The 51991-nt window shown below is 70.3% G+C and carries 48 protein-coding genes and 1 pseudogene; 14 read left to right on the forward strand and 35 right to left on the reverse strand.

What is annotated here, in order from left to right:
* The first annotated feature begins 732 nt into the window (after positions 1-732).
* Positions 733-1116, forward strand: a complete 384-nt coding sequence (locus ACIP89_RS36585; protein ID WP_401930266.1) for a hypothetical protein — start codon at positions 733-735, stop codon at positions 1114-1116.
* A gap of 213 nt (positions 1117-1329) precedes the next feature.
* Here ACIP89_RS36585 and ACIP89_RS36590 read toward each other — a convergent pair whose 3' ends face one another.
* The 4 genes from ACIP89_RS36590 to ACIP89_RS36605 form a co-directional block, all read right to left on the reverse strand.
* The gene (locus ACIP89_RS36590; protein WP_402118779.1) at positions 1330-2037 is read right to left on the reverse strand and encodes a helical backbone metal receptor; all 708 of its coding nucleotides are present in this window, start codon (positions 2035-2037) and stop codon (positions 1330-1332) included.
* 79 nt (positions 2038-2116) lie between these two features.
* On the reverse strand, positions 2117-2668 hold the full coding sequence (locus ACIP89_RS36595; RefSeq protein ID WP_401929928.1) for a helix-turn-helix domain-containing protein: 552 nt from the start codon (positions 2666-2668) through the stop codon (positions 2117-2119).
* Positions 2669-2836: 168 nt separating this feature from the next.
* Positions 2837-5476 carry an ABC transporter permease/substrate binding protein gene (locus ACIP89_RS36600; protein WP_401929926.1) on the reverse strand — a complete coding sequence of 880 codons (2640 nt, stop codon included), beginning with the start codon at positions 5474-5476 and terminating at the stop codon, positions 2837-2839.
* A complete protein-coding gene (locus ACIP89_RS36605; protein WP_401929924.1) occupies positions 5469-6533 on the reverse strand; it encodes a glycine betaine/L-proline ABC transporter ATP-binding protein in 1065 nt (354 codons plus the stop codon). Before ACIP89_RS36605 ends, ACIP89_RS36600 begins: the two co-directional genes overlap by 8 nt.
* 319 nt (positions 6534-6852) lie before the next feature.
* Between ACIP89_RS36605 and ACIP89_RS36610 the strand changes: the two genes are divergently transcribed.
* A complete protein-coding gene (locus ACIP89_RS36610) occupies positions 6853-7761 on the forward strand; it encodes a 5'-3' exonuclease H3TH domain-containing protein (RefSeq protein ID WP_402118810.1) in 909 nt (302 codons plus the stop codon).
* A gap of 101 nt (positions 7762-7862) precedes the next feature.
* Entirely contained in the window at positions 7863-8702 is an 840-nt protein-coding gene (locus tag ACIP89_RS36615; RefSeq protein WP_401929922.1) for a siderophore-interacting protein, read from the forward strand.
* 129 nt (positions 8703-8831) lie between these two features.
* Here the strand turns inward: ACIP89_RS36615 and ACIP89_RS36620 are convergent.
* Positions 8832-9544 (reverse strand): annotated as a pseudogene (locus ACIP89_RS36620) (ABC transporter permease).
* 126 nt (positions 9545-9670) lie between these two features.
* Here ACIP89_RS36620 and ACIP89_RS36625 point away from each other — a divergent pair.
* Together ACIP89_RS36625 and ACIP89_RS36630 are read left to right on the forward strand one after the other, a co-directional pair.
* On the forward strand, positions 9671-10255 hold the full coding sequence (locus tag ACIP89_RS36625; RefSeq protein WP_073737408.1) for a sigma-70 family RNA polymerase sigma factor: 585 nt from the start codon (positions 9671-9673) through the stop codon (positions 10253-10255).
* A complete protein-coding gene (locus ACIP89_RS36630) occupies positions 10252-11022 on the forward strand; it encodes an anti-sigma factor domain-containing protein (RefSeq protein ID WP_402118782.1) in 771 nt (256 codons plus the stop codon). Before ACIP89_RS36625 ends, ACIP89_RS36630 begins: the two co-directional genes overlap by 4 nt.
* A gap of 598 nt (positions 11023-11620) precedes the next feature.
* Here the strand turns inward: ACIP89_RS36630 and ACIP89_RS36635 are convergent.
* Positions 11621-12013, reverse strand: coding sequence for a hypothetical protein (locus ACIP89_RS36635; RefSeq protein WP_402118784.1), 393 nt, complete (start codon positions 12011-12013; stop codon positions 11621-11623).
* A 302-nt stretch (positions 12014-12315) separates the two neighbouring features.
* Between ACIP89_RS36635 and ACIP89_RS36640 the strand changes: the two genes are divergently transcribed.
* Positions 12316-12678 (forward strand): peptidase inhibitor family I36 protein, encoded by a 363-nt coding sequence (locus ACIP89_RS36640; RefSeq protein WP_401929908.1) that lies wholly within the window; start codon positions 12316-12318, stop codon positions 12676-12678.
* A gap of 369 nt (positions 12679-13047) precedes the next feature.
* Here the strand turns inward: ACIP89_RS36640 and ACIP89_RS36645 are convergent, their stop codons facing one another.
* From ACIP89_RS36645 to ACIP89_RS36665, 5 genes are read right to left on the reverse strand one after another with little or no spacing between them, the layout of a single operon-like run.
* Positions 13048-13854, reverse strand: a complete 807-nt coding sequence (locus ACIP89_RS36645) for a DUF1295 domain-containing protein (protein ID WP_402118786.1) — start codon at positions 13852-13854, stop codon at positions 13048-13050.
* Positions 13851-15218 carry a class I SAM-dependent methyltransferase gene (locus tag ACIP89_RS36650; protein ID WP_402118788.1) on the reverse strand — a complete coding sequence of 456 codons (1368 nt, stop codon included), beginning with the start codon at positions 15216-15218 and terminating at the stop codon, positions 13851-13853. Before ACIP89_RS36650 ends, ACIP89_RS36645 begins: the two co-directional genes overlap by 4 nt.
* Positions 15215-16546: a class I SAM-dependent methyltransferase gene (locus ACIP89_RS36655; RefSeq protein WP_402118791.1), complete on the reverse strand. Its 1332-nt coding sequence runs from the start codon at positions 16544-16546 to the stop codon at positions 15215-15217. Before ACIP89_RS36655 ends, ACIP89_RS36650 begins: the two co-directional genes overlap by 4 nt.
* The gene (locus tag ACIP89_RS36660; RefSeq protein WP_401930262.1) at positions 16543-17268 is read right to left on the reverse strand and encodes a DUF1365 domain-containing protein; all 726 of its coding nucleotides are present in this window, start codon (positions 17266-17268) and stop codon (positions 16543-16545) included. The genes ACIP89_RS36655 and ACIP89_RS36660 overlap by 4 nt, the downstream gene beginning before the upstream one ends.
* Positions 17262-18536, reverse strand: coding sequence for an NAD(P)/FAD-dependent oxidoreductase (locus ACIP89_RS36665; protein WP_402118813.1), 1275 nt, complete (start codon positions 18534-18536; stop codon positions 17262-17264). The genes ACIP89_RS36660 and ACIP89_RS36665 overlap by 7 nt, the downstream gene beginning before the upstream one ends.
* Before the next feature lie 172 nt (positions 18537-18708).
* Between ACIP89_RS36665 and ACIP89_RS36670 the strand changes: the two genes are divergently transcribed.
* From ACIP89_RS36670 to ACIP89_RS36685, 4 genes are all read left to right on the forward strand, one after another.
* Positions 18709-20337, forward strand: coding sequence for a molybdopterin-dependent oxidoreductase (locus ACIP89_RS36670; RefSeq protein WP_401929900.1), 1629 nt, complete (start codon positions 18709-18711; stop codon positions 20335-20337).
* Between the two features lie 118 nt (positions 20338-20455).
* A complete protein-coding gene (locus ACIP89_RS36675; protein WP_401929898.1) occupies positions 20456-21100 on the forward strand; it encodes a fasciclin domain-containing protein in 645 nt (214 codons plus the stop codon).
* A 182-nt stretch (positions 21101-21282) separates the two neighbouring features.
* Entirely contained in the window at positions 21283-21726 is a 444-nt protein-coding gene (locus ACIP89_RS36680; RefSeq protein WP_401929896.1) for an SPW repeat protein, read from the forward strand.
* Between the two features lie 221 nt (positions 21727-21947).
* A complete protein-coding gene (locus tag ACIP89_RS36685) occupies positions 21948-23381 on the forward strand; it encodes an FG-GAP-like repeat-containing protein (RefSeq protein WP_402118794.1) in 1434 nt (477 codons plus the stop codon).
* Positions 23382-23477: 96 nt separating this feature from the next.
* On the opposite strand, the gene ACIP89_RS36690 is transcribed toward ACIP89_RS36685, so the two are convergent.
* From ACIP89_RS36690 to ACIP89_RS36745, 12 genes are all read right to left on the reverse strand, one after another.
* Positions 23478-26312 carry a DEAD/DEAH box helicase gene (locus tag ACIP89_RS36690; RefSeq protein WP_401929892.1) on the reverse strand — a complete coding sequence of 945 codons (2835 nt, stop codon included), beginning with the start codon at positions 26310-26312 and terminating at the stop codon, positions 23478-23480.
* A gap of 44 nt (positions 26313-26356) precedes the next feature.
* Positions 26357-27265: a diacylglycerol kinase gene (locus ACIP89_RS36695; protein ID WP_402118796.1), complete on the reverse strand. Its 909-nt coding sequence runs from the start codon at positions 27263-27265 to the stop codon at positions 26357-26359.
* 17 nt (positions 27266-27282) lie between these two features.
* Positions 27283-28248 carry a twin-arginine translocase subunit TatC gene (tatC, locus tag ACIP89_RS36700; RefSeq protein ID WP_401929888.1) on the reverse strand — a complete coding sequence of 322 codons (966 nt, stop codon included), beginning with the start codon at positions 28246-28248 and terminating at the stop codon, positions 27283-27285.
* A 47-nt stretch (positions 28249-28295) separates the two neighbouring features.
* Positions 28296-28589 (reverse strand): Sec-independent protein translocase subunit TatA, encoded by a 294-nt coding sequence (gene tatA, locus ACIP89_RS36705; RefSeq protein WP_401930258.1) that lies wholly within the window; start codon positions 28587-28589, stop codon positions 28296-28298.
* 244 nt (positions 28590-28833) lie between these two features.
* Positions 28834-29031, reverse strand: a complete 198-nt coding sequence (locus ACIP89_RS36710; RefSeq protein WP_073737398.1) for a hypothetical protein — start codon at positions 29029-29031, stop codon at positions 28834-28836.
* Positions 29032-29115: 84 nt separating this feature from the next.
* Complete coding sequence (locus tag ACIP89_RS36715) at positions 29116-29394, reverse strand: hypothetical protein (protein WP_401929886.1); 279 nt, start codon at positions 29392-29394, stop codon at positions 29116-29118.
* Positions 29395-29411: 17 nt separating this feature from the next.
* Positions 29412-30368 carry a YafY family protein gene (locus ACIP89_RS36720; RefSeq protein WP_073737396.1) on the reverse strand — a complete coding sequence of 319 codons (957 nt, stop codon included), beginning with the start codon at positions 30366-30368 and terminating at the stop codon, positions 29412-29414.
* A 15-nt stretch (positions 30369-30383) separates the two neighbouring features.
* Positions 30384-31337 (reverse strand): helix-turn-helix transcriptional regulator, encoded by a 954-nt coding sequence (locus ACIP89_RS36725; protein ID WP_401929884.1) that lies wholly within the window; start codon positions 31335-31337, stop codon positions 30384-30386.
* A 113-nt stretch (positions 31338-31450) separates the two neighbouring features.
* Positions 31451-31822, reverse strand: coding sequence for an FKBP-type peptidyl-prolyl cis-trans isomerase (locus ACIP89_RS36730; RefSeq protein ID WP_401929882.1), 372 nt, complete (start codon positions 31820-31822; stop codon positions 31451-31453).
* A 45-nt stretch (positions 31823-31867) separates the two neighbouring features.
* Complete coding sequence (locus ACIP89_RS36735; RefSeq protein ID WP_401929880.1) at positions 31868-32824, reverse strand: FKBP-type peptidyl-prolyl cis-trans isomerase; 957 nt, start codon at positions 32822-32824, stop codon at positions 31868-31870.
* Between the two features lie 141 nt (positions 32825-32965).
* Positions 32966-34327 (reverse strand): Pup--protein ligase, encoded by a 1362-nt coding sequence (pafA, locus tag ACIP89_RS36740; RefSeq protein ID WP_073737392.1) that lies wholly within the window; start codon positions 34325-34327, stop codon positions 32966-32968.
* A gap of 9 nt (positions 34328-34336) precedes the next feature.
* Positions 34337-35596, reverse strand: a complete 1260-nt coding sequence (locus ACIP89_RS36745; RefSeq protein WP_401929878.1) for an MFS transporter — start codon at positions 35594-35596, stop codon at positions 34337-34339.
* A 130-nt stretch (positions 35597-35726) separates the two neighbouring features.
* On the opposite strand from ACIP89_RS36745, the gene ACIP89_RS36750 reads away from it, so the two are divergent.
* Positions 35727-36764 (forward strand): LacI family DNA-binding transcriptional regulator, encoded by a 1038-nt coding sequence (locus ACIP89_RS36750; protein WP_402118797.1) that lies wholly within the window; start codon positions 35727-35729, stop codon positions 36762-36764.
* Between the two features lie 55 nt (positions 36765-36819).
* On the opposite strand, the gene prcA is transcribed toward ACIP89_RS36750, so the two are convergent.
* The 6 genes from prcA to arc all read right to left on the reverse strand — a co-directional run bounded on the left by prcA (position 36820) and on the right by arc (position 43028).
* Entirely contained in the window at positions 36820-37707 is an 888-nt protein-coding gene (prcA, locus tag ACIP89_RS36755) for a proteasome subunit alpha (RefSeq protein WP_402118799.1), read from the reverse strand.
* 57 nt (positions 37708-37764) lie between these two features.
* Positions 37765-38610 carry a proteasome subunit beta gene (prcB, locus tag ACIP89_RS36760; RefSeq protein WP_327336099.1) on the reverse strand — a complete coding sequence of 282 codons (846 nt, stop codon included), beginning with the start codon at positions 38608-38610 and terminating at the stop codon, positions 37765-37767.
* Positions 38562-38780 (reverse strand): endonuclease domain-containing protein, encoded by a 219-nt coding sequence (locus tag ACIP89_RS36765; RefSeq protein ID WP_401929872.1) that lies wholly within the window; start codon positions 38778-38780, stop codon positions 38562-38564. Before ACIP89_RS36765 ends, prcB begins: the two co-directional genes overlap by 49 nt.
* Positions 38781-39171: 391 nt before the next feature.
* Positions 39172-39390 (reverse strand): ubiquitin-like protein Pup, encoded by a 219-nt coding sequence (locus ACIP89_RS36770; protein ID WP_401929870.1) that lies wholly within the window; start codon positions 39388-39390, stop codon positions 39172-39174.
* Positions 39391-39510: 120 nt separating this feature from the next.
* Positions 39511-41022, reverse strand: coding sequence for a depupylase/deamidase Dop (gene dop, locus ACIP89_RS36775; protein WP_402118803.1), 1512 nt, complete (start codon positions 41020-41022; stop codon positions 39511-39513).
* A gap of 239 nt (positions 41023-41261) precedes the next feature.
* Positions 41262-43028 carry a proteasome ATPase gene (gene arc / locus ACIP89_RS36780; RefSeq protein WP_073737389.1) on the reverse strand — a complete coding sequence of 589 codons (1767 nt, stop codon included), beginning with the start codon at positions 43026-43028 and terminating at the stop codon, positions 41262-41264.
* A 241-nt stretch (positions 43029-43269) separates the two neighbouring features.
* Here arc and ACIP89_RS36785 point away from each other — a divergent pair, with 241 nt between their 5' ends.
* Positions 43270-43581 carry a ferredoxin gene (locus ACIP89_RS36785; RefSeq protein ID WP_073737388.1) on the forward strand — a complete coding sequence of 104 codons (312 nt, stop codon included), beginning with the start codon at positions 43270-43272 and terminating at the stop codon, positions 43579-43581.
* A 43-nt stretch (positions 43582-43624) separates the two neighbouring features.
* Here the strand turns inward: ACIP89_RS36785 and ACIP89_RS36790 are convergent, their stop codons facing one another.
* The 3 genes from ACIP89_RS36790 to ACIP89_RS36800 all read right to left on the reverse strand — a co-directional run bounded on the left by ACIP89_RS36790 (position 43625) and on the right by ACIP89_RS36800 (position 46681).
* Entirely contained in the window at positions 43625-44224 is a 600-nt protein-coding gene (locus tag ACIP89_RS36790; RefSeq protein WP_402118805.1) for a hypothetical protein, read from the reverse strand.
* Between the two features lie 240 nt (positions 44225-44464).
* Positions 44465-45370, reverse strand: a complete 906-nt coding sequence (locus ACIP89_RS36795; RefSeq protein ID WP_024490918.1) for a tRNA (adenine-N1)-methyltransferase — start codon at positions 45368-45370, stop codon at positions 44465-44467.
* Positions 45371-45430: 60 nt separating this feature from the next.
* On the reverse strand, positions 45431-46681 hold the full coding sequence (locus ACIP89_RS36800; RefSeq protein WP_401930256.1) for a site-2 protease family protein: 1251 nt from the start codon (positions 46679-46681) through the stop codon (positions 45431-45433).
* Positions 46682-46852: 171 nt separating this feature from the next.
* Between ACIP89_RS36800 and ACIP89_RS36805 the strand changes: the two genes are divergently transcribed.
* Together ACIP89_RS36805 and ACIP89_RS36810 are read left to right on the forward strand one after the other, a co-directional pair.
* Entirely contained in the window at positions 46853-47698 is an 846-nt protein-coding gene (locus ACIP89_RS36805; RefSeq protein ID WP_401930255.1) for a RecB family exonuclease, read from the forward strand.
* 9 nt (positions 47699-47707) lie between these two features.
* Positions 47708-48379, forward strand: coding sequence for a response regulator transcription factor (locus tag ACIP89_RS36810; RefSeq protein ID WP_311306640.1), 672 nt, complete (start codon positions 47708-47710; stop codon positions 48377-48379).
* Positions 48380-48415: 36 nt separating this feature from the next.
* Here ACIP89_RS36810 and ACIP89_RS36815 read toward each other — a convergent pair whose 3' ends face one another.
* From ACIP89_RS36815 to ACIP89_RS36825, 3 genes are all read right to left on the reverse strand, one after another.
* On the reverse strand, positions 48416-50017 hold the full coding sequence (locus ACIP89_RS36815; RefSeq protein WP_402118808.1) for an ABC transporter substrate-binding protein: 1602 nt from the start codon (positions 50015-50017) through the stop codon (positions 48416-48418).
* Between the two features lie 373 nt (positions 50018-50390).
* Positions 50391-51092 (reverse strand): HAD family hydrolase, encoded by a 702-nt coding sequence (locus tag ACIP89_RS36820; protein ID WP_401929862.1) that lies wholly within the window; start codon positions 51090-51092, stop codon positions 50391-50393.
* Between the two features lie 120 nt (positions 51093-51212).
* Positions 51213-51991 (reverse strand): vitamin B12 dependent-methionine synthase activation domain-containing protein (locus ACIP89_RS36825; RefSeq protein ID WP_401929860.1); only part of this gene is annotated, 779 nt, incomplete at its 5' end.

Here is a 51991-nt window from a genome sequence, read left to right on the forward strand (position 1 = left end):
CGACAAGTTGGCTACCCGCTACCTCGCCGGTCTCCTACTCGCCTCGCTCATCCTTTGGCTCCGCAAACCGTGATTATTTGTCAGACACGACCTAGGGTGTGTCGTCAGACTGCCGTCGTCGCCCGAAGGGCGGCCCGCGCGGCGTCAGGCGTGTGCCCCAGTCCCTTGTTCTGAACGTACCGGGGTCTGGGGCCGGTGCGGCAGGAGTGCGTGCGTGGCGTCGCGCGGCAGACGGCAGTGTGACGACACACCCTGGCCGAGCCGGCTGCCGGGCCTGTTCCGCGGCCGGCCCAAGGCGGCCTCGCCCTGGGCCGGCTGGAACGCTCGCAGCGTGGGCAGGCCCGGCGGTTCGGGGTGCAGTGAGTGCGCGACGAAGTGGCCGGCCAGGGCGGCGAGCCCGGCGGTGGCGGCCGCGGGCCCGGCGCCCCGGCCGAGCGGGGTGGGCCGTGAAGACCGCCTCCGGGTCGGGGCCGCCCTGCGCCGTGACACACGGCAGCATCGCCAGCAGGTCGGACCAGGGCGCGGCGCGCACCGCGTGCGGCCAGTCGACGAAGACGACCCGGTCCTCGGTGAGCAGGATGTCGTCCACGCGCAGGTCGGCGTGGGCGAGGCTGTCGCCCTCGCCCGCCGCCGCCCAGCCGGACTCCAGTTCCGCCAGTGCGCCGGGACGGGACGCGGCCCAGGGGGCCGAGGCGGGCGTCGCCCTCTGCCGCGTGCAGGGTCCGCCGGCCGGTGAACGTCGATTCCTCGCGCCGGGTGACGGAGGGCGTCGATCGGCGCCGGGGTGAGGGAGCGGGTGAGCGCGGTGACGGCGGCCAGGTCCCGGTCCAGTTCGGCCGGGTCCCAGGGGACGGCGGGCTGACGGCCCTCGATGTCCTCCAGGACGAGCGCGACACGGGTGCCGTCGTCGTACGAGCCGAGCAGCCGGGGTACCGGGGCGTCCGGCGGCAGGGCGGCGGTGTGGCGGGCCTCGGTGCGGTGCAGGTCCGGGGCATCGGCGTTCACCTCGGCACTCACCGCCTTGACGAACGCCCGGCCGCCGTTCGCGGGCCGGACCCGGGCGGCGACGCCGGGCGAGAGGCCGCCGCTCTGGCTGCGGGCTTCGATGACGGGTGAGCCCAGGATGTCCTCGACGGCGCGGCGCACGGCCGTCGGCAGGTCGGCCCAGTCGCGTGGCGGACGCCGGAGGCGGACGGTGCGGTGACGGTCGTCCGCGTGTTGTTCCCGGCCGCCCGGCGCGGGCCAACGGTGTTCGCGGCCTCGGGCACAGGTGCGGCCACCGCGGCGGGGCCGTGACAGCGGGGCCGGCGCCGCTGCCGCACCGGCCGTTCAGCCCAGCGCCGCCCGCAGCGCCGCGGGCGCCCGTACCAGTGACGGTCCGTACCAGGTGAGGTACCGCCCGTCGACGAGTGCGGCGGGCAGCGCGGGGAAGGCCTCCGGCCCGTCGGCGGCGGTGAACCGGTACGGCTCGTCGGGCAGCACCACCAGGTCCGCGCCGGCCGCGTTCAGCTCGCCGAGCGGGACGCGGGGGTAGCGCTCGGCGTGGTCCGCGTAGACGTTGCGCACGCCGAGCCGGGCCAGCAGGTCCCCGGCGAAGGTGTCGCGGCCCAGGACCATCCAGGGCTTCCGCCACACGGGGACGACCGCTCGGCGCGGGACGGACGACGGTTCCGGTGCCGCCCAGGCGGCCTCGGCCTCGTCCAGCCAGCGGGGCCTCGGCAGTCCGCAGGCCCCGGTCAGCAGCCGGTCCAGCTCCGCGAACGCGTCGTCCAGCGTGCGGACGGTGGTGACCAGCACCTCGGTCCCGGCGTCCCGCAGCGCGGCCAGGTCGGGTTCCCGGTTCTCCTCCTCGTTGGCCACGACGAGATCGGGGCGCAGGGCGAGGATCGCGGGCACGTCGGGGTTCTTGGTGCCCCCGATGCGCGCGGCGGCCAGTCCGGCCGGACGGGTGCACCAGTCGGTGGCGCCGACGAGCAGCCCGGGGCCGCTCCCGGCGACGGCCTCGGTGAGCGAGGGGACGAGCGAGACGACCCGCACGGCGGTTACCTCCTGACTGCGGCCCGTGAGCCCCGCGCCTCAGCGGCGCGGACAGGTCGGGACCGGGGCGGACGGGCTCTCAGCGGCGCGGGTCGAACGTCGCGTCGATGTGCTCGGCCACCGCGACGAACAGCAGCCGGGTGCCGGGGACCGTGGCCCGCCAGCGGTGGCGCACCCCGCCGGAGAGGAACAGCGTGTCCCCGCGCTCCAGCCGGTACGCCTGGCCCTCCGCCTCCACCTCCGCGGCGCCCTCCGCCACGTACAGCACCTCGTCGTTGCGGTGCTGGAACTCGCGCCCGAGGTCCAGCTCACCGGTGAATTCGAGGGCGCTGAGCTGGTGGCGTCCTCGTACCACCCGGCGTACCCCGTCCCCGTCCTGTGGCGTACCGCGCACGACGTCGACGGCGCGCGCCGAGTCGGCGGCGGCCCGCAGCCGCTCGGTGGTGGTCTCCAGCGCGTCCGCGACCCGGTCCAGGGACCGGGCGCTGGGTCTGGCCCGTTCGTTCTCGATCTGGCTGAGGAACGGTACGGACAGGCCACTGCGCGTCGCGACCGCGGCCAGCGTGAGCCCCAGGGACCTGCGCTGCCGTCGGACCGCCGCGCCCACCCGGAGTGTTTCCTTGTCGTCCATGTCCGGCTCCCTCCCGACCCCCCATCCTTCCGGTTGCCAGCACCTTACGCACACCGTTACGCGAGGACGGCCGGTAATGAGACGTCCGGACAGCCCGAAAGGGGTGGTCACCGCCCTCGGCGGGGACCACCCCTTCCTGTGCCGGGCCCCTGGCGGGGTACGACGGGGTTACTGCTGCGGAGCCATCTTGTCCGCGATGCCCGGATTCTCACCCATCCAGGCCTTCACGGCTTCTTCCTCGTGCCCCGTACCGCGCTTCTGGATCTCGTTCTCCAGGCCGCCGAGCTGGTCCTCGCTCAGCTTGAAGTTCTTGAACCACTTGGTGAGCTGCGGGTAGTTCTTCGGGAAGTCCTTCGAGGCGATGGTGTGCAGCCGGTCGCCCTCACCGAAGGCCTTCTTCGGGTCCTGGAGCTTGGTCATCTCGTACTCGTTGTAGGCCCAGTGCGGGGTCCACAGGAGTACGGCGATGGGCTCCTTCTTGGCGTACGCGCGCTTCAGCTCGGCGAGCATGCCGGGCGTCGAGGAGTCGACGACCTTGTACTCCTTGTCCAGGCCGTACTTCGGCAGCACGTTCTTCTTGAGGTTCTCCATCGTGGCCGTGCCCGGCTCGATGCCGACGATCCGGCCCTTGAACTCCGAGCTCTTGCCCTTGAGGTCGGCCAGGGTCTTGACGTCCTTGACGTAGCTGGGCACCGCGACCTCGATCGAGGTGGGGCCGTACCACGAGCCGACGTCCGTCAGCTTGGAGCCGTACTTGTCCCAGTAGTTCTTCTGGGTGTACGGAAGCCAGCCGTCGAACTGCACGTCCAGCTGACCGCGGGACATCGCGGTGTACATCGGGCCGACCTCGAACTGCTTGAGGTTGATCTTGTAACCGCGGTCCTCCAGGACGGCCTTCCACAGGTACGTGGCGGCGATGTCCTCCTCCCACGGGAACCAGGCCATCTCGACGGCGCGCTCGCGCTCGTCCTTGCCGTTGGCACCCTTGGAGGTCTTGGCACCGGCGACCGGAGCCGCCTTGTCGACGAAGCCCGGGTTGGCCTTGAGCCAGGTGCGGACGGCCTCCTGCTCCTTGCCGGACCCGCTCTTCTGGATCTGCGCCTCAAGACTGGTGAGCTGGTCCTCGGTCATCTTGAAGTTCTTCAGCCACTTGCCGACCTCGGGGTTCTCGTCGGAGAAGCCCTTGCGGCTCAGCGTGTGGATGCCGTCGCCCTTGCCCCAGAGGTTCTTGGTGTCCTTGAGCTTGGTCAGGTCGTACTGGTTGTACGCCCAGTGCGGCGACCAGAGCGGAACCACGATGGGCTCCTTCTTGGCGTACGCGCGCTTCAGCTCGGCCAGCATCGACGGCGTGGAGCCGTCGACGACCTTGTACTCCTTGTCCAGGCCGTAGCCCGGCAGGATCTTGTCCTTGAGCAGGCCCGTCTCACCGGCGCTCGGCTCGATGCCCACGACGCGGCCCTTGAACTTCGAGCCCTTGCCCTTGAGGTCGTCCAGGGTCTTGACGTCCTTGACGTACGAAGGGACGGCCAGCTCCAGGGTGGTGGGTCCGAACCAGGAGCCCATGTCCTCCAGGCGGTCCTTGTACTTCTTCCAGTACGCGGCGTGGGTGACCGGCAGCCAGGAGTCGGTCTCGAAGTCGATCTGACCGTTGGCCATACCGGTGTACAGCGCGCCGGCCTCGTACTGCTTGGCGTCGACCTTGAAGCCGCGCTGCTCCAGCAGTTCCTTCCAGAGGAAGGTGGAGGCGATGCCCTCGTCCCACGGGATGTAGCCCATGCTGACCGTCTTGCCGGCGCCGATGTTCTTCGGGTCGGTCTTCGCGGTGTTGTCCGAGTCCGAGGAGCCGCCGAACAGGCTCATGCTTCCGGCGACGAGCGCCAGGACAACGATGCCGGCCACGGCGACGACGGGCTGCGGGCGGTAGTTCCACACCTTCAGTCCGCCGGCCACGGCCTGCGCCTTGGCGAGCGCGCGGCGGGCCAGCGGGGAGACCTCGCGGCCCAGGGCGCTGGTCATCCGGTCCAGGTACATCGCCAGGATGACGATGGAGATACCGGCCTCGAAGCCGAGGCCGACGTCGACGTTGCCGATGGCGCGGTAGACGGAGCCACCGAGGCCGCCGCCGCCGACCATGCCGGCGATGACCACCATGGACAGGCCCAGCATGATGACCTGGTTGATGCCCGCCATGATCGTGGGCAGCGCGAGCGGCAGCTGCACCCGCAGCAGGGTGTTGCGCGAGGTGGTGCCGAAGGCCTCTGCCGCCTCGACGAGTTCGGCGTCGACCTGGCGGATGCCGAGCTCGGTCATCCGGACGCCCGGGGGCAGCGCGAAGATGATGGTGGCGATGATGCCGGGGACCACGCCGACGCCGAAGAAGATGACGCCGGGGATCAGGTAGACCATGGCGGGCATGGTCTGCATGAAGTCGAGGACCGGCCGGGTCACGGCGCTGACGGTCTTGGAGCGGGACGCCCAGATACCGAGCGGCACGGCCAGCACCAGCGTCACGATGGTCGCGACGAGTACCAGGGTGAGCGTGTCCATCGCTTCGTCCCACAACTCGACCGAGTCGATGAGGGCGAAGCCGACGAACGCGAGCACACCGGCGAGCAGACCGCGCAGCCACCAGGCGATGACGGCGACGATGCCCGCGAAGAGCAGGGGTGCGGGGGCGGAGAGCACGGCGGCTATGCCGTCGAACATGCCGCTGACTATGGAGCTGATGGCGTCGAAGAGCCAGGCCAGATGGGTCTGGAGCCAGTCGACGGCGGAGTCGACCCAGTCGCCGAGGTGGAGCCTAAACACTGGCCACCTTCTTCAGCGAGGCCGCGGCGTCCTGGGGAGCCTCGGCGGGGGGCATCGGCTCACCGAGCACGGCGAGCAGCCGGGCACGGGGCACGACGCCGACGAGCTCGCCCTTGTCGTCGGTCACGGCGACCGCGACGGCGCTCTGCGAACAGGGCGTGAACAGCTCGATGATCGGGGTGTCCTCCGTGACGGTGGCCGGGGCCTCCCGCAGGACGTCCTCCGGGGTGCGCAGCTCCTTGCCCGCGTCGGTCCTGGTGCCGATGACGGTGTCGGGCTCCGCCATGATCGCGCCGGCGGTCAGCACCCGGGAGCGGTCCACGTCCTGGGTGAAGGAGGCGACGTAGTCGTTGGCCGGGGTGACGAGGATGTCCTCGGCGCTGCCGAGCTGGACTATCTCCCCGTCGCGCATCACGGCGATACGGTCACCGAGGCGCATGGCCTCGTTGAGGTCGTGGGTGATGAAGACGATGGTCTTCTTCAGCCGCTTCTGCAGTTCCAGGAGCTGGTCCTGCATATCGCGGCGGATCAGCGGGTCGAGTGCGCTGAAGGACTCGTCCATGAGGAGCAGGTCGGCGTCGGTGGCCAGCGCGCGGGCCAGGCCGACACGCTGCTGCATACCGCCGGACAGCTCGTCGGGCCAGGAGTTCTCCCAGCCCGCCAGGCCGGTCATCTCCAGGGCCTCCGTGGCGCGCCGGTTGCGCTCGTCACGCGGGACGCCCTGTACCTCCAGGCCGTAGCCGGCGTTCTCCAGCACGCTGCGGTGGGGGAAGAGGGCGAAGTGCTGGAACACCATGCTGATCTTGGTGGACCGGACATGGCGGAGTTCGGCGGGGGTCAGGGCGGTCAGGTCCTGGTCGTCGAACAACACCTTCCCCGCGGTGGGCTCCAGCAGCCCGTTGAGCATCCGCAGCAAAGTGGACTTGCCGGACCCGGACAGACCCATCACAACGAAGATCTGTCCCGGTTCCACGGTGAACGATGCGTCGATCACCGCTGCGGTCGTTCCCTCGGCGCGCAACTCGTCGCGGCTGGAGCCGTCTTCGAGTTTCCGCACGGCTTGATCGGGTCGTCTGCCGAAGACCTTGTACAAGTGTTCGGCTTGCAGCCTTGACACATACACCTCACGCGTTGAACCGGAAACGGTCTGCCACCCCCTCCGGCAGACCGTGGAGCGCGCGGATTCGGTCCGCATGGCACGTGCACTAGTTGAAAATGCGACGTAGTCCGCTCCAATGCCGCGCCTGCCCTCACTTACACAACCCAAACACGAGAGTGACCCAGCTCACACAGAAGTGGCCAGGAACCGGGAACCGCGCCCTCGGCGGCCACTGTCGGTGGGGTGCGGCATCATCAGGAGGGTGACGCGACGCCTGATGCTCCTCGACACCGCTTCCCTCTACTACCGCGCCTACTTCGGAGTCCCCGACTCGGTGCGCGCTCCGGACGGCACCCCGGTCAACGCCGTGCGCGGACTGCTCGATTTCATCGGCCGGCTCGTGCAGGACCACCGGCCGGACGACCTGGTCGCCTGCTGGGACGCGGACTGGCGGCCGCAGTGGCGGGTCGACCTGATCCCCTCGTACAAGGCGCACCGCGTCGCGGTGGAGACCGGGAAGGGGCTGCCCGACGAGGAGGAGACGCCCGACACCCTGGCCCCGCAGGTGCCGGTCATCGAGGACGTGCTCGACGCCCTGGGGATCGCCCGGGTCGGCGCCGCGGGGTACGAGGCGGACGACGTGATCGGCACGCTCACCGGCCTGGCGGCCGGCCCGGTCGACATCGTCACGGGCGACCGGGACCTCTACCAGCTGGTGGACGACGCCCGCGGGGTGCGGGTGCTCTACCCGCTGAAGGGCGTCGGATCGCTCCAGGTGACGGACGAGGCCTGGCTGCGCGAGAGGTACGGGGTGGACGGCTCCGGCTACGTGGACCTGGCGCTGCTGCGGGGCGACCCGAGCGACGGGCTGCCCGGCGTGCCCGGCATCGGCGAGAAGACGGCGGCCAAGCTGCTGGACGCCTTCGGCGACCTCGCCGGAATCATGGCGGCGGTCGACGACCCGGCCGCGAAGCTGACGCCCTCGCAGCGCAAACGGCTCGACGAAGCCCGCGACTACCTGGCCGTCGCGCCGACGGTGGTCAGGGTCGCCGGCGATGTGCCGCTTCCGGAGTTCGACCCCGCGCTGCCCGCGGAGCCGCTCGACCCGGCGGCCCTCGAAGCGCTCGCGGGCCAGTGGGGGCTGGGCGGCGCCCTGCAACGACTGCTCTTCACACTGCGGAACTGAGGACGCCTTCAGGACCGGGGACACTGCGCGCACGAGGTGTTAGGTTAGGTAACCCTAAGGGCGGCTGGTACGAGACCGGCCCCAGGCAGGGAGAGAACCTCGTGGCAGAACGACCGGCGCGGCAGGCCCCCACGGCACAGGGTGCGCAGGTCCTGCGTACCGAGCAGATCACCCCGCACATGATCCGGGTGGTGCTCGGAGGTGACGGGCTCGCGGACTTCGCGCTCTCCGGTTACAGCGATCACTACGTCAAGCTCTGCTTCGCCCCCGAGGGCGCCGATTACGCGCACCCCTTCGACATGGCCCGCATCCGCGAGGAGTTCCCGCGCGAGCTGTGGCCCACCACCCGCACGTACACGGTGCGCTCCTGGGACCCGGCCGCCCGGGAGCTGGCCATCGACTTCGTGGTGCACGGCGACGAGGGCCTGGCGGGCCCGTGGGCGGCCCGCGCCGAGGCCGGTGACCAGGTGACGTTCCTGGGGCCCGGCGGCGGTTACGGACCGGACGCCTCGGCCGGCTGGCATCTCCTGGCCGGTGACGAGAGCGCGCTGCCGGCGATCGCCGCGGCGCTGGAGCAGATGCCCGCGAACGCGGTGGTGCGCGCCTTCATCGAGGTCGCGGACGCCGCGGAGGAGCAGAAGATCGCCACACCGGACGGCGCGGAGGTGACCTGGCTGCACCGGGGCGACCGCCCGGTCGGTGAGGCGCTCACCGCCGCCGTGAAGGCCCTGGAGTTCCCGGCGGGCGAGGTGCAGGCGTTCGTTCACGGCGAGGCCGGCTTCGTCAAGGACATCCGCCGCCACCTGCGGCTGGACCGGGGCATCCCGCTGCCCCAGCTGTCGATCTCCGGCTACTGGCGGCTGGGCCAGAACGACGACGCCTGGCGCTCGGTCAAGCGCGAGTGGAACGCGCAGGTGGAACGCGAGGAGAGCGCCGCGTAGTCCGCGTCCGCGCGGAGCCGCATCTGGCTGTGCCCCGGTCCGCGGACCGGGGCACAGCCAGATGCGCTTCCCGCTCAGCGGACAGCCGGGCCGGTCATGGCGGGGCTGTCCGGTGGCGCGGCCGTCGGCTCAGACCGATTTCCGGTACGCGCGGAAGGTCCGGGTCGACAGCCGCACGGCGACCGCTGCCAGCACCAGCAGCGCTCCCCCTCGGCGGAGCACCAGCCACCGGTCCGGCTCCGCGCTCAGCGCCGAGCGGCCCGCCACCATCGCCCGGTCGACCGGGTCGAAGTCGGCGATGTGGCGCATCCACGACGGCATCCGGCTCGGGCCCTGAAGGACGAGGGCAGGAGGGTCAGCGGCAGCAGCAGGAACGTGTTGATGCCGATGACCGACTCCCGCTGGCGCACCAGCATGCCCAGGGCGTTGGAGAGCGCGCCGAAGACCGTGCCGAGCAGGATCGAGGCGAGGACCAGCAGTCCGCCCACCCCGCCCGGGCAGTCGGCGCCCGCCGCCCGGCCGAGCAGCACGATGACCACGGACTGCGCGGCCGTACCGATGCCGTTCCGCACGACGTCGGCGTTCATCAGGGCGTTGCGGCTGACCGGTGTCGTCAGGAAGCGGTTGAGCGTGCCGCGCCCGATCTCCTCCAGGGTGCCCATGCCGGCCCACATGCTCGGCCCCAGGGCGCTCATCACGACGATGCCGGGGATCAGGCAGTCCAGATACGACGTGGTGCCGCAACCGCCCGGCTCGACGACCTTCTTGAAGAGGTTGCCGAACAGGAACAGCCGGATCACCGGCTGGATCAGCGAGATCACCAGGAAGACCGGCTGCCGCATGATCGCCGTCAGGGCGCGGAAAGAGTGGAACGGTTCGCACACTTTCCCGTCCCGCCGACCAATCCGCACCGCCACCGGCTCCGAATCATGTGTGGAGACCGATGACCGTCCCGGGAGGAAGCCCGCGTGAAAGAAGCCGTGCACATCAGCGGACTGGCCTCGGCCGGACCCGACCTCCAGGAGCTCCTGGGGATGGTCGCCAGAGGTGATCAGGACGCTTTCGCCCAGGTGTACGAAGCCGTCTGCGGCCCGGTGCTCGGACTGGTGCGAAGCGTCCTGCGCGACCCCGCCCAGTCGGAGGAGGTCGCGCAGGAGGTGCTGGTGGAGGTGTGGCGCACCGCGCCCCGCTTCCAGGCGGCCCGGGGCAGCGCCATGAACTGGGTGCTGACGCTGGCCCATCACCGCGCTGTGGACCGGGTGCGCTCGGTGGAGGCGACAACGGCCCGTGAGCACAAGGCGGCGCTGCTCGACCGCACCCCCGCCTTCGACGACGTCACCGAACAGGTCGAGAGCCGGCTGGAGCGGGAGCAGGTCCGCCGCTGCATGCGGACCCTCTCGGAGCTGCAACGGGAATCCGTCACGCTGGCGTACTACCGCGGACTGACCTATCGCGAGGTAGGAGAGCTGCTGGCGGTACCGCTCGGAACGATCAAGACTCGACTGCGCGACGGGCTGATCCGGCTGCGCGACTGCCTCGGGGTGAGCGCATGAGCAACGCCGGACTTCACACACTGACCGGGGCCTATGCCCTGCACGCACTGCCGGAGACCGAACGCAGGGAGTTCGAACGCCACCTGGGCGACTGCGAGGCCTGCTCCGTGGAGGTGCGGGAGCTGTCGGAGACGGCCACCCGGCTCGGCCTCGCCGTGTCGGCCACGCCCTCGCGGGATCTGCGCGAGCGGGTGCTGCGGGAGATCACGACGGTACGCCAGGAACCGCCGTCCAGCGGCCGTCGGGCCCGCTCCGGCGGTACGGCGGGGCGCAGCGGCGGGGCCGGGCGGTGGTCGCGGTTCGCGCTGGCCGCGTGCCTGGCGGCGGCGGCCGGCTTCGGCGGCGTCGCCGTCTGGCAGAACCAGGAGGCGCAGGACGCCCGGTCCGACGCCCGCGCCAGCGAGCAGCGGAGCGCGCGGGTGGCCGAGGTCATCTCGGCGCCCGACGCCCGGACCGAGTCGGCCACGCTGAGCGACGGCGCCAAGGGCACCGTGGTGGTCTCCAGGAGCCAGGACCGGGCCGTGTTCCTGGCCTCGGGGCTGGCGAAGGCTCCCGGCGGCAAGGTCTACCAGCTGTGGTTCGAGGACAGTGGCACGATGCGCTCGGCGGGGCTGATGCAGGCCACCGGCCCCTCCTCGACGACGTACGCGACCCTGCTCGACGGGCCGGTGGACGGTGCGACCGGCATGGGCGTCACGGTCGAGCCGGCGGGCGGCTCGGAGCAGCCGACCTCCACCCCGCTGGCGCTGATGAAGCTGCCGGCCTGAGACGGCGGTCCGCCACCGGCCGGAACCGGGCGTTCGGCCGGCAGCGGACCGCATGAGCCGTGCCGCGGCGGGAACATGTCGTGAGCGGGACCGCCCGCCGCGGCGCGGCGCGGGTCCCGCGCCGGACGTGGTGGCCTCCGTGCCCGACCAGGGCCGGGTCGTCCCGGCGGGCCGGGACCACCTCGCGGTGCTCCCTCCGTACCTCCGCCGTTGGGAGGCGGGGGAGGTACGGGGCCACTGCGCCCGGAGTCCCGAAGCGCCTTGTGGAAGCCTGAGGTGCGGGTGTTCTCGTCGTAGGGGCGGGTTACTGCTGGCTGAGGCGTTGCCGACGGGAACGTTCGGTGCCGGACCACGGATCAGGACAGACCAGGACAGGCCCTGCTCCTGCGGGCCGTGGCGGAAGGGGTGCCGACGCCGTAGCCGGCTGGTTGGCCGGGGTCCTTGATCCGGCGTCGTGACGCCTCCTTTCCCAGGTGGGCCAGCCGTCTCACGATGAAACACGGCACGATCACCTGGGCGGGCCGCGCCGACGGCACCTACGTCTACGACATCGCGAAGGGCACCACCCGGTCCAAGCGGATCACCGGCTTTCCTTCAACTACGTCTCGGACGTCCAGCTCACCTCCGACCAGGTGTTCTGGCGGGAGTCGGGGGCTTCCTCATCCCGGCCACGTCCTTCGTCTCCGCGTCGCTCGACGACCTGACGAAGGCGGCGGCGCTGCGCTACCCGACGGGTACGTTCATCGCACAGTTCTCGGTCATCGACGACTCCTTCGCGTACGTGAGTGACGACTTCTGGGGCGCGCCTCGGCTCCTGGAGCGGCCCGATGAAGGCGTCGGCCGCCAGGACCGCCGACGTGGTCGCGGGGGTCAACGCCTTCACCCGCGTCTCCTGCTCCTCCGGTGCCCAGCTGGCCCCGTCGCTCGGCGACGGCCAGCGCGTCGCGTGGCTGGACACCAGCGCGGCGGCCACCGACGTGGTGACCCGCAAGACGTGCGCCGGGGCCTGCGAGCCGCCCCCGGGTCCCGGGGGGGTCCGCCCGGGGTTCAACCCGGCCCCCCGGCCCCCGGTTGTGGTCCTGGGAGCCGGGTTTCACGCCGGGACGGACGGCAGTTCGACGACAGGCCTCCAAGCGTGTCGCGGAAGGCTGTGGCCGGGCGGTCGCGAAGATCTCGCCGTGCTCCGTGGTGCTGGAGCGAGGCTTGTTCCGCACGTGTGAAGCGGGATCACCGGGGGATGCGTGGAGTGACCGGCTATGCATGATGCGTAGTCGGCTGGCGAGAGGATGTTCCATGCGCATCTCTTTCACGGCACGGAGGATCGCGGCGGCGGGGGCCGGGCTGGCAGCGGCACTGGCCCTGACCGCGGCGTCCCCGGCCTCCGGCACGGCCGCCGTGAGCGGCCCCGACGACTGTTACCCGGGGTGGGTGTGTTTCTGGCCGGAGGCCGACTTCGGCGGGCAGATGGAGGCATACCAGAACCCGCAGATCCACTCCTGCGACAGCGTGCCCTCGGGGACCGTCCGCTCGATCGTCAACCGCGACGACCAGGACTGGACCGTCAGCCAGAGCTGGATCTGCAACGGCTACAGCAAGAAGGTCTACTCCGGCGAGGTCAACTCGGACCTCGGCGACCAGTACGGCTACTGGAAGTAGCACACGGGACCGGGTCGTCGTAGGGCCCCGGTGGCCAACCCCTCAGGGGCTGTTGCGGCCGTACTGGTCGCAGCCACTCGTTGATGGCTGCGAGCAGCACGGTCACCTCGCAGCGGACGGCGGGTCCGCCGTATCGCGTCGCGGCGGCCCGATGTCGCTCCAGGCGGGCGGTCCCGCACTCGGCCGCATGGCGCTCGCGGTGCTGAGCGGGTCGCAACCGCCGGAGGCCGGCCCCCGCGGTAACCCGGCTTCCGGTGGTTGCGACCCCGCCGGCCCTGTCCGGGTCGGCCGGCGGGCGTCCCGCTGCCACACCGCACGGGGAAGCCGGCCCCGGACCGGCCGAGCGAACAACGCTCCGGATCGGTACGCCTAGGACCTGCGTGGCGGCCGGGGGAAGAAGCCGCTGGTCCTGGCGGTGTACTCGGCGAAGCCGGGGCGCTCGGCCATATGCCGTTCGAGCAGGGCCTTTCCGCTGCCGCCGATGAGCAGGAAGCTCATCAGCACGGGCGCCACGACGGTGGCCGCGGCCGCCGCCGGCGCCTCGCAGACCATCAGGAACAGGCCCCACCACACGCAGAAGTCACCGAAGTAGTTCGGATGCCGGGTCCAGGACCACAGCCCCCGGTCCATGATCCGCCCGCGGTTGGCCGGATCCGCCTTGAACCGGGCCAGCTGGTGGTCCCCCACCGCCTCGAAGCCGAGCCCGACCGCCCAGAGCGCGGTCCCCGCCCAGACCAGGGCCCCGGCAGGCCCCCGCACGTACCCGGCCGCCTGCACCGGCAGCGAGATCAGCCAGACCAGCGCCCCCTGGAGCAGGTACACCTTCCGCAGGGCGTACAGCGCGGGGCTGCCCGGCGCCCTGGCCAGCATCACCTCGTAGCGCGGGTCCTCCCCGTGCCCCCTCCCCCGGCGGGCGATGTGCCAGGCCAGGCGCAGCCCCCACACCGCCGTCGCCACGGTGACCAGCAGCCGCCGGGTGCCGTCCCCGCCGCCGCCCGCCGACATGGCGTAGGAGACCAGCGCGACGGCGGTGAAGCCGAGGCCCCACGCGATGTCCACGACCCGGTGCACGCCCTTGCGCAGCGCGACGGCGAAGGTGACGAGCATGACGGCGAGGGCGGCACCCGCGGCGGGCGCGAGGCCCTGTGCGAACGCCGCCCAGCCGAAGCCGTTCACCCGGCGGCCCCGGCCGTCATGCCGTCGCGGGCGGGCGGTACCGCCGCCGGATCCGTGTACCAGCCCCGCCGGGTGGCGGGCATCCCGGCGGTTCCGGTCTCCTCCGGCCGTACGGAGAGGATCTGGTCGACGCCCATCCGGTGTTCCTCGAAGGCGAGGGCGCCACCGGCCAGATAGAGCCGCCACACCCGTACGGTCTCCTCACCGACCAGGTCCGTGAACTCCTTCTGCTTCCGCTCCAGGGTCTCCCGCCACGCGTCGACGGTCCGCACGTAGTGCTCGCGCAGCCCCTCGACGTCCCGTACCTCCAGTCCGGCGCCCTCCAGCAGCGCGACCGTCTCACCGAGCGGGCGCATGTGCATGTCGGGGGCGATGTACGACTCGATGAACGCGCCGCCGCCCGGGGCGTCGCGGCCCCGGGACATCTGCTGGACCAGCACCCGGCCGCGCGGGCGGACCATGGCGTGCAGTGTCGCGGTGAAGGCGGGGTACTCGGCGTCACCGACGTGTTCGCCCATCTCGATGGTGGACACCGCGTCGTATCCGCCCTCGTGGCCCGGCGCCCGGTCGATGTCCCGGTAGTCGCAGCAGCGGACCTCGACCAGGTCCTCCAGGCCCCGCGCCGCTACCTGCGCGCGGACGTGGGCGGCCTGTTCCCGGGCGAGGGTGACGGCGGTGACGCGGACGCCGTGCCGCTGTGCGGCGTACAGGGTCAGCGATCCCCAGCCGCAGCCGATGTCGAGCAGCCGCGCCCCGGGGCGCAGGTCCAGCTTCCGGCAGATGAGTTCGAGCTTGTCGTGCTGGGCGTCGACCGGTTCGTAGCCGGGTGCGTCACTGGTCCAGTAACCGCAGGAGTAGGCCATCGTCTCGTCGAGGAGCAGGGCGTAGAAGTCGTTGGAGAGGTCGTAGTGGTGGCTGATCGCGGCCCGGTCCCGTGACTTGCTGTGCAGGACGCCGTGGAGTCCCGCGCGGGCGGCGGGGACCGGGGGCCGGGGGCCCACCGCGCCCAGGCGCAGTGCGGTGCCGACGGCCCGGAACCGGTCGCCGATACCGGGGCGCGGCGGGCGCAGTCCGCGCTCGCGTACAGCATGGCGCATCGCCCGCAGTCCCGCTGCCAGGTCCCCCTCGACCTCGACGTCACCGGTGATGTACGCCTCGGCGAGGCCGAGTTCGCCCGGTGCCCAGAGCAGCCGGCGCAGCGCCCGCCGGGACCGGACGTGGACCAGGGGGCCGTCGGCGGCGCCGGTCTCGCTGCCGTCCCACATCCGTACCCTCACCGGGAGGGGTCCGCCGAGCAGCTGTTCGACGAGGGGTTCGAGGCGCTGGGCGGCGCCGGTCGTCTCCTGCTTGCCGGTAAGAGTCATCGCGCCGTTTCCTGACGGGTCAGCAGCAGTTGCCGCACATGGAGGTAGCCGGAGCGGAATCCCGCCTCGGAGTAGGCCAGATAGAAGGTCCACATGCGGCGGAAGGTCGCGTCGAAGCCGAGTGCGTCGACCTCCGCCGTCCGTTCGGTGAACCGTTCGCGCCACAGCCGCAGCGTCTCGGCGTAGTGGGTGCCGAAGTCGTCGCACCGGTCGATGCGCAGGCCGGTGTGTTCGGCCGTGACCTCCGCCATGGCCTCGACGGACGGCAGGAGTCCGCCGGGGAAGATGTACTTGTGGATCCAGGTGAAGGTGGTCCGGGAGGCGCGCATCCGGTCGTCCGGCATGGTGATGGCCTGGAGTGCGATGCGGCCGCCGGGGGCCAGCCGCTCCTCCAGTGTCCGGAAGTAGACCGGCCAGTACTCCGCGCCGACCGCCTCGATCATCTCGACGCTGACCACCGCGTCGTAACTCCCCTCGACGCTGCGGTAGTCGCAGAGCCTGACCTCTGCCCGGTCCGCGTACCCGGCCTCGCTGATCCTGCGGCGGGCCAGGTCCCGCTGTTCGGCGGAGAGCGTGACGGAGAGGACGCGGGCCCCTCGGGCGGCGGCCCGGATCGCCAGTTCTCCCCAGCCGGTGCCGATTTCGAGGAGTTCGGTGCCGGGCCCGACCCCGGCCAGGTCGAGCAGCCGGTCGATCTTGCGATGCTGTGCGGCGGGCAGCGCCTCGGCATCCGCGGGGAAGCTCCGGAAGACGGCGGACGAGTAACTGAGGGTCTCGTCGAGGAAGAGCGCGAAGAGCTCGTTGGACAGGTCGTAGTGGTGGCTGATGTTGTCCCGGGCGCCTTCCGGGGTGCCGAGCTGTTCGGCGGGCCGGCGTCCCGCCCAGAGCCCGCGCAGCTTCTGGAGGGGCTGCGGGATCAGGGTGGCGACGTGCCCGGCGAGGACCGTGAGGACGCCCACCGGGTCGGGCGAGTCCCACTCGCCCGCCATGTACGACTCCCCGAAGCCGATCAGGCCGTTGACGCCGATCCTGCGGAAGAAGGCCTCGGGGTCGCGGATGTCCATCAGGGGGCCGCCGAGGCCGATGTCCTCCTGTCCGGCGAGCCTGGCCCGGAGCGGGAGCCGGGCCAGTGCGTGGCGTACGAGCCGCCGCGCGACGGCGGTCCGCAGCCGGGACGCCCGCGGGGGCCGGGCGACGTCCGGCCAGCGCTCGGGGTCGGCGGCGCCGGGGACGTGCGCCGGGGACCGGGGCGGGAAGACCGCGGACGGGGCGGCCGCCGGGGGCGAGGTGGCCGGGGACGACGGGGAGTGGGACGTGGACACGCTCACTGCATTCCTTCCTGAATGGTGTGGCGGGGACGGGGCCGCACGGGCAGTCCGCGCAGCAGGAGGCGGATTCCGTGCAGTCGGATGGCGACCGAGACGACCGCCGTGGACCAGGGGTGGCGCAGCGCGAGGCCGAGCAGTACGCGCGGGGTCACCGGGCGTCGTACACCGCGCACGGTGGCGGTGAAGGGCCGCATGCCGGCCCGGTCCAGATGCACCGCCATTTCGAGCCGGGGTCCGGGCTCGGGAAGCCGCATCCGGTAGGCGCCGTCGACGCCGAAGAACGGCGAGACGTAGAACTCCTTGTCCGTGGAGGCCCGTCCGGCGCTGTCCGGGCGCAGCAGGTAGCAGTGCCGTTCGCCGTAGGTGTTGTGCACCTCCGCGACCGTGCAGAGCGGGGTGCCGTCGGCGCGGCGGCACCAGTAGACGGTCAGCGGGTTGAAGACGTGGCCGAACACCCGGGCCTGGGTGAGCATCCGCACGGTTCCGTCGGCGAGGTCGACGCCGTTCGCCGCCAGGAAGCGGCTCAGACCGGCCCGGATGGTGGGGGCCGTACCGCCGAAGTGGTCGCGCGGGTCGAAGCGGGCCAGCACGCGCAGGGCGGCGGGCAGCGGCGGCGGTCCGTCCGGGTCGATCAGCCACAGGTAGGTGCGGTGGCGGAAGGCGTACGTGACGGGCGCGGTCCGCACATGGGCGATGGTGCAGGGGTAGAGGGCGTTCACCAGTCCACCCCCAGGCTCCTGGCCGCCTCCGCCCCCGAGCGGCAGCCGTCCTCGTGGAATCCCCAGCCGTGGTACGCCCCGGCGTAGGCGGTGCGCGGTCCCGACAGGGCGGGCAGCCGGTGCTGCGCCGCGACCGACTCCGGGGTGTAGACGGGGTGTTCGTACACCATGCGGGCGCGGACCAGCCCGGGGGCGACCCGGTCCGCGCCGTTCAGCGTGACGACGAAGGTCTCCGGGGCGTCGAGCCGCTGGAGCCGGTTCATGTCATAGCTGACGGTGACGTGGTCGGGGCTCGCGGTGCAGGACGGCATCAGGTAGTTCCAGGAGGCGCGGGCCCCCCGGGCACTCGGCAGCAGCCGGGTGTCGGTGTGCAGGAGGGTGGGGTTGCGGGAGTAGCGGAACGCGCCGAGCGTGTCGCGCTCCTCGTCCGTGGGGTCCGCGAGCAGGCGCAGTGCCTGGTCGGGGTGGGTGGCGATGACGACGGAGTCGAACTGCTCCGTGGTGTCGTCCGCGGTGGTGATCTCCACGCCGTCGGGGTGCCGGCGCACCGCCCGGACCGGGGTCGAGGTGCGGACGGCGCCGAGCTGCTTGGTGACCCGTTCCACGTAGGCGCCCGACCCGCCGGTGACGGTCCGCCACACCGGGGAGCCGCTGACCGAGAGCAGCCCGTGGTGGTCGAGGAAGCGGAAGAGGTAGCGGGCCGGGTACCGCAGCGCGGTCACCGGGTCGCAGGACCAGACGGCGGAGACGAGCGGGGTCAGGAAGTGGGCCGTGAAGTACGGCGAGAATCGGCCGCGGCTGGCGAACTCGCCCAGCGTCATGGTGTCCGCGCCGGGTCCGCCGTCCGCCAGCAGCCGCCGGGCGGCCCGGTGGAAGCGGGGCACCGCCGCCAGCATCCGCGGATAGGCCGGATCGCGGACCGCCCCCGGCCGGGCGAGGAGACCCGCAGCGCCCCGGGCGCCCGCGTACTCCAGGGCGCAGCCCTCGCACCGCACGGACATGCTCATCTCCGACTCCTGCGTGGCGACGCCGAGTTCCGCGAAGAGCCGCAGCAGGTGCGGGTAGGTGCGCCGGTTGTGCACGATGAATCCGGAGTCGACCCGGTGGACGCGGCCGTCCGAGGCGGGCAGTTCGTGGGTGTGCGCGTGGCCGCCCACCCGGCTGTCCGCCTCGAACAGCGTCACGTCGTGGGCCGTCCGCAGGATGTGGGCGGCCGTCAGTCCGGCCACCCCGCTGCCCACCACGGCTGTCCGTCGCCGCATCCCTGTCATACCGCTCCCTTCGAGCACCTGCGCCACTCGCCCCTCCTTCTGGTTCCGGAGGAGCGGCGGATGCCTCTCACGTGTGATTCGTTGCAGTTCGCACCGCGGATTGGCGGTGATCCGCTCTCATCCATTCGGGTGAGGGACCAATCCGCCGGGCGAGCGGCACCGAATTCCCGGTGTGAGCGAAGATCAGAACGATGCGCAGGACGGGGCCCCCGGGTCCCGGCGGTCCCGCTGGGCGCGAGCCGGTCTCGCCGCGCTGAGCGGTCTGATCGCCGGGTTCACCGCCCTGGCCGTCGCCGAGTTGGCGGCGGCGGCGGTCCGCCCCGAGGCGGGTCCGGTCACGGCGGTGGGCGGTGCGGTCATCGACCGCACTCCCCCGGCGCTGAAGGACTTCGCCGTCCGCAATTTCGGCACCAACGACAAGCTGGTCCTTGAACTGGGGATCCTGGTTCTGCTGGCGGGCTTCGCCGTGGTGGTCGGAGTGCTCGCGCTGCGGCACCGGCTCACCGGCTCGGCTGCCGTCCTGGTCTTCGGTGTGGTCGGGGCGGTCGCGGCGGTGGGCCGGCCCGAGGGGCAGCCGGCCGACGCGCTGCCCTCTGTGGTGGGTGCCGTACTGGCCGCAGGGGTGCTGTATCTCCTGGTCGGACGGCTCGCCCTGGTTCCCGGTCCCTCCCCCGCGGCTGGCGGGAGGGGCGGGGGGCCGGCGCCTCGCACCTTCGACCGGCGGGGCTTCGTCATCGCGGCGAGCGCCGCGGCGGCGGCCTCCGCGGGCGCCGGGGTGCTGGGCCGCCGGCTCACCTCAGCCGTTCAGGCCGGGGCGACCGCCTCACGGCACGACCTGGTGCTGCCCGTGCCCGCCTCCGCGGCGCCGGCGGTACCGGCGGGCGCCGATCTGCGGATCCGGGGGCTGGGCTCGTTCATCACGCCGAACAAGGACTTCTACCGGGTGGACACGGCCCTGGTCGTCCCGCGCATCGACGCGAACGACTGGAAGCTGAGGATCCACGGCAAGGGTGTGAAACGCCCGGTGGAGCTCAGCTTCAAGGACCTGCTGCGCCGCGAGATCATCGAGCGCGACATCACCATGACCTGCGTGTCCAACGAGGTCGGCGGACCGTATGTCGGCAACGCCCGTTGGATCGGGGTGCGGCTGGCCGATCTGCTGCGCGAGGCGGGGGTGAAACCGCCGTCCCGCGGCGGGCCCGCCGACCAGATCATCACGCGCTCGGTGGACGGCATGACCATCGGCACCCCGGTCGAGACGGTGATGGACGGCCGGGACGCGATGCTCGCCCTCGGCATGAACGGCGAGCCGCTGCCCTTCGAGCACGGCTTCCCGGTCCGGATGGTCGTTCCCGGCCTGTACGGATACGTGTCGGCCTGCAAGTGGATGAAGGACATCGAGCTCACCACGTTCGACGACTACGACGCCTACTGGGTCAAGCGCACCTGGTCCCAGCAGGCCCCCATCAAGACCGAGTCCCGGATCGACACCCCCCGCCCGTTCGCCTCCCCGAAGCCCGGCACGATCCCGGTCGCCGGGGTCGCCTGGGCCCAGCACCGCGGGATCTCGCGGGTCGAGGTCCGGGTGGACGGCGGATCGTGGCACACCGCGCGGCTGGCCGCGGAGGACAGCCGGGACACCTGGCGCCAGTGGGTGTGGGAGTGGCCGGCCACCTCCGGCAACCACACCCTCGAAGTCCGCGCGACGGACCGTACCGGCGTCACCCAGACCGACAAGCGGGTCGGCACGGTGCCCAACGGGGCGACCGGCTGGCACTCGGTGGTGGTCGACGTGTCCTGAGCGGACACCCCCGCCACATCGCCCGGCTTCCGTGCGGAGCACGGCCACGGGCCCACACACTCACCCTTGCTCACTTCACGTGATCATTCCGTTACCCGGACCTATCCAGGAGAACATCATGAACACCCTCCACATCCGCCGCGCCGCCCTCGCCGTGTCCGCGGCAGTGGTACTCCCGCTCGCCCTCACCGCCTGTTCCAGCGACTCCAAGGACAGCGCCTCCGGCTCCACCGCCAGCTCCGCGAAGGCATCGGCCCCCGCCTCCGCCGGCGACTCGATGGACATGGACAAGCCCTTCGGGCCGGGCTGCGCGTCCGTACCGAAGAGCGGCTCGGGCTCCTTCGACGGCATGGCGAAGGACCCGGTCGCCACGGCCGCCTCGAACAACCCGGCCCTCTCCACGCTCGTCACCGCCGTGAAGAAGGCCGGGCTGGTCGACACCCTGAACAACGCGCAGAACATCACGGTGTTCGCCCCGACCAATGACGCCTTCGCCAAGATCCCGAAGGCGGACCTGGACAAGCTGCTGGCCGACAAGGCCGAGCTGACCAAGGTGCTCACCTACCACGTGGTGGGCGAGAAGCTGGCGCCGAAGCAGCTGGACAAGGGCTCCTTCGACACCCTGGAGAAGGGCAAGCTGATGACGTCGGGGTCGAACATGGAGTACACCGTGAACGACTCCTCGAAGGTCGTCTGCGGCAACGTCCCGACCGCCAACGCGACGGTCTACATCGTCGACTCCGTCCTGATGCCCCCGAAGTAACCGCTCACCGCTGGACGACGCGCGCCCCCGGCATCGACCGGGGGCGCGCGTCGTCGCGGTTCCGGACGAAATTCGGCTGTCTGGAAACTACACATAAGGCACAAATAAGAGCAGAATGGCATAGCAGGCCGTTCATCGCACAAGGCGCTCACTGGCCTGCGGGAGCGAAGGAGACGAACCTCATGTCAAACGTCTCGCACGCCGGCCACGACCTGGCCGGACACCCCGACGCCTCCGAAATGCGCGATCGTTACGCCCGGGTGATGGGCGGTCGCGATGTGGCACTCGTGGACGGACCGGTGTTCCTGGTCGGCCTGTACTGCGCCATCTCGCCCTGGGTGCTGCACTTCACGACAAGCCAGACCACCCTGGTGAACCACAACCTGATCATGGGTATCGCGATCGCCGTGCTGGGTCTCGGGTTCACCGTGATGCCGCAAAGGATGTATGGCCTGAGCTGGGCTATCTGCGCCATGGGCGCCTGGATGATCGTCTCGCCCTGGGTGGTGGGCAGCAGCCCGGACATGGGCGTCGTACTCAACAACGTCATCATCGGCGGCCTGACCGCCCTGCTCGGCCTGGTCTGCGCGGGGGCGTCGCTGAGGAGCGGCAGGGGCCGGTCGTAGAACGCGCCCCACGGCTGTGACGGCCCGCACCGCGGATCGCCCTCGGTGCGGGCGTCGGCGTGCCCGGGGCGTGACGCGCGGCCACCCGGCCCTCCTGCCGGTCGTGACGGCGACCGCAACTATTCATCCCCCTCAGGGGTCTTGTGGGTTGACGGCGGCTACCGGCGGCCCCTCGGGCAGCCGGTAGCGGCATTCGGGAAGTACCGGGACGGGAGTGGCACATGGCGCGGCATCTGATGGCGTGTACGGCTCTGGCGACAGCGGTGGCGGCGGGGGCTCTGGTGGCACCGGCCGCCTTAGCCGCACCGGTTCACGGGGCGGCGTCGAAGACCCCGCAGAAGGCGGCCGCGCCGGGCGACGTGGACGGCGACGGCTTCGGCGACCTCGCCGCGGGCGCCCCGGAGGGCACCATCAAGGGCCGTGCGAAGGCGGGGTACGTCTCCCTCGTCTACGGCACCGAGCAGGGCGTACGGGTCACCCGGCACAAGGGCATCACCCAGGACACGGCCGGAATCCCGGGCGTTCCGGAGGCAGGTGACCGGTTCGGCTCCTCGGTGACCCTGGGCGACGTGGACGGCGACGGGTACACCGACCTGGTGATCGGTTCCGGCGGCGAGGCCATCGGGACGGTGACGGGCGCGGGCGCCGTCACCGTCGTCTTCGGGGCCAAGGGCGGTCTGGGCAGCGACGCCATCGCGTTCCACAACCCGAAGCCCACCCCGCGCGAGGGCTTCGGCGACAACCTGACGGTCGGGGACTTCGACCACGACGGCCGGGACGACATCGCGGTCGCCACGGACACGAAGGTCGACGTCGTACGCGGTGCGAGCAATTTGCGGGACATCGAAGAACCGCCGATGACCGCGTTCGCCCCGCCCGGCGGCGGCGCCGGAATGGGGCCGATCTCCTCGGGCGACATCAACGGCGACGGCTATACCGACCTGGTCACGCAGGCCTACTTCGACGACGGGGCCGACGAGGGAACGCTGGGCGTGCTGCCGGGTTCGGCGCAGGGCCTCAAGACACAGCCGATCGGCCGGACCGGGCTGCCCTTCAACGGCTACAGCGTCGTGACCGGTGACATCACGGGCGACGGCCGGGACGACGTGGTCGTGGACACCGGCTATTCCGACGGCCCCGACGAGTTCCTGCTGCGGATGTTCCCGGGCACCGCCGCCGGGCTGGGGGCGGGCGTCCCCTACGGCGGCGCGGTGGAACCCGGCACCGCGGCCGTACTGGCCGACACCGACGGCGACAGACATGCCGACCTGGTGACCGCCGTGGTCGGCGAGCCGGACTCCGACGGCATCCAGAACGCGGGCGCGCTGACCGTCGTGCCGGGGACGACGACCGGACTGGACGCGGCCCGCGCCCGGAAGCTGACCCTGGACTCGCCGGGGGTGATGGGCGTGATGGAGGGCAACGACCGGTTCGGCAGCTCCGTGACCGCCGGGGACTTCGACGCGGACGGTCGCGCGGACCTGGCGGTCGGCGCACCGGGGAAGTACCTGACGACGGGTGCGGTGAGCGTCATCCCCGGTTCGAAGACGGGACCGGCCGGGACGGGCTCGATCCTCTTCACCCCGGAATCGCTGGGCCATCCGGTCGCGAAGGCCCGCTTCGGCTCTGCCGTCGGCACCCGAACCGCCCGCTGAGGACCGCCGGCTGACGACAGGGCGCACGGGCGCGGCCTGTGTGGGCCGGGCGGCTGCGGAAGGTATCGCCTCCGCAGCCGCCCGGCCCACCCCGGCTCAGCCCACGGAGCTGTAGGCCACCACTCCCCGCAGCACCTCGTCGACGGCCTTGCGGGCGTTGCGCCCCACCGAGCTGCCCTCGCGCGGCGCAGCGGCGGCCACCTGCCCCAGCACATCGATCACCTGCTTGCACCAGCGCACGAAGTCGCCCGCGGGCATCTCCGCCTCGCGCAGCACCTCGTCCAGCGTCCGGCCGGACGCCCACATGTACACCGCCCAGGCGAAGCCGAGATCGGGTTCGCGCTGCCCGACCCCCTCCGCCTGGTTGATCTTGAAGTCCTCCTCCAGGGCATCGAGCCGCCCCCAGATCCGGACCATCTCGCCCATCGCCGTCTTCGCCGGTCCGGACGGCAGCTTGGGCGCCACCGCGTCGTCGGACTGGCGGGCCTCGTACACCAGCGCCGAGACACACGCGGCGAGTTCGGCCGGGTTGAGCCCCTCCCACACACCCGCCCGCAGGCACTCGCTCGCCAGCAGGTCAAGCTCGCCGTAGAGGCGGGCGAGCCGCTTGCCGTGCTCGGTGACCTCACTGCCGCGCAGGTAGTCGAGCTCGGTGAGCAGCGCGACGATCCGGTCGAAAGTGCGGGCGATGGTGTTGGTGCGCCCCTCGATGCGGCGCTCCAGCTGCCTGGTGTCCCGCTGCAGCCGGTGGTAGCGCTCGGCCCACCGCGCGTGGTCCTCGCGCTCGTCGCAGCCGTGGCAGGGGTGCGCGCGCAACTCGGCCCGGTAGCGGGCGATCTCGCGGTCGTCGGCGGCGCCGGAGCGTTCCTTGCGGTGCCGCTCCGGCACGATGTGCCCGGCCTTGGTGCGCAGCGCGGAGGCCAGATCGCGGCGCGACTGCGGCGAGCGCGCGTTGAACGACTTCGGGACGCGCATCCGCTCCAGCGCCTCCACCGGTACCGGGAAGTCGATCGAGGCCAGCCGCTTGACCTGCCGTTCGGCCGTCAGCACCAGGGGCCGCGGCCCGTCGTGGTACTCCATGCCCCGGTGCCCGTGCCCGTTGGTCCGCCCCGCGGGCAGTCCGGGGTCGAGGACGAGTGCCAGTCCGGCGAACTTCCCGGTCGGCACATGGATGACATCGCCGGGCTTGAGCTTCTCCAGGGAGGCGGCCGCCGCGGCCCGGCGCTGCGACGCGCCGTGCTTGGCCAGCTCGGTCTCCCGGTCCTTGAGGTCGCGGCGGAGCCGCGCGTACTCCTCGAAGTCACCGAGGTGGCAGGTCATTCCCTCCTTGTAGCCCTCCAGGCCCTCCTCGTTCTTCTGGACCTGGCGGGAGATGCCGACCACCGACCGGTCCGCCTGGAACTGTGCGAACGAGGTCTCCAGCAGTTCGCGCGAGCGGTGCCTGCCGAACTGCTGCACCAGGTTGACGGCCATGTTGTAGGACGGCCGGAAGCTGGAGCGCAGCGGATACGTACGCGTACCGGCGAGTCCGGCGAGCGCTCCCGGGTCCATGCCGCGCTGCCAGAGCACCACCGCGTGACCCTCGACGTCGATCCCGCGCCGTCCGGCCCGGCCGGTCAGCTGGGTGTACTCGCCGGGGGTGATGTCGGCGTGCTGCTCGCCGTTCCACTTGACGAGCTTCTCCAGGACCACGGAGCGTGCGGGCATGTTGATGCCGAGGGCCAGCGTCTCGGTCGCGAACACCGCCTTGACGAGCCCGCGCACGAAGAGCTCCTCGACGACCTCCTTGAAGGTCGGCAGCATCCCCGCGTGGTGCGCGGCGATGCCCCGCTCCAGGCCTTCGAGCCATTCGTAGTAGCCGAGGACATGGAGGTCCTCCGCCGGGATGGACGCCGTGCGTGCCTCGACGATCTCGCGCACGAGCCGGCGCTTGTCCTCGTTGTTGAGCCGGAGCCCGGCCTGCAGGCACTGCTGCACGGAGGCCTCGCAGCCGGCCCTGCTGAAGATGAAGGTGATGGCCGGCAGCAGCCCCTCGGCGTCCAGCCGGTCGATGACCTCGGGCCTCGACGGCGTCCAGATCCGGCTGCGCTGGCGCCGCTCGCGCTCGCGGTCCGCCTCGCGCACCATCTTTCCGCGCCGGCGCTCGCGCGGGTTGTATCCGCGCTGGTTCTCCATGCGGGCGAGCCGGACGAGGTCGGGGTTGACCTCACGGCGCCCGACCCCACGGCCGCCGTGGTCGCTCTCCTCCTCGAAGAGGTCGTACATCCGGCGTCCGGCCAGCACGTGCTGCCAGAGCGGCACGGGGCGGTGTTCGGAGACGATCACGGCGGTGTCGCCGCGGACGGTGTCCAGCCAGTCACCGAACTCCTCGGCGTTGGACACGGTCGCCGACAGCGACACCAGCGTCACGGATTCGGGGAGGTGGATGATCACTTCCTCCCACACCGCCCCACGGAAGCGGTCGGAGAGGTAGTGCACCTCGTCCATCACCACATAGCCGAGCCCGCCCAGTGCCTGGGAGCCCGCGTACAGCATGTTCCGCAGCACCTCGGTGGTCATGACGACCACCGGGGCATCGGCGTTGACGCTGTTGTCGCCGGTGAGCAGGCCGACCTTGTCCGCGCCGTAGCGCTTGACGAGGTCGGCGAACTTCTGGTTGGAGAGGGCCTTGATCGGCGTGGTGTAGAAGCACTTGCGGCCCTGCTCCAGGGCGAGGTGTACGGCGAACTCGCCGACGATCGTCTTGCCCGAGCCGGTCGGCGCCGCGACGAGCACGCCCTTGCCGGCCTCCAGCGCCGCGCAGGCCTCGATCTGATAGGGGTCCAGATCGAATTCGTACATCTCGCGGAACGGCCCGAGCGCGGTCGCCTGCTCGGCGGCTCGGATCCGGGAAGCCTGGTATCGCTCAGCTGGTGAGAGGTCCTCTGTCATCTTGTCCACGAGCCTACCCGCCGGGTCCGACAGTGACGCGATCTTTAATCCACCGCGGCAGAACCCGCTCCGAGCACTCTGACGGCGCCCCTCACGCAGGTCGCGGTCAGTGGCAGCGCGCCGAACGGTTCGCCGTCCGCGTACGCGGTGACGCCGACGGCTTCGAGCGTGATCGAGGAGACCCGGTGCACGGTGACGGCCGGGTGGCCGAGATGGGTGCCCTTGTAGACCTTGGGAAACACCTTGAGCAGGGTGGTGCGGCTGCAGTCGCCCACCACGGTGACGTCGAACAGTCCGTCGTCCATGACGGCGTCCGCGCAGATCCGCATGCCGCCGCCGTATGTCGATCCGTTGCCGACGGCTATGAGGGTCGCCGCGATCTCCTGGGCCGGTCCGCTGTCGAGGCTCATCCGGTAGGCGATGGGCCGGAACGCGGCGAGTTCGGCGAGGATCGCCAGGTCGTACTTGAACCGGCCGCCGACCCAGCGCATCCGGTTGCCCCGGTCGTTGACCCGGGAGTCGAAGCCGGAGGCGAGCACGGACCCGAACCACCGATCCCCGGCCCGGCCGAGGTCGATCTCGCGGACGAGGCTTTCCTTGAGTGCCTGGGCGGCCAGCCGGCCGGCCGCGGCCGGATCCCGTACCGGCAGGCCGAGGGCCCGGGCGAAGTCGTTGCCGGTGCCGACGGCCACCACGCCGAGCGGCGTCCGGGTACCGGCCACGGCCTGCAGGGCGAGCGACATCATCCCGTCCCCGCCGACGGCCACCAGCGCGCCGGTCCCCCCGGCCACGGCCTCGCGGGCCCGCCGCAACGCGTCGTCGGCGTCCTCACCGAGGACCGTACGGACGGAGAATCCGGCGTCCCGCAACGCGGAAGCGGCCGGCTGCGCGGCGTGCGCGCCCCGGCCGCGTCCCGCGGTGGGATTGACGAAGAGGGTGATCTCGCTGGTCACCCGGGGACCCTACAAGGTCAGGTGATGTCGTCGTAACCGTTCGACCGAGGCGATCGTCCGCCGTCCCGTTCCCCGTCGGCCTGTTCGGGCAACGAGGGCCGCGACGCCGAGACGTTCTCCATCTCGCCGATGTCCTCGGGGGTGAGATCGAGCTCCGAGGCCTCGTCGTCGTCCAGCTCGGCGTCGGGGTTGTTCCGCCGCCTGCGCCGGTCGTTGGCCAGGCAGATGCCGAGTGCCAGGAAGTAGAGCAGCACGATCGGAGCTGCCAGCGTGATCATCGTCAGCGGGTCGCCCGTGGGCGTGGCGACCGCGGCGAAGATCGTGATGCCCATGACCATGCCGCGCCACCAGCCCGCGAGCCGCTTGGCCGTGAGCACCCCGGTGAAGTTCAGCAGGACGAGCAGGAGCGGCAGCTCGAAGGCGAGACCGAAGACGACCACCATGCGCGTGACGATGTTCAGGTAGTCGTCGACGGGCAGCAGGTTCGTCGTGTTGTCGGGGGTGAATTCGAGCAGGACCGCGGCCGTCTGCGGCATCAGCTTGTAGGCGAGGGCGGCACCCACGAGGAACAGCGGCACACCCGCGCCGACGAAGCTCAGCGCGTACTTCTTCTCGTGCTTGTGCAGACCCGGCGCGAGGAACGCCCAGAGCTGGTAGAGCCAGACGGGAGTGGAGAGCACCACGCCCGCCATGAGGGAGACCTTGAGCGCGATGGAGAACGGGGCGACCAGACCGTTCACCGTCATCTCGGCGCACGGGTGGCCGTTCTCCTGGACCTTCCTGCCGTTGGTGCAGCCGACCGACTCCAGGATGGGACGGATCAGGAAGTCGATCAGGTCCTTGTAGAAAAAGGCCGTGATCGAGGTGATGACGATGACCGCCAGGACCGCGATCAGCAGTCGGTTACGCAACTCACGCAGGTGATCAGCGAGAGGCATCCGCCCCTCGCCGTCCTTCTCCTGCTTGCGGGCAGACTTGAGCAACCCACTTCCCTCGTCTCGTGCGGCAGCTGCGGGGAATGCGTCAGCTGTCAGCTCTGGGTGGTGGGCTTCGCTTCACTCACGGGGCGGGAGCTCGTCACATCGCCGGGGGAGGCCTGGATGGTGCGCGCGGCGGCGGCCTGCTGAGCCGCCTGGTCCGCGGCGGCCACGTCCGTCGGGGTCGCCGGCTCGTCGTCCTTCTTCATGGCCTTGGCCTCGCTCTTGAGGATGCGGGCCGACTTGCCGAGCGAACGGGCCATGTCAGGAAGCTTCTTGGCACCGAACAACAGGAGAACGACAGCGATGATCAGAACGATCTCTAGAGGCTTCAGATTGCCCATGATGTGCTTCCTTCTCGCTGAGGCGGCTGGAGGTGGGCTCGCTGCCCTTGGGTCGGACTGCCCTTGGTTCGGACACTCGTCCGACCTATTCGCTGGGAGCGATCGTAACCCGCAGGAGTAAACGCGAGGCAATGCCCGTGCATACTTTGGCTAGCGGCCAGCACCTCCCTGCCCAGGCCGCCACCAGCAGCGTACCCCCCGGAACTGAGAAACAGGAGGCCGTGCCCGCCCTGATCGGACAGGCCGCCTACCTCAGGGTTTCACCCGTGGCCGCGAGATCGGTGGCCGCGTGCTCCAGATCCTCCGCGGCCCGGTTGATGCGCTCCGTGGTACGCGTCACCTGGTGACCGAGGCGCTGGGCCTCGATGAACACCCGGATGGCCAGCACGCCCAGGACGGCGATGCCGAGGAACCCCAGGGCGATGGCGAGCATGGGCCAGAACATCCGCAGAGCCTCGATGTTTCTCGTGTCCGGGTCCGGATAGGACCGATGTGATCTGTCTTGAGGGGAGCCGCTGCCGTCCGGCTTCTACCGGCCGCTGTGCAGGCGCAGTGTCCGTACGCCGCCGTCGGTGAGCAGCTCCACGATCCGCTCCCCCGCGGTCCTGCGGACGGCGGCGTCGCACTCGGGGCAGGTGAAGGAGTAGAACGTCGTCCGGCTGGTGGCACCGATCGCGAGCCGGATGGCGCCCGCCGTCAGCTCGAACCGGGCACGGCAGTCGGGGCAGGCGGCCCGGAACCGTACGGACTCGGGAACGACGACGGTCGGAACGGATGAAACATCCGACACCACGGACAGGTTGCTCATGTCTCCTCCGCCGCCCCTCAGGCCGGGCCGTCGTAGGCGGTGAGTGCCGCCCGCGCCGCCCGCCGCGCGCTCTGCGCCAGCTCCGGCGGCGAGACGATGCGCCCCTCCCTGCCGAGCCGGAGCGCCAGCCGGCGCAGCGAGGCCGGATCAGGCGTCCGCAGAGTGATCCGCATGCCTCCGTCGGGCAGCTCGTGAGCGCTGTCGTGCGGGTAGTACTCCGCGACCCAGCGCCCGCCGGGACCCACCTCCACCACGACCTCCGGATCCTCTGCGGCGGGCTGGACCAGCCCCTCCGACAGGTCCCGCAGCTCCAGCTCGGGCGGCGCGGCAGGCTCGTCGAGCAGCCGGATCTCGGCGACCCGGTCGAGGCGGAAGGTGCGCCGGTCCTCCGAGGACCGGCACCAGGCCTCCATATACGTGTGTCCGACGGCGAACAGCCGGATCGGGTCCACCTCGCGCTCGGTGAGCTCGTCGCGGGCGGGCGAGTAGTAGCGCAGCCAGAGCCGGCGCCGCTCGGAGATCGCCCGGTCCACATCCGCGAAGACGCCGCCCTCCGACTCGAAGGTGACCGAGAGCCGGGAGCTGGCCGCCCCCACCTCACCGGCCGCGGCCTCCAGCTTGGCGGTGGCGCGCAGCAGCGCCTGCCGGTCGCTCTCCCGCAGTCCGGGCAGCGTCGCGACGGCGCGGGCGGCGACCAGCAGGGCCGTCGCCTCGTCGGCGGCGAGCCGGAGCGGCTCCGCGACGTCGTCCGGGTTGTGCCACCAGATCCGGTCGCCGTCGGTGTCGATGTCCAGCAGATCGCCGCCGCGGAAGCTCGTCCCGCACATGGGCAGCACGTCGAGGTCCGAGATGAGCTCGTCCTCGGTGATCCCGAAGGCCCGTGCGACGTCCTGGACGTGGGCGCCGGGGCGCTCCCGCAGATACGTCACCAGCGAGAGCATCCGGCGGGTCTGGTCGATGGCGTTCGTGGCCATGAGTACGGGTCCCCCTCAGTCCTTGGCCACGGCGCGCAGCCGGTCCACCACATCGGCCCGCAGATCAGCGGGTTCCCGCACGACCACGTCCGGACCGAACTCGACGAGCCAGGCGTCCAGACCGTGTCCGTACGGGATCTCCAACTCCTCCCACCCGTCTCCGAGTTCCCGGACCGATATGGCCCGTGCCCGCAGCGGGTAGCCGGAGCCGGTCCGCAGCCTGATCAGCGCGGTACGGGTAGCCGTCTCCCCCGCCCAGCTCTCGACGGTCTCGCGGACGGTGACGACGTCGGGCACCTCGGCGGTGAACGCGCCGGCCCGGGAGCGCACCTTGCCGTCGATCCGGGAGAGCCGGAAGACCCGCTCGGCGCCCCTGCCCCGGTCCCAGCCGGCCAGATACCAGTGCCCTCGCCAGCACTCCAGCGTCCAGGGCTCGACCTGGCGCTGCTCGGGGCGGGCGGCGTTGGCCTTGCGGTAGTCGAAGGTCACGGGGCGGCGGTCCCGGCAGGCCAGCATCAGCGGTTCGAAGGCGGCCTCGTGGACGGGGATGCGGGGTTCGAGGGCGCTGTGCACCTCGTAGGCGTCCTCTGCCTCCGGCATGCCCGCGGCGCGCAGCTTCTGCAGGGCGCCGCTGGCCGCACCGGCCAGCCGGGCCTGCTGCCAGACCTTGGCGGCCAGCCCGAGCGCGGCGGCCTCCTCGGCGTCCAGCGTGATCGGGGGCAGCCGGTTGCTGTCGCGACGGGCGAGATAGCCGGTGTCGCCGTCCAGGTTCTCCACGGTCTCGATGACCAGACCGAGCTCGCGCAGATCGTCCTTGTCACGCTCGAACATCCGGTTGAAGGCGTCGTCGGAGCCCGCTTCCAGGTAGGCCTCGATGGAACCGCGCAGTTCGCGCTTGCTGAGCGGGCGCCGGGTCCCCAGCAGACACAGTGCCAGGTTCATCAGCCGCTCGGCCTTGGCAATCGCCATCGACGCCCTTTCTGTTTTGCGCTACGACCCTCGACCGTACCGCTCCGGGGGTTCTGGACGAAAGCGAGGGCCCGTGCCTTGCGGCACGGGCCCTCGCGACACACGGGTGCGGATCAGACAGCGACCAGGTCGCAGACGAAGATCAGCGTCTCGCCCGGGGCGATCTTGCCGCCGGCGCCGCGGTCACCGTAGGCAAGGTGCGCGGGGATGGTCAGCTGGCGACGGCCGCCGACCTTCATGCCCTGCACGCCCTTGTCCCAGCCCGCGATGACCTGACCGCCGCCGAGCAGGAACTGGAGCGGAGCGCCGCGGTTCCAGGAGGCGTCGAACTCCTCGCCGGTGGAGAAGGACACGCCCACGTAGTGGACGGAGACGGTCTGGCCGGCCTCGGCCACCGGGCCGTCGCCTTCCCAGATGTCCTTGATCTCCAGGTCGGCCGGCGGCTCGCCACCCGGGAAGTCGACCTCGGGCTTCTCGATGCTCACTGACTTTGCTCCTCTAAAATGATGAACTGGGCAACCGGGACAGTCTTACATCTTCGCCAGGATGTCCACGGCGAAGACCAGCGTCGAGTTCGCCGGGATGGACTGCTGGGCCTTGCCGCCGAAGGCCTGGTCCGGCGGGACGACGAGCAGCACGCGGCTGCCGATCTTCTTCCCGATCAGGCCGTTCTTGAGCCCCTTGAGGGTGACCTGGGCCAGCGGGAAGGTCTGCGTCTTGCCCGTCGCGTAGGTGCTGTCGAACGTCTTGCCGTCCTTCCACAGCAGGCCCACGTAGTTCACGACGACGCTGTCGGTCCCCTTGACGACCTCGCCCTTGGACTCCAGGACGTAGTTGGAGACCAGCTTCTTGGGCGGGGTGGACTTGCTGGGGATCTTGACGGTGGGCGCCTTGCCGTCCGTGTTGGTGCCCACCTTCGGCAGGTCGACGTTGTCCTGGGCGACCTCGCTGCCCTTGGCGGACGCGGGGATCTGCTTCGCCTTCAGGATGTCGACGACGAAGACGAGGGTGGAGTTCGGCTTGATGTCGCCCTGGCCCTGCGCGCCGTACCCGAGGTCCGGCGGGATGACCAGCTCGACCCTGCTGCCGACCTTCTGGCCGACGAGGCCCTTGTCCCAGCCCTGGATGACCATGCCGGCGCCGAGGGTCAGGTCGAACCCCTGCTTGCGGTCGAAACTGTTGTCGAACGGCTTGGTGGAGTCCCACGCCTGTCCCAGGTAGTTGACCTGGATCGCGTCGCCGTTCTTGAGCTTCGCGCCGTCGCCCTCACTGACAACGTTGGTCTTGAGCTCCTTGGGCGGTGTTCCCGAGCCCTTGGCCAGGGTGGGCTTCTCGCCGAACTTCGCGCCCGCGGTGATTGCGGGGAATCCGCCCTTGGAGGGAGCGGACGCGGAGGCGGAAGCGGAGTCGGAGCCCTTGTCGTCGCTACCGCAGGCGGCTGACAGCAGCAGCAGGGGGACGACTAGAAGGCCGGCAAGTCGGCGCACTGGTTCCTCAGATCTCAGACGACACATTTGTTGGGGCAGGCCCCATGGGGGTCCCCGACACTCTAGGGCGTCGAAAGGGCCCCGTACGAGGAACGTACGGGGCCCGAGTCGCACATGAGCCGAGGCGCGTCCCGCGCCGGCTCACATACCCGCGATCAGCTTCTCCACCCGGTCGTCCACGGAACGGAACGGGTCCTTGCACAACACCGTGCGCTGCGCCTGGTCGTTGAGCTTGAGGTGGACCCAGTCGACGGTGAAATCCCGGCGCTGCTCCTGGGCCCGCCGGATGAAGTCGCCGCGGAGCCGGGCCCTGGTGGTCTGCGGGGGCACCGACTTGCCCTCGAAGATCTTCAGGTCGTTGCAGATACGGGCGGCCTGCCCCTTGCGCTCCAGCAGGTAGTACAGGCCTCGGCGGCGATGGATGTCGTGGTAGGCGAGGTCTATCTGGGCGACCCGCGGATTCGACATGGTCATGTTGTGCTTGCCCCGGTACCGCTCGATGAGCTTGTACTTCATGACCCAGTCGATCTCGGTACCGATCCGGTCGAGGTCCTCGGCCTCGATCGCGTCCAGCGTGCGGCCCCACAGTTCGAGGACCTTCTCGACGTTGCCCGTACGGATGCCGCGGCGGTCGACGAAGTCCACGGCCTTCTCGTAGTACTCGCGCTGCACCTCGATGGCGGACGCCTCGCGGCCGCTGGCCAGGCGCACCTTGCGCTGTCCCGTGATGTCGTGGCTGACCTCCCGGATCGCCCGGATGGGGTTCTCCAGGGTCAGGTCCCGCATCACCGTGCCCGCCTCGATCATGCGGAGCACCAGATCGGTGGCGCCGACCTTGAGCAGCATGGTCGTCTCGGACATGTTGGAGTCACCGACGATGACATGGAGGCGGCGGTACCGCTCCGCGTCCGCGTGCGGTTCGTCCCGGGTGTTGATGATCGGACGGGAGCGTGTCGTCGCGGAACTGACGCCCTCCCAGATGTGCTCGGCACGCTGGCTGACACAGTAGACGGCGCCCCGCGGGGTCTGCAGCACCTTGCCGGCACCGCAGATCAGCTGCCTCGTGACGAGGAAGGGAATGAGGATGTCCGCGAGCCGGGAGAATTCTCCGTGCCGGGCCACGAGGTAGTTCTCATGGCATCCGTAGGAGTTTCCGGCCGAATCGGTGTTGTTCTTGAAGAGATAGACGTCGCCCGCGATTCCCTCCTCGTGCAGACGGCGTTCGGCGTCGACGAGCAGGCCTTCGAGAATGCGCTCGCCGGCCTTGTCGTGCGTGACCAGCTCGGTCAGGTTGTCGCATTCGGGGGTGGCGTATTCCGGATGCGATCCCACGTCGAGGTAGAGGCGGGCGCCGTTCCGCAGAAAGACATTGCTGCTGCGGCCCCATGACACAACACGGCGGAAGAGGTAGCGCGCCACTTCATCAGGAGACAGTCGGCGCTGTCCCCTGAACGTGCACGTGACGCCGTACTCGTTCTCCAGCCCGAAAATGCGGCGGTCCATGACTGAACATTACGCCTGATGGCCCGAGCTGAAACCGGGTTCGACGGCACCGTTTCGATCATTTTCCGATCCTCGCACCGCGACAGCACTACGCCCGGGAGCTGCGAGGACCCTTCCGGTGGCCAGCAGAACGAGCAGCGCCGCCACTCCACCGGCCCCCGCCACGGCGAAGCTCCACGCCGTCCCGCCCAGCTCCACGGCCGGTCCAGCCACGGCCGTCCCGGCCGCCGCACCCACCCCGAACGTCGTCACCAGCCACGAAAAGGCCTCCGTCACCGTGCCCCGGGGCGCGTGCCGGTCGACGACGATGAACGAGCAGGCGATCGCGGGCGCCAGGAACACTCCCGCGACCCCGGCCAGCACGGTCATCGCCACCACGCCCGGGGTCAGCGTCAGCGGCAGGTAGCCCAGGGCGAGCAGCGCCACGATCACCCGCAGCCGGCGCTCGGGCGGCCCCGACCACTGCCGCGCCCCGTACACCGCGCCGCCGATCAGCGCGCCGAGCCCCAGGGCGGCCATCAGCCAGCCGTAGACGGACTCCTGGCCCCGGTCGTCGGCGTAGGCCACGCCCGCCACCGTGATGGAGCCCAGCGCCAGCCCGACGAAGAAGAACGAGCCGAGCAGGACCAGCAGCCCCGGCGAACGGAGCGCACCCAGCCAGTGCGCCTCGCGCGGCGCGGAGCGCCAGGTCCTGGACGGCTCGGACAGGACGACGGACAGCGCCCCCAGGACCCCTATCGCGTTGATCACGAGGAGCGCGGCGGCGGGCGACCAGAGGGAGACCAGCAGGGTCACCAGCAGCGGCCCCACCGTGAACATGACCTCCTGCGCGACCGCGTCCATGGCGTACGCCCGGTGCACCCGGTCCTCACTGCCGAGGACGCTCGGCCACAGGGCCCGCAGCCCGCCCTCCAGGGGAGGTGTGGCGACGCCCGCGAGGGCCACGGCCCCGTAGGCGAGCGGCAGCGACCCGAAGCCCGCCACGGCGAGCAGGGTCATCCCGATGGCGGACAGGACGGCGGCGGGCAGTTGGACGCGCGGCTGGCCGTACAGGTCCACGGCGCGGCCCAGCAGCGGCTGTCCGACCGCCGTGCCCAGTCCGTACACCGCGGCGAGCGCGCCCGCCAGGGCGTAGCTGCCGCCCTCCGCGCGGGTGAACAGGACGATCGCGATGGGGGCGGTGCCGTTGGGCAGCCGCCCCACGAGAGTGCCGGTCAGCAGCCGGGCGGCATGCCGCGCCCGGAGGATGTCCAGATATCCCGCGGCCATGTCCCGCCCCTCTCCCCGGGACGCCTTCCGGCCACCCTAGGTGTTACGTATAACTTCCTGGTTCATACGTACCATGTGACCAGCCGCAGGTCCACCTCACGGCGCCTGCCCGACCGGCCCGGAGGCCCGAGTGACCAGCCCAGCACAACCCGCCCCCTCCCGGCCCACCAGCCGTGACGTGGCACGGGCCGTCGGCGTCTCGCAGGCCACCGTCTCCCTGGTCCTCGGCGGCAAATGGCGCGGCCGGGTCTCCTCCGCCACCGCGGACCGGGTGCGGGAGGCCGCCCACGAGCTCGGGTACCGGCCGAATCTCGCCGCCCGTAATCTGCGCCTGGGCCGCACCAGGACCGCCCTGCTCGTCGTGCCGGCCCTCACCAACGAGTTCTTCGCCCGGGTGTACACCGGGGCCGCCGCCGTCGCCGCGGAGCACGGCTTCGGCGTCGTCCTCTACCCCTCGCCCGACGGCACCGGTCCGGCCCGGGACCCCTTCGCCTCGGCCCGCGCCGCGCTCGACGGGGTCATCGCCTCATCGATGGCCGCCGACGCGCTGGGCGCGCTGCACGGGGCCGACCTGCCGCTGGTCATGCTCGACAGCGACCCCTCGGCCCCGGGTCCGGCGGCCCGCGTCAACCTCGATGTCGCCGACGGGATGCGCCAAGTGACGGAGCATCTGCTCGCCCTCGGCCACCGCCGCTTCGTCCATCTCGCCTCGGCCGTCGGCACCTGGACGTTCGCGGTCCGCGCCGAAGCCGTCCGGGACACCCTGCGCGGCGTGCCCGGCGCCGGGGTACGCACCGTACCGGCGGCGCTTGACGTACGGGCCGGCCACGCGGCCGCGGAACGTGCGCTGGCCCTTCCCGGCCCCCGGCCCACCGCCATCGTCTGCGATGACGACATCCTGGCCGCGGGCGCCTGCAAGGCGGCGCGACGGCTCGGACTGCGGGTACCTGACGACCTCTCCGTGACCGGCTTCGACGATCTGTCCCTGGCCACGGCCGTGGAGCCCGAACTCACCACGGTGCGGCTGCCCGCCGAACAGGTCGGTGAGCGCGGCATGAGCGCCCTGCTGGCCGTTCTGGACGGCCGCACGGCCGAGACCGGCAGTCTGCCGGTGCACCTGGTCGTCCGGGGCTCGTCCGCTCCCCCGCCGGCGGACCGGCCCACATGACGGAGCCCCGGCCCGCCGGGAGGCGGACCGGGGCTCAGCCGTGCAGCGGAACGAACTACTCGACGTCCCCGCCGGAGTCGGTGGAGCTGGAGCCGGCCGAACCGGAATCCGCGGAATCGTCGGAGTCGGTGACGGCCTTCTTGGCGGTGGACTTGCCGCTCGGCTTGCCGGTGGCCGTCGACGTGGTGCTGTCGTCGCCGTCCTCCGTGTCCGAGGGGGCGTCCGTCGGCGTCGAGCCGGCACCGTCGGCCTCCAGCAGCCGCGCCAGCTGCCGGCCGACGATTCGCTTGAACTTGCGCTGCTGCGGCCTCGTACGGTCCAGGACCGCGACCTCCAGCCGGTCCGCGGGGATCTCCCGCTCGCTGCCGTTGGGGTCACGGGAGAGCGCCTGCACCGCCAGCTTCAGCGCCTCGGCCAGCGACATCCCGTCACGGTGCCGCTGGTCCAGGAAGGTGCTGATCTGCTCCGCGCTGCCACCGACGGCGACCGAGCCGTGCTCGTCCACGATCGAGCCGTCGTGCGGCAGCCGGTAGATCTGGTCACCGTCCGCCGCCGCGCCCACCTCGGCGACGACCAGCTCCACCTCGTACGGCTTCTCGGCCGCACTGGAGAAGATGGTGCCGAGCGTCTGCGCGTAGACGTTGGCCAGTCCACGGGCCGTCACATCGTCGCGGTCATAGGTGTATCCGCGCAGATCCGCATAGCGCACACCGCCGATGCGGAGATTCTCGTACTCGTTGTACTTACCGGCGGCGGCGAAACCGATCCGGTCATAGATCTCGCTGAATTTGTGCAGCGCACGGGACGGGTTCTCGCCGACGAACACAATGCCGTCGGTGTACTGCAGCACAACCAGGCTGCGACCACGGGCGATGCCCTTCCGGGCGTATTCCGCCCGGTCGGCCATGGCCTGCTGAGGTGAGACATAGAACGGCGTCGACACCGGCTATCCGTCCCTTTCTGTCAGTGACAAGAGCATCGAAGAAGGCTGGGCACGGGGTCAGAGCAGCTCGGCGCGCGGGCCGTCGGGCTGTTCCAGCCTTCGTTCCAGAACCGAGCGGGCGATGTCGGCGGATTCCGTCTCGGCCAGCTTCCGGAAACCCTCGTCGGTGATGACGGTGATGATCGGATAGATGCGCCGGGCGACGTCGGGCCCACCGGTCGCCGAGTCGTCGTCCGCGGCGTCGTACAGCGCCTGCACGACCAGAGTGAGCGTCTGCTCCTGCGTCAGGTCCTCGCGGTAGAGCTTCTTCATGGAGGTGCGGGCGAAGATCGACCCGGAGCCCGTGGAGGCGTAGCCCTGCTCCTCCGAGCGGCCGCCGGTGACGTCGTACGAGAAGATCCGGCCCCGCTCGCGGTCGACGTCGTAGCCGGCGAAGAGCGGCACCACGGCGAGCCCCTGCATGGCCATCGCCAGATTGCTCCGGATCATCGTGGAGAGCCTGTTCGCCTTGCCCTCCAGGGAGAGCTGGGCACCCTCGACCTTCTCGAAGTGCTCCAGCTCCAGCTGGAAGAGCTTGACCATCTCCACGGCCAGCCCGGCCGTACCGGCGATACCCACCGCCGAGTACTCGTCGGCCGGGAACACCTTCTGAATGTCGCGCTGCGCGATCATGCTGCCCATGGTCGCCCGCCGGTCACCGGCCAGCACCACGCCGCCGGGGAACGAAGCCGCGACGATGGTCGTCCCGTGCGGGGCCTCGATGGCCCCCTTCATGGGCGGCAGCTGCCGGTTACCCGGCAGCATCGCGGGCGACTGGTCGGTCAGGAAGTCCATGAAAGAGGACGATCCCGGCGTCAGGAAGGCAGCTGGTAGACGCCCGGTGCTACGAGTGTTGGCTTCCACGCGTTTCCCTCCAGGTAAGCGATGGCCCTGCGCAAGGTGTCAGGATCATCCCCCAACTTGCCGATGGCCGAATTGCGGTTGAAGCACGGTACGCCTCGGACCCTACCCGTCTGGCGGCAGTGATCCACATGTACCGCCGGAGCAGCCGGACAGATCCTGCCGACACCCATTGCGAGGAGATCGTGTCGTCGCGCTGAGCCACGGTCATGCCGTACCGGCGCTCCAGGTGACCCTCGCGTCTCTGGACCGACTCGCACGTTTCGCAGAGCGTCGCCGGGCCGTCGGGGGCGGTCGATTCGGGGTGCCGTTCGCCATGCGGACCGCCCTCACCACACGGCCGGCACTCCTCGTGGCCCCGCGGAACGTGCGCACGCTCCCGCACCGGCTCTCCCTGCGCCTCGCGACGGCGCCGGCAATGCGCGGCGCCATAAGCAGCCACGCACTCCCGGCACCGAGGCTGAAGCCCGTCGCGCCGGTTCCTGTCCGACGCGAACGAAGCCGGTGGCAACCCCTGCTCACGGCCGGAGCGCCACCGCACCGCCAACGATGGGGACACCTCGCCTACTGTCCGCCTTTTTGAACGAAGCTTCGAACGAAGTCCTCGGCATTGGCCTCAAGGACGTCATCGATCTCGTCGAGGACGTCGTCGACGTCGTCGCTCAGCTTGTCCTGTCGCTCCTGCAGATCCTCGGATGCCTGCGCGTCCTGCGCCTGCTCCTCGGTCCCCTCGGTGGAACGCGTCGCCTTCTGCTGTCCGCCGCCGGTGTCCTTGGTCGCCATATAGCTCACCCCGCTCGGTTCGAAGCACTTGATCAGACCCTACCTATGGGGTCCGACATTGGCCCGGTACTTGTCTCAACGTCCGGAGGTCATCGGAATGATTCCCAGCCGAGGGCCCTTTCAGCCGCCCGCGAGCACCCGGACCAGCTCTTCCGCGGTACGACAGCGGTCCAGGAGGTCCTTGACGTGTTCACGGGTGCCCCGGAGCGGCTCCATGGTGGGCACCCGCTGCAGGGAGTCGTGGCCCGGAAGATCGAAGATGACCGAATCCCAGGAGGCCGCCGCGACGTCGTCCGCGTACTGCTCCAGGCAGCGGCCGCGGAAATACGCCCTGGTGTCCTCCGGCGGCGCCGTACGGGCCTGCTCGACCTCGTTCTCGTCCAGCAGGCGGTGCATCCTGCCGCGGGCCGCCAGACGGTTGTACAGGCCCTTGTCGGGCCGTACGTCGGCGTACTGGAGGTCCACCAGGTGCAGCCGGGGTGCGTCCCAGTCGAGGCTGTCCCGGCGGCGGTAGCCCTCCATGAGCTCCCGCTTGGCGATCCAGTCCAGCTCGCGGGAGAGGCTCATCGGATCGTTCTCCAGCCGGTTGAGCGTGTCCTCCCAGCGGATCAGGATGTCCTTGGTCTGCTCGTCGGCGTCCGCCCCGTACCGCTCCTCGACGTACTTTCTGCCGAGCTCGAAGTACTCCATCTGGAGCTGTACAGCGGTGAGTGTCCGGCCGCTGCGCAGAGTGACCAGCTGCTGGAGATCCGGGTCGTGGGACACCTGGTGCAGCGTGCGCACCGGCTGGTCGACGGCCAGGTCGACGTTGATGAAGCCGTCCTCGATCATGGAGAGGACCAGCGAGGTGGTGCCCAGCTTGAGGTAGGTGGAGATCTCCGAGAGATTCGCGTCGCCGATGATCACATGCAGCCGGCGGTACTTCTCGGCGTCCGAGTGGGGCTCGTCGCGGGTATTGATGATCGGCCGCTTGAGCGTGGTCTCCAGGCCGACCTCGACCTCGAAGTAGTCGGCGCGCTGGCTGATCTGGAAGCCGTGCTCGTGGCCGTCCTGGCCGATTCCGACCCGTCCGGCTCCGGTGACGACCTGGCGCGAGACGAAGAACGGGGTCAGGTGGCGCACGATGTCCGAGAACGGGGTCTCCCGCTTCATCAGGTAGTTCTCGTGCGTGCCGTACGAGGCGCCCTTGTTGTCGGTGTTGTTCTTGTAGAGGTGGATCGGCAGGGCACCGGGCAGCTGGGCCGCGCGTTCGGCGGCCTCGGCCATGATGCGCTCGCCGGCCTTGTCCCAGAGGACGGCGTCCCTCGGGTTGGTGATCTCCGGGGAGCTGTACTCGGGGTGTGCGTGGTCGACGTAGAGCCGTGCCCCGTTGGTGAGGATGACATTGGCCAGGCCGATGTCCTCGTCCGTGAGCTGGCTGGAGTCGGCGGTCTCGCGGGCGAGGTCGAAGCCTCGCGCGTCTCGCAGCGGGTTCTCCTCCTCGAAATCCCAGCGGGCTCGGCGCGCCCGGTGCATCGCCGCCGCGTAGGCGTTGACGATCTGGGACGAGGTGAGCATGGCATTGGCGTTGGGATGGCCGGGCACGGAGATCCCGTACTCGGTCTCGATGCCCATTACTCGCCGTACGGTCATGCGGCCCTCCTTGCCCGGCGGCGCTCCCTTCCGGGAGCGGCGCTCAAGTACCGCTGCTTGTCCGGTGCGTGCGCGGTGTTGCCCGTACCCGCACTGCGCGACCGGGCGGTATGCATGAGCCTAGAGCGCCTCTGCGCTGGTGGGGAGATCAATTACGTCATTGCTGCGGTGTCGTCGCGGCTGTCCGGAAAGCAACCGGCTGCGGATGCCCGGCCGGGCATCCGCAGCCGGTCCGCGTTCTACAGGTACTGCCCGGTGTTCGCCACCGTGTCGATGGACCGCCCGGTGTCCGCGCCCTGCTTTCCGGTGACGAGTGTGCGGATGAAGACGATCCGCTCACCCTTCTTGCCGGAGATCCTGGCCCAGTCGTCCGGGTTGGTGGTGTTCGGCAGGTCCTCGTTCTCCTTGAACTCGTCCACACACGCCTGGAGGAGATGGGAGACGCGAAGGCCCTTCTGGCCCTGGTCGAGGAAGGCCTTGATGGCCATCTTCTTGGCCCGGTCGACGATGTTCTGGATCATCGCGCCGGAGTTGAAGTCCTTGAAGTACAGGACCTCCTTGTCGCCGTTGGCGTACGTCACCTCAAGGAATCGGTTCTCCTCGGACTCGGTGTACATCCGTTCGACGACCGACTGGATCATGGCGTGCGCGGCGGCCTCCTTGGAGCCGGTGTGCTCCGCGAGGTCGTCGGCGTGCAGGGGCAGTGAGGGCGTGAGGTACTTCGCGAAGATGTCCTTCGCGGCCTCCGCGTCCGGACGCTCGATCTTGATCTTCACATCGAGGCGGCCGGGCCGCAGGATCGCGGGGTCGATCATGTCCTCGCGGTTGGAGGCGCCGATCACGATGACGTTCTCCAGGCCCTCGACGCCGTCGATCTCGGCGAGCAGCTGGGGGACGATGGTGTTCTCCACGTCCGAGCTGACGCCGGATCCCCGGGTGCGGAAGAGCGACTCCATCTCGTCGAAGAAGACGATGACGGGGGTGCCCTCACTCGCCTTCTCGCGGGCACGCTGGAAGACCAGGCGGATGTGGCGCTCGGTCTCACCGACGTACTTGTTGAGGAGTTCGGGACCCTTGATGTTGAGGAAGTAGCTCTTGCCGGCGGGCTGGCCGGTGACTTCGGCGACCTTCTTCGCGAGGGAGTTGGCGACGGCCTTGGCGATGAGTGTCTTGCCGCAGCCGGGCGGGCCGTAGAGCAGGATGCCCTTCGGTGGCCGCAGTTCGTGCTCCTTGAAGAGGTCTGGGTGCAGATAGGGGAGCTCGACCGCATCGCGGATCAGCTCGATCTGGTCGCCCAGGCCGCCGATCTTGTTGTAGTCGATGTCCGGGACTTCTTCGAGGACGAGTTCCTCGACCTCGCTCTTGGGAACGACTTCATAGACGTAGCCGGACCTGGGTTCGAGCAGCAGGGCGTCGCCGGGACGGATGGTGATGTCCAGCAACGGCTCGGCGAGCCGCACCACCCGTTCCTCGTCGGTGTGCCCGACCACCAGGGCCCGTTCGCCGTCCTCAAGGATCTCCTTGAGGGTGACGATGTCCCCGGCCCGCTCGAATTCCATGGCGTCGACCACGTTGAGCGCTTCGTTGAGCATGACTTCCTGGCCGCGCCGGAGGTCTTCGAGCTCAACGCTGGGACTGACGTTCACCCGGAGCTTGCGGCCCCCGGTGAAGATGTCGCAGGTGCCGTCCTCGTTGGCCTGCAGGAACACACCGAAGCCGGCCGGTGGCTGTGCCAGCCGGTCGACCTCTTCCTTGAGGGCCACGATCTGGTCGCGGGCCTCGCGGAGTGTGCTGGCGAGCCGCTCGTTCTGAGCGGACACGCCCGCGAGGTTGGTCTGGAACTCGACGATCCGCTCTTCGAGAATCCTCGTATGACGCGGAGAGTCGGCGAGCTTACGTCGCAGGACGGCGATTTCCTGCTCAAGATAGGCGACCTGGCCGGCTGGGTCATCGGACCCCCGCCCGGGCCGGATGCCGCGGTTGGTGTCGTCGTCGTGGGCTGCCACGGTCCTCACCTCCTCCAAGGGGAGCTGGACGCTTCCTGACCCTACCTGGGTGGGTGATGATTGAAACCCCTAGATCACAAAGACTGTGAGGCGTGTCCGATCTTCACCCTTGCGCTCCCCCTCGTGTCAGGGGAATACCCACCCTTCAACATCGGAAAGCGGCCGGTTGTATCGTCGAAGTGTTCAACACCCGTCAGGGCTGGCTTTTTCTGGTCCGGATACGCAGGAAACGGCAGGCGAAATGACCGCGCAGCAGGACGCTCCCACCGGTGGCGACACGCAGGACCTGGAGGTCTGGATCGATCAGGACCTCTGCACGGGGGACGGCATCTGTGTGCAGTACGCGCCCGAGGTCTTCGAGCTGGACATCGACGGACTCGCCTATGTGAAGAGCGACGCGGACGAACTGCTGCAGGACAAGGGGGCGACCACCCCGGTGCCGTTGCCGCTCCTCCAGGACGTGGTCGATTCGGCCAAGGAGTGTCCGGGCGACTGTATTCATGTACGACGCGTTTCGGACAGGGTCGAGGTCTTCGGCCCCGAGGCCGCCTGAGCCGCCGGCCGCGGCGGCCGGGGGCTGCGGAGAGGGGCGGCCGTCAGGCGTTGCCGCCGGCGGAGTCGTCGGAGTCGTCGGAGAGGCTGTTGCGTACGAAAGCCCCGTTCTGCCACTGCCAGGTGACCTTCTCCTGCTCGTCGGGGCAGCAGGACGGGACCGAGGGCGAGGAGTAGCCGAGGAGCGTCGCGGAGACGACGCCCTCACGCACGGTGAAGTCACCGACGCTCATCTTCTGGGCGGGGTCGACCAGGGTCGCGACGATCCTGGGCGCGGCCCCGCTCTCCTGTGTGAGGACGTACACGCCGCTGGGCGGGGTGCCCAGTCCGGCCGCGCAGTGGACCACCGCCACGGTTTCCGGGCGGCCGTCGCCGTCGAGGTCTCCGGGAGCCTCCTTGGCGACCGTGTTGCCGGCGTGGCCGCACTTCAGGGGGAACGCCGCACGGGCGGGGTCGGGCGGGGCCACGGAGGCCGTGCCGTGTTGCACCGCGGTGCGGTGGGGCGCGGTGGAGGCCGAGGCGGCCGTGTCGGGCTGGAGCAGGCCGGCTGCCGCGACGACGGCGGCCATGGCCGCCGCGGTGGCGAGCCAGTGCAGCGCCGTGGAGCCGGTGTGCGCGAGGTCCGGGAGCGCGGAGGTCTGCACGCGGGATGTCTCCTGTGGTTCCTGTGGTGCGGAATGGCTGAGAGGCAGTGCCGTCGGCAGGGTGTCGGCGGCCGGGTGGCGAGTGGCCAGCATCGTGCCACACCTCACACACCGGCGGAACGGTGGGGTACCCGGGAATCGCCCGCCTGCGGGGCGCGGTACGCGCACAACGGAAAGGCGCCGCCGCCCAGTTCCCCGCTCTGTCCGGGAACTGGGCGGCGGCGCGAACGCGTTGCCCGGTCAGTCGGCGGCGGTGCCGCTCTGGCTGCCGGGTCCGCTGTAGTCGTCGCCGTAGGCGCCCTTGGAGGGGCGGCGGCGGCGCGGCGGGGCCTGGACCCCGTCGGCCAGCCGGCGGGCGGTGACGAGGAAGCCGGTGTGGCCGATCATCCGGTGGTCCGGGCGGACGGCGAGGCCCTCGACGTGCCAGTTGCGGATCATCGATTCCCAGGGCTGCGGTTCCGCGAAGCAGCCGATCTCACGGATGGACTCGACCGTGCGGGAGAGCTGGGTGGTGGTCGCCACGTACGCGCAGAGGATGCCGCCCGGGACGAGCGCCTTGGAGACGGCGTCCAGGCACTCCCACGGCGCGAGCATGTCCAGGACGACGCGGTCGACGTCGGTCTCCGTCAGGTTGTCCTGGAGGTCACCGACGGTGAGCTGCCAGGCGGGGTGCGGGCTGCCGAAGTAGCGCTCGACGTTCTGCTGGGCGATCTCGGCGAAGTCCTCGCGGCGCTCGTAGGAGTGCAGCATGCCCTGCTCGCCGATGGCGCGGAGCAGGAAGGTGGAGAGGGCACCGGATCCCACGCCGGCCTCCACGACGCGGGCGCCGGGGAAGATGTCGCCGAAGGCCAGGATCTGCCCCGCGTCCTTGGGGTAGACCACGGCGGCGCCGCGGGGCATGGACAGGACGTAGTCGGGGAGCAGGGGGCGCAGCGCGAGGTAGACGACGTTCCCCGTGGTGCGGACAACACTGCCTTCGGGAGCACCGATCAGCTCGTCGTGCGAGAAAGAACCCTTGTGGGTGTGGAAGTTCTTTCCGGCTTCGAGCGTGAAGGTGTAGTGGCGTCCCTTGGGATCGGTGAGCTGGACCTGGTCCCCGACCTTGAAGGGCCCACGTCGGCGGGCGGCACCGGTCGGTTCAGACATGTGACCAGCGTACCGGTGTTTCCGTGGGCTCCGACCGCGCGTCCGGGTCCGGCCGCGGGGTCAGGCGGCGGGGCGGGCCATGGCGGCGACGAATGCGCGTTCGACGTCGGCCGTGGACAGTACGCCGTAGATCTCGCCGGTGTCCTCGACGACGAGGTACTCGGTGGCGGGGCTGGCCTTGAGCCGGTCCAGGAGGGCTTCGCCGGCGAGTTCGGCGGAGACCTTCATGCCTTCGGTGAGGTCCTGGGCGAGGCCGCTGACGGCGACCCAGGGGCGGCGGTGCTCGGGGACCGCGACGATGGCGGCCTCCCGGACGACGGCCTTGGGCTCGCCGTTTCCGTCGACGACGACGAGGGCGCGGGCGCCCGCCTCGTTGGCGCGCCGCAGCGCTTCGGAGAGCGGGGTGGCGGCCTCGACCGGTACCGCGCGCCTGGTGAGGGCGCGGGCGCGCAGATCGGGGAGGTGTTCGCGGAGCCGGGCCATGCGCAGGCTGTTGCCCGCTCCGGTCCAGATGATGGCGGCGAGGACCGCGGCGAGCAGGGCGTCGATGACGGTGTCCATGCCGCTGAGGCTCTCGGTGTCGTTGCCGAAGGACCCGGTGCGGGTGAGGAGGGGCAGGCCGACGAGGGTGCTGACGGCGAGGGCGCGGCCGACCCAGGCGGCCGCGACGGTGCCGCTCATCGGGCGGCCGGTGACCTTCCAGACGACGGCGCGGAGCATCCGGCCGCCGTCGAGCGGGAGGCCGGGCAGCAGGTTGAAGACGGCGACGATGAGGTTGGAGATCATCAGTCCGCCCAGGAGCACTCCGGGGACGGTGCCGCGTTCGACGAAGTTCAGCGGGATGTAGAAGGCGCCGGCCAGGACGAGGGAGAGCAGCGGGCCGACGAAGGCGAGGACGAATTCGCGGCCGGGGGTCTCGGATTCCTTCTCGATCTCGGAGACGCCGCCGAAGAACTGGAGCTGGATGCGGCGTACCGGCAGTTTGTAGCGCAGTGCGACCACGGTGTGCGCGAGTTCGTGGACGAGCACGGAGGCGTAGAAGGCGATGGCGAAGAAGAGCGCGACGAGGTAGCGCGCCGCGCCGAGGCCGGGCAGCACCCGGTCGAGCTGGCCGCCGAAGACCCAGGTGATCAGGGCCGCGACGAGGAACCAGCTCGGTGCGACGTAGACGGGTACGCCGAAGGGGCGGCCCATCAGGATGCCGCCTCCGGGCTCTTCGCGGCGCGGCGGTTTGCCCTTGCCGGGGCCGGCGGCGGGGTCCGTTCCCCCTGCGCCGGGCTGCGGCCGCCCGCTGTTGCCGCTCTCGTCCACGGGGTCCCTTCGGTCGGTGCCGTCCGGCACGATCATGCAGTGTCCGGGGGTCTGTGGTCGATGGTATGCCGGTTGTTGTCAGTGGCGGGTCGTAGGGTCTTCGTCATGACCTCAGTGCCGCGGCCGCCTCAGCCGCCCTCGTCCCTTTCGCCGTCGCGGGCGAGCGACTTCATGCAGTGTCCCCTGCTGTACCGCTTCCGGGTCATCGACAAGCTGCCGCAGAAGCCCAGTGAGGCCGCTACCCGGGGGACGCTGGTCCATGCGGTGCTGGAGCGGCTGTTCGACAATCCGGCGACGGAGCGGACGGCCGGCCGGGCCACGGCGCTGATCCCCGGCCAGTGGGACCGGCTGCTGGAGTCGAAGCCGGAGCTGTCGGAGCTGTTCGCGGAGGATCCGCGGGGTGAGCGGCTGTCGCGGTGGCTGTCGGAGGCGGAGCGCCTCGTGGAGCGCTGGTTCTCGCTGGAGGATCCGACGCGGCTGGAGCCGGCCGAGCGGGAGCTGTTCGTCGAGACGGAGCTGGAGTCGGGGCTGCGGCTGCGCGGGGTGATCGACCGGATCGACGTGGCGCCGTCGGGTGACGTCCGGATCGTCGACTACAAGACGGGGAAGGCGCCGCGTCCGGAGTACGCGGAGGGCGCTCTCTTCCAGATGAAGTTCTACGCGCTGGTCATCTGGCGGCTGAAGGGTGTGGTGCCGCGCCGCCTGCAGCTGGTGTACCTCGGCAGCGGGGACGTGCTGACGTACGACCCGGTGGTGGCGGATCTGGAGCGGGTGGAGCGCAAGCTGCTGGCCCTCTGGGAGGCGATCTCGCTGGCCACGGAGACCGGTGAGTGGCGGCCGAGGCCGACGAAGCTCTGCGGCTGGTGCGACCATCAGGCGCTCTGTCCCGAATTCGGCGGTACTCCCCCGGTCTATCCGCTGTCGGTACGCCCGGCGGAGCCGGAGCAGGACGTCCAGGGCAGAATGGACCCGGTCCGCGCTGAGGCCGGCCGGCCTGTGGCCCTTGAAGGACCTTAAGGAGATTCCGTGGCGATCCGCGTCCTACTGGTCGATGACCAACCGCTGCTGCGCACCGGCTTCCGGATGATTCTGGAGGCGGAGGGTGATCTCGCGGTGGTGGGTGAGGCCGGTGACGGTCTCCAGGCTCTCGACCAGGTACGGGCGCTGCAGCCCGATGTGGTGCTGATGGACATCCGGATGCCGCGGATGGACGGTGTGGAGGCGACGCGCCAGATCAGCGGTCCCGGCAAGGACGGTCCGGCGAAGGTGCTGGTGCTCACGACGTTCGATCTCGACGAGTACGTGGTGGAGGCGCTGCGCGCGGGTGCCAGTGGTTTCCTGCTGAAGGACGCTCCGGCCAATGAGCTGGTGCAGGCGATCCGGGTGGTCGCGGGCGGCGAGGCGATGCTCGCCCCGAGCATCACGCGCCGACTGCTGGACAAGTACGCGGACCATCTGCCGTCCGGCGAGGAGCCGGTGCCGGACACGCTCAACACATTGACGGACCGTGAGGTGGAGGTCCTGAAGCTGGTGGCGCGCGGCCTGTCGAATGCCGAGATCGCCGCCGACCTCTTCGTCAGTGAGACGACGGTCAAGACCCATGTGGGCCATGTGCTGACGAAGCTGGGACTGCGTGACCGGGTGCAGGCGGCGGTGTACGCCTACGAGAGCGGACTGGTGCGCCCCGGCGCCCAGTGACCGGGCCGGACGGCCGCCGGGGGCGGGGTCCGGGGCTCAGTCGGTGCTGCGGCTCAGTTCCCAGAGCTGGAGGTCGGCGGAGGAGTTGACCGCCCACTCCACTCCGGTGAGGCCGTCGAGGGAGGCGACGTACTGCTTGCCCTGCCAGACGGGGAGGACCGGGACGTCCTCCGCGACGATGTCCTGGAGCTGCTTGAAGGTCTTGGCGGCGGTGCTGCGGTCGGCCTCGCGACGGGACTGCGGGATGAGCGTCTTCTGGGCGAGGACAGATGTGTAGGGCGAGTCGAGGAAGTTGTTCCTGTCGAGGAACGGCGCCGTGTAGTTGTCCGGGTCCGGGAAGTCGGGGAACCAGCCCATGCCGTAGACGGCGTACTCGCCGCGCAGTTCGGCCGGGCGGTACTTCTCCCAGGGGGTGCCCTCGACGGTCACGTCGAAGAGGCCCGTGTCGTTGAGCTGCTTGCGCAGGGTCCTGAACTCGGCCGCGGTGGCGTCGCCGTAGTGGTCGGTCGTGTAGTGCAGGGTGAACTTCACCGGGGTGAGGATCCGGGCATCGCGCAGGATCGCGGCGGCCTTCGCCTTGCTGGGCTCGCCGTACTTGTTGAAGAACGAGTTGGTGTGTCCGGCGATGCTGGACGGGATCAGTGAGTACAGCGGTTCGGCCGTGGTGCCGTACACCTCGCTCGCGATCTGGCCCCGGTCGATGACCTGGGCCATGGCCTGGCGGACCGCCTTGTTCTTCACGGCGGGGTCGTCGGTGTCGAACCCGAGGTAGCTGATGGCGAGGCCGGGCATCTCGGTCAGCTTGATGCCGTCCTGGGGGTTCTCCAGCATCTTCCGCGACTGCTCGGGCGACATCGTGCGGGTCATCATGTCGATCTTCTTGTCGCCGAGCGCCTTGCCCATGGCGGTGGCGTCGGGGAAGAGATCGAGTTCCACCTTGTCGTTCAGCACCTTGAGATCCCCCTTGTAATGAGGGTTCTTCGTGAAGACGACTTTCACGACCTGATCGTCCTTCACTTCCGGCTTCATCGTGTACGGCCCCGAGCCGTCCACCTGGAACCCGTCGCGCGGGGAGCCCGCCGGGTATTTCGCGGGCTGGACTATTCCGGCGGGCGGGGTGGCGAGCTTGTACGGGAAGGTCGCGTCCGAGGTCCGGAGGTGGAATATGACCTCGCGCTCCCCCTTGGTCTCGACGGTGTCGATGTTGTCGAGGAGCGCGACGGGCCCATTGGCGGACTTGATGCGGATGACGCGGTCGATGGAGTACTTGACGTCCTCCGCGGTGACGGCGCTGCCGTCGGCGAATTCGAGGCCGCTGCGCAGCTTGCAGCGGTAGCTCTCGTTCTCCGTGTCGGTGAAGGAGCAGCTCTCGGCGGCCTCCGGCACCGGTTCGCCGCCGCCGCGCGGGACGTGCGTCAGCGTCTGCACGGTCTGGCGCAGCACGTTCCAGACGCCCGCCTCGTAGCCGATGGCGGGGTCGAGCGGTGCGGGGACGCCCTTCGAGCCGACGAACCGGTCCGTGGTGCCGACAACGATGGCGCCGCCGCCATCGCTCCCACCGTCCGACGCACCGCAGGCGGCGAGTACGGGCGCGAGCAGGCCGACTACGGCCGGCAGCACCAGTGTCTTGCGGTTCATCTTGGGCGTTCTCCCTCATCCGGTCATGGAGAAAACGACATTAGTAGGCGCCATCGGCGGTGCCGGACCGGAGCCGTCCGGTGCGCATTCGGTTGGTGACGGGAATGCATGAGGCGCAGCTCCCGGACGCCGGAATGATTCGTACACGGATTCATTAACCGGGACACTTGGGTACGTCAAAACGGACAGCGCGGCGAATCCCCGAACACGCAGTCGGCCATTCGGGTGACAAAGGTCACTTCAGCAGAAAAAGAATGAGCGGTTCCGGGTGTTGACATGCACCCGGCTTGCTTACACGGAAGCGCGACAGGAACTGCACGTGCGATGTCGAGAGATTTTCCGTTCATTCACAGAAATACTCTTGGTGCACGGCTCAACGCATTCCGGTGACCAGACTCCTGAGGAATGCGAGATCGACTTCTTCGAGAGAACTCACGACGACCCGGCCCGGGGCTGCGGCGATCGGTGACACGGACGGCACGGCGACCACCCGGCACCCGGCGGCCTCCGCGGCGGCCACCCCGGTCGCGGTGTCCTCGATGACCGCGCAGAGCCGAGGATCGGCCCCGAAGCCACGGGCGGCGGCGAGATAGGGCTCCGGATGCGGCTTCGTCCGGGTGACCTCGTCGCCCGCGACGGTCAGCGCGAAGTGGTGGTGGCCCACGGAGTCCAGCACCCGGTCGATGATCCGCCGGTGCGAGGCAGAGACCAGGGCGGTGGGGATCCGGTGCCTGCCCAGCTCGGCCAGCAGCCGGGCCGCTCCGGGCATCAGCGGCACACCGAGGCCGATGCGCTTCTCGAAGCGGTCGTTGAGCAGCACGGTCAGCTCGGGAAGCGTGATGCCGGCGCCGGTGGAATCGATCAGGTACCCGGCGCTGCGGGTCATCGGGCCGCCGACGACCACCTCACGCCACGCCTCGTCCAGGGTGTGCCCGAGGTCGGCGAAGACCTCCTTCTCGACGTCCCACCAGAAGCCCTCGGTGTCGACCAGGGTGCCGTCCATGTCGAGAAGCACGGCCTGCAGGGCCGCACCCTCGGCCGTACGGCTCAAGGACGTGGGGATCGTACTGGTCATCCGGCACACCTTTCATGAGGGGCGAGAAGGCCGGCCACCGTTCCCCGAAGGGAGGGTGACCGGCCTGCACTGGACCGACCAGTGTACGACTGGTCCGGCTACCACGCGTTGAACGGAGTCCTACCGCGCGTTGAAGTACTTCGCCTCCGGGTGGTGGATGACGATCGCGTCGGTGGACTGCTCCGGGTGGAGCTGGAACTCCTCGGAGAGGTGCACGCCGATCCGCTCGGGCTGGAGCAGGTCCGCGATCTTGGCGCGGTCCTCCAGGTCCGGGCAGGCGCCGTAGCCGAGGGAGAAGCGCGCGCCCCGGTACTTCAGCGCGAACATGTCCTCGACATCGGCCGGGTCCTCGCCGGCGAAGCCCAGCTCCGAGCGGACCCGGGCGTGCCAGTACTCGGCGAGCGCCTCGGCCAGCTGGACGGAGAGTCCGTGCAGCTCCAGGTAGTCGCGGTAGGCGTTGGCCTCGAAGAGCTTGGCGGTCTCGCCGCCGATCCGCGATCCGACGGTGACGACCTGGAGGCCGATCACGTCCGTCTCGCCGGACTCCTCCGGGCGGAAGAAGTCCGCCAGGCACAGCCGGCGGCCGCGGCGCTGGCGCGGGAAGGTGAAGCGGGTGCGCTCCGAGCCGTCCTCGTGCAGCAGGATCAGGTCGTCGCCCTTGGAGACGCAGGGGAAGTAGCCGTAGACGACGGCCGCTTCCAGCAGGTTCTCGGTGTGCAGCTTGTCGAGCCAGCCGCGCAGGTGCGGGCGGCCCTCGGTCTCGACCAGCTCCTCGTACGTCGGTCCGTCACCGGCGCGGGCCTGCTTGAGGCCCCATTGGCCCTTGAAGAGGGCGCCTTCGTCGAGCCAGGAGGCGTACTCCTTGAGCTGGATGCCCTTGATGACCCGGGTGCCCCAGA

The organism is Streptomyces sp. NPDC088730 (genome assembly GCF_044751215.1).
Lineage (GTDB): Bacteria > Actinomycetota > Actinomycetes > Streptomycetales > Streptomycetaceae > Streptomyces.

What these genes read in the sequence shown, in the direction of transcription:
- ACIP89_RS36680 (WP_401929896.1), top strand. Translation starts at nt 21,283, where the DNA reads ATGTCAAACGTCTCGCACGCCGGCCACGACCTGGCCGGACACCCCGAC.
- ACIP89_RS36770 (WP_401929870.1), bottom strand. Translation starts at nt 39,390, where the DNA reads ATGGCGACCAAGGACACCGGCGGCGGACAGCAGAAGGCGACGCGTTCC.
- ACIP89_RS36630 (WP_402118782.1), top strand. Translation starts at nt 10,252, where the DNA reads ATGAGCAACGCCGGACTTCACACACTGACCGGGGCCTATGCCCTGCAC.
- ACIP89_RS36725 (WP_401929884.1), bottom strand. Translation starts at nt 31,337, where the DNA reads ATGGCGATTGCCAAGGCCGAGCGGCTGATGAACCTGGCACTGTGTCTG.
- ACIP89_RS36720 (WP_073737396.1), bottom strand. Translation starts at nt 30,368, where the DNA reads ATGGCCACGAACGCCATCGACCAGACCCGCCGGATGCTCTCGCTGGTG.
- ACIP89_RS36745 (WP_401929878.1), bottom strand. Translation starts at nt 35,596, where the DNA reads ATGGCCGCGGGATATCTGGACATCCTCCGGGCGCGGCATGCCGCCCGG.
- ACIP89_RS36715 (WP_401929886.1), bottom strand. Translation starts at nt 29,394, where the DNA reads ATGAGCAACCTGTCCGTGGTGTCGGATGTTTCATCCGTTCCGACCGTC.
- ACIP89_RS36650 (WP_402118788.1), bottom strand. Translation starts at nt 15,218, where the DNA reads ATGACTCTTACCGGCAAGCAGGAGACGACCGGCGCCGCCCAGCGCCTC.
- ACIP89_RS36610 (WP_402118810.1), top strand. Translation starts at nt 6,853, where the DNA reads ATGCTCCTCGACACCGCTTCCCTCTACTACCGCGCCTACTTCGGAGTC.
- ACIP89_RS36690 (WP_401929892.1), bottom strand. Translation starts at nt 26,312, where the DNA reads ATGACAGAGGACCTCTCACCAGCTGAGCGATACCAGGCTTCCCGGATC.
- ACIP89_RS36765 (WP_401929872.1), bottom strand. Translation starts at nt 38,780, where the DNA reads ATGGGTGTCGGCAGGATCTGTCCGGCTGCTCCGGCGGTACATGTGGAT.
- ACIP89_RS36710 (WP_073737398.1), bottom strand. Translation starts at nt 29,031, where the DNA reads ATGTTCTGGCCCATGCTCGCCATCGCCCTGGGGTTCCTCGGCATCGCC.
- ACIP89_RS36685 (WP_402118794.1), top strand. Translation starts at nt 21,948, where the DNA reads ATGGCGCGGCATCTGATGGCGTGTACGGCTCTGGCGACAGCGGTGGCG.
- ACIP89_RS36640 (WP_401929908.1), top strand. Translation starts at nt 12,316, where the DNA reads ATGCGCATCTCTTTCACGGCACGGAGGATCGCGGCGGCGGGGGCCGGG.
- pafA (WP_073737392.1), bottom strand. Translation starts at nt 34,327, where the DNA reads ATGGACCGCCGCATTTTCGGGCTGGAGAACGAGTACGGCGTCACGTGC.
- ACIP89_RS36785 (WP_073737388.1), top strand. Translation starts at nt 43,270, where the DNA reads ATGACCGCGCAGCAGGACGCTCCCACCGGTGGCGACACGCAGGACCTG.
- ACIP89_RS36820 (WP_401929862.1), bottom strand. Translation starts at nt 51,092, where the DNA reads ATGACCAGTACGATCCCCACGTCCTTGAGCCGTACGGCCGAGGGTGCG.
- ACIP89_RS36795 (WP_024490918.1), bottom strand. Translation starts at nt 45,370, where the DNA reads ATGTCTGAACCGACCGGTGCCGCCCGCCGACGTGGGCCCTTCAAGGTC.
- ACIP89_RS36595 (WP_401929928.1), bottom strand. Translation starts at nt 2,668, where the DNA reads ATGGACGACAAGGAAACACTCCGGGTGGGCGCGGCGGTCCGACGGCAG.
- ACIP89_RS36675 (WP_401929898.1), top strand. Translation starts at nt 20,456, where the DNA reads ATGAACACCCTCCACATCCGCCGCGCCGCCCTCGCCGTGTCCGCGGCA.
- ACIP89_RS36805 (WP_401930255.1), top strand. Translation starts at nt 46,853, where the DNA reads ATGCAGTGTCCCCTGCTGTACCGCTTCCGGGTCATCGACAAGCTGCCG.
- dop (WP_402118803.1), bottom strand. Translation starts at nt 41,022, where the DNA reads ATGACCGTACGGCGAGTAATGGGCATCGAGACCGAGTACGGGATCTCC.
- ACIP89_RS36665 (WP_402118813.1), bottom strand. Translation starts at nt 18,536, where the DNA reads ATGACAGGGATGCGGCGACGGACAGCCGTGGTGGGCAGCGGGGTGGCC.
- ACIP89_RS36815 (WP_402118808.1), bottom strand. Translation starts at nt 50,017, where the DNA reads ATGAACCGCAAGACACTGGTGCTGCCGGCCGTAGTCGGCCTGCTCGCG.